Here is a 57,123-nt window from a genome sequence, read left to right as displayed (position 1 = left end):
TAATTTATTACTCGCCAGTGCTCCGCAGACAATTATCGATTATGTCATTGTGCATGAGCTGGCTCACTTAAAGCATTTAAATCATAGTGCGGCTTTTTGGCAGCGAGTCAGTGATTTTTATCCAGAGTATAAGCAAGCAACAAAATGGCTAAAGGAGCAGGGTGCGAGTTTATCTTGGGTGGTTGAGTAAAGTTAGCGAGAGTAAAGATAGAAGGAAAAGTGGTGGAGGGAGCTGGATTCGAACCAGCGAAGGCTGAGCCGTCAGATTTACAGTCTGATCCCTTTGGCCGCTCGGGAACCCCTCCACACTAATTTTGTTACATTTGGCCCCACTTAACTGAGCGATAGAAAAGTGGTGGAGGGAGCTGGATTCGAACCAGCGAAGGCTGAGCCGTCAGATTTACAGTCTGATCCCTTTGGCCGCTCGGGAACCCCTCCAATGCAACGGCGCTGATAATAGCAAAGTGAGTATTTAAGTAAAGAAAAAAGCTAAAGAAATATCAAATAAAGCCGATAAATATCCATTACCTACTTTAATCGGCTAAAGTCTATGCAAATCGATGATTTGTTAATCACAGAGAGTCAACTAAACAATCGTCTTGCTAAAAGTGTGAGTGAATCACGCCGTGGTGAGTTTGCATTGTTATTAGCCATGCTTTCTCATGATGCGCTCGATTTTAGTCAGTTTCATTTACCGAAAACGCCATTTGATACTCATGGGGCGAGCCAAAATGAAACTCAATTACGAGAACTGTTAGGCGCAGGTCCTGAACAAGCACTCGCGCCTGCGCAGTTTGATATGCTGATTGGGCAACATAATGCACAACGTTTACAGCAAGGGGGTATGGCAGATATACGTTTACGTTCATGCCTCAAACCTGAGCCATTAGTGATCCGTAATGATGACAAGCATATCCCACTTATTGTGATCGATAATTGTGAACCGGTTGTGCGTAAACGCCATTTAAATAAAGAAACTCAATTAGATCATCCGCAAATGGATGCCGCTGCATTCTACGATAGTTTGAATAATGCTGACCTTCATCAACCCTTGCACCTAGCACAAGCATGATGTTAGGCTGCTGAAGTTATCGGCAAGACGACTTTATTTGCTTTACTGTAAAAAAAGCATCCAAAAACTAAATGCAATTGCTATAATGGCTGCAAATGGTGTTGCCAATTTATTTGGTATTTATGCCATCATCATTAAATCAAGGTAATTAGGAACGTAATGAAGAAAACATTCACGCTGAATCATGAGAAAATCAAATACCCTCGCATGGTAGATGCTGCAAAGCATGAAGTAAAAAAGTATTTGAAAAGAGAGCGTAACAAAACATTGCCAATAGATGCTGATTACTGGGCATTTGATTGTAAATTTGGTAACACAGCTGAAGATGCGCAAGTTGTGCATGTAGCTGAAATCACTAATTCAATTAGCGAGATTGAAAAGCAAGGCTTAGAGTCTTTCTATGTTGAAATCATTGCTCGACCTGCACAACGTCAAGTGCAAGACTTTGATGATGAAGTGTAAAAGTAATTGATTTGATGAAAAAACGGGCTGCTTAGCCCGTTTTTTTGTGCCTGCAGTTATTGTTTGAAATCTTATCCAAAGTAGCCAATTAACGCACTGTCTCGGTGCGAGAGCAACAATTATCTTCTGTAAATAACTTTAATTTATTGATTTTTAATTAAAAATAAACTTGGTTCTGTAATTGCTTTGGATCCTAACAACGTAGTTAGGAGATTCAATTATGGCCAGAATGAGTTACATCAGTAGCGTTGAGCGTTACCAAGAATATCAACCCGTGATCCATGAATTACTTGATTCAATTTTAGCAAGCCTTGCTGATGGTATTAAAAAGCAACAAGACAACCGGCATTTAGTAAATCAATATCCATTTTTGGAACTGCAATACTGTTTAGATAGAAACGGTGTGCAGCTGGGTAATAATGTCTGTTTTAAACGCCAATATATGAAAACCTTAAATAATCGTGGTGATGCACAAGATTTAAGTGAACGGCCTTATTTTCAAGATATTCAAAAGCAATCTCAGACTCGTTTTACTGCGCCATATATTTCGATTGCCACTAATCATTTATGTATATCGGCTGTCAAAGCACTCAATGATTCCCATGATGAGCAAGCTTACTTAGTGATTGATGTATGCTTGACCCAATTAATTGAGTTTATTATGGGCGATTGCACTCGCGCGACTATGACGCCATTTTTCAAAGCAGGCTATGGCATTATTGTTAGCTGCTTATTTTGCTTGGTGTTATTTTTACTTTATCGGGTGTTTGGCGACATTTACAGTTTGTTATTTAAAACCTCGTTAGCCGAAGATCCACTCGAGCCTTTTAGTATCATTATTTTTATTACTTTAGCGCTGGCTATTTTCGACTTGGGTAAGACCATTCTTGAAGAAGAAATTTTGATGCATAAAGATATCTTTAGGCACAGCTCAACACGTAGAACTATAACGCGGTTTATTTCGACAATTTTGATTGCAGTATCTATAGAAGCTTTACTGACTATGTTTAAAGCAGCGCTTGGCCAATCTCAGTATTTATTACCGGCTATTTATATGATGCTGGCAGTAGTCGGATTATTAATTGCGTTGGCGATTTATGTGTACTTAGGTGCTAAAGCGGAAACTTTGTTGTTGAGTACTCAACGGCATAGAAAAAATGTCTAAGTGATACAATAATGGCTTGAAAATTCAAGCCATTATTGTATGAGGTGTTTATGGGCGTTCTTGTTGGCGTTTCTTCTTAAAGTCTGAATCAGCTTGCCATGCCGGCCAATCACCGTTATTCGCCAGTTTTGTGGCTATATCAACAATTAGCTCAATATCTTGTTTAACCCCGCCAAGGGACCACTGTGGGGAATAGTCATCCGCTTCTTTATGGTATTTGTGGGCGATATAGTCAGGATCAGTATCACCTAAGCTCATAAACAATAAACTTGGCACACCTTGTTTTGCTAATGAGAAGTGGTCTGAGCGAAAAAATAGGCCATTCTGCGGACGTGGATCCATTTTAACATGGCGCCCTTGTGCTTTGGCCGCATCAGCAAGGTAGCTTTCCATTTCTGACATGCCTTTGCCGTACTGCAGAATGTAATCAACACCATCTAGTACGTTCATCCCATCGATGTTGAGTAATGCGACCATTTGTTTGGTTGGCACTATGTCACCAGTGGCAAATTGCTGTGAACCTATCAAGCCGGTTTCTTCTGCGGTGAAGTTGGCAAAAATGATTGAGCGTTTAAATGGGGTTTGCTGATGTATTTTGCTAAGAATTCGTGCAATCTCAACAGTGGCAGCACTGCCAGAGGCGTTATCAACTGCACCGTTATATATCTTTACACCGTCATCCGTTTGCTTAGTGCCAAAATGATCCCAGTGCGCGCCAATCACAATATATTCGTCAGGCTGCTCGCTACCAGTTAGCTGCGCGACCACATTATGAGATTGCGCTTGTGATATCTCAGAGTTAAGTGTCAGGTTGGCTTTAGCGTTTAATGGTGTTGCTTTAAAATCTGGGCTCAGCGCTTTGGCCTTTTCTGTTTGATAATCAAGCCCTGCTTGGGCAAAAATGTCATTTGCCGCTTGCTCATCGATCCAGCCCATCACTGGAATATCAGAGGCATTTTTTTCATCATCTATAAGCGTATATTTACTGCCAGTATTCGAGCTTTCAACCACGCCCCACGGGTAAGCGGCAGGCGCTGTTTCATGGACTATTAATACGGCTTTTGCACCTTGGCGCGCGCCTTCTTCGTATTTATAAGTCCAGCGGCCATAGTAGGTCATGGCATTACCGGTAAATAGGCTTTCGTCTTGGGTCGCAAAACCAGGATCATTGACAAGCACGACGATAGTTTTACCTGTTACATCGATATCTGCAAAGTCATTCCAATTGTATTCAGGGGCATGTATACCATAACCGACAAATACCACCTCTGAGTCGCTGACATTAATTGTTTCATTAATTTGCTGAGTGCGGGCGGTAAAATCTGTTCCTGCATTAAAGCTTAAATCGCCAATTTTTAATGTCATGTTTTGATCAGGAGTCAACTTTGCCATAGTTACTGGCTGTAAAAATTCACCTTTGTAAGCGCCGGTTAACCCTAGTTTTTTGTATTCATCTGCAAGGTAATTAATGGTTAACGTTTCACCTTCAGTTAAAGGGCCGCGGCCTAAAAACTGATCAGACGCTAAAGTTTCAATTAGTTGATGGACGTTTTTAAGATCAACCGCGGGTTGGCTATCAGTTTGTTGGCCGTTATTTTCTGGCGCAGGCTCAGAGCAGCCAAGCAAGGTGAGTAATACCGTTGCAGTTATTACCTTGGAGAGTGTTGTTGTCATTTGGAATCTTTTAGTTATTTGCTATCAGACTGATACCCTACCACTTATTAAAAACTAAGAGTAGAGCTGAATAATACCAATCGGCTTAAATATTTAACCATTCTAGCGTGCTACATAAAGCGCTAACTGCGTTATAAATTTCTCAAGTAGAACAACTACATGTCGAAATTTATGCCTTGTTATCACTCTATTTATCTGTCGCTATAAATGGCTAATAACTTAACATGATTGGTATAGATACAAAAAAACCAGCTTAAAATGCTGGTTTTTACATGAGTGTACCGCACGATTAAGCGTCTGCTAATTTTACGCGTATCTTACTTTTATCAACACTGGTTTGATTTAATGCGGTGATTGCAGTTTTTGCTTCCGCCTCATCTGGCATTTCAACAAACGCAAAGCCTTTTGATTGGCCCGTTTCTTTGTCTAATACTAAATTACAATTAGTAACTTTACCGTGAGCGCTAAATAATGTGCGAATATCGTGTTCGCTGGTGGTTCGTGCTAAATTTCTGACTAATAGTTTCATTATGAACTCTATTTAAAAATGACGAGGGTGATTGTCTCAAGTAATCTTGGTATGACCTAATGATTAATTACAAACCAGTGAAATAAAGCGTAATAAAGATGGATATGAGCACCGCACTTATTTTTTAAGTGCGGCCAGTAATCAATTAAGCGCGAGTGTAAAAAACTGGTGTGGGCAGATAAATAGCTGTTATCTTTTAAATGATGACAAAATTAAAATTTTTAATACGTTATGGATAAGCACATGCAAATAGACACAGATAAAATAGACGATGCTGCATTAGCACTGATGTATTTAACCTTGCACGACAATTGCCGTGCTTGGAAACAGATTGATTGGGATATTACCAATCGATTACATGACAAAGGCTTAATCGACAACCCCATCGGCAAAGCTAAGTCAGTTGGACTGACGGAAGAAGGCCTAAAACAAGCCGAGCTATTGTTTGAGAAGTTGTTTACGAAATAGTTGCTGTTAATCTGGGTAACACACTTTAGAGTCTAATATATACAGGCTGTCGCGATGTAAAATCGCTGCTACAAGTGGTGGATCAGCGTAGGCTCGGGTTTACCCCGCGCATTGAATAGTAAGGGTATACCTATGAAAAGTTCGCATGCAAATTTTTCAGCGACAATTGCAGATTTAAAACAAGATCCAGCTGGACTGATAAAAAATGCGAATGATTTAGCTATTGCTATTTTAAACGACAATCAGCTTGTCGCTTATTTAGTCTCAGCATCAGCGTATGAAAGGTTGGTTGATGAAATTGATGATTACGAATTAGCAAAGATTGTTGCAAGGCGGAGAGAAAAGGTTTCAACCGCAGTTGAAGTAAATATTGATGACTTATAAGCTCAAATTTTTACCTGCATCACAAAAAGAAACTCATAGAATGACTAGAAAATCCTCATGTACCGGCATCGAAACTGAGAGGTTTTGATAGCCTATATAAAATAAAATTGCGCACAGCAGGCCACAGGCTTGCCTATGAAGTGATTGATGATGAAGTTGTAGTATATGTACTCGCTATCGGCAAACGAGATAAAGATGCAGTGAATAAAAAGTTGATGAAACGCAGTTAATAAATACCGTAAGGGTGATTATGAAAAGTGTATTCATATTTTACCTTTGCAAATAACGCCGATGCGCTTGGCTAAATAGGTATTGCAAATTATTAGTGGGTACAGGACTTTCAGTTAAGCTCAAAGCCCATCTAAGTGAAAAATCAACAGTTAACCTGCGTTATTTTGCAGATGAAACCCATGACACTGTTGCTGCATTAAGTTGGTATTGTGGACTTAAGAGTTACTAAAAAATAAGTTGTTGGGCTTTGTTACACTCAACCCAAGCTACGAATAAACTCGCTTACCGCTTACCGCTTACCGCTTACGACTTATAGCAATCCCCACAACTCCCATTAACACCACTACAATCCAAACAGGAAAATTCCCATATTGACTATAAATGCTGTCGCCTTGAATGAGTTTGACGTTGACTTTCAAGGTATCGGCTGCAAATTGTGGCATGCTAACTTGAATTTGGCTGATTGGGTCGTATACGCCACTAATGCCGTTGTTGGTCACACGAATAAGCGGGCGTTGCAATTCAAGGGCGCGCATTCGGGCTATTTGCATATGCTGGTGAGGGCCGTGGGAAGCACCAAACCAGGCATCGTTACTGACAGTAAATAAAATATCCGAATCATGGCGATAATTACCACGTACTAAATCAGCAAACGCAATTTCGTAGCAAATGGCCGGTAAGATATTTAAGCCATTAGCACGTAAGTTATTTTGAACTTGGTCGCCTCTAGAAAACGATGACATAGGTAAATCAAATAACGGAGCGATAGGGCGCAATATATCTTCAAACGGCACAAACTCACCAATCGGCAGTAATTGGTGCTTTTGGTAACGATTTTTACCTAGGTATTGATAATGGCCATGTTCGTCGTCGCGCTCTTTATTACCAAGTATAATCAAGGTGTTGAAAATTGCTTTAGTGTCGCGTTGATAGTCAACAATACCAGTAATGAGGGCGGTGTTGTTAAATGAGGCGGCGCTATCTAAGCCTGCTAAATAACTATCTGCAAGGGCTTCTATTTCAGGAACTGCGGCTTCTGGCCAAACGATTAAGTCTGCATCCCAATGCGGGCGAGTCATGTCTTGGTACTTACTCATTGTGGTCCAAAATTCACTCGGGTCAAAACGCAGATGCTGTTTGATATTGCCTTGTACCAGTAAGGTGCTAATGGTTTTATCACTGTAGCTGTTATTACGCGTATAGTGTGTAATAGCCAATAGTAAAGCGATGCTCAGCATCGTGGCTACTGTGGCTTTAAAGTTCCTTGTAAACAGCAGGCGGTAGAGCGCAAAGCCAATAGCGATACAAATAAGGGTTAAGCCAAATTCACCAATCACGGGGGCGAGTAGGTTAAGCGGGCTATCGGTTTGAGTATAACCAAAGCTTAGCCAAGGGAAGCCTGTCATTACCACGCCACGTAAATACTCAGTAACAGCAAAGCCACTAAGTAATAACAAACCATAGCTATTAGGGCCACTGGCAAAGCGTGTGGCAAACATAAAGGCTAAAGTAGGATAAATGGCTAGATAAGCGCATAACAACACCATCAGTAGTACTGAAGCGATTAACGGCATGCCGCCGAAGGTGGCAATGGATACATGCACCCAGCTGATCCCAGCGCCAAACCAGCCAAGGCCAAAAATGAAGCCGTATTTAGCGGCGCGCTTACTCGCTTTTTTACCGTACTGTAATTCAGGTTCAGTCGTGTGAGTTGTGTAGATTGCCAGCGCTAAGCAGGCAAAAGTGAGGGGCCAAACCTCAAAAGGAGCATAGCTTAAAGTTAAAAGAAGGCCCGCAACCAGTGCGAGCCATGCTTTTTTATCTTTAGCTAAATGCAGGCAGTTAGTCAGTATTGTCTTCACTGTCGTTATCATCAGCCTTTGGCACGGTAACTTGTAATTGCAATAATCGACGATTATCAGCATTGGTTACCTTAAATTGAAAGCCATCAATCTCAATAAGCTCACCACGACCTGGCATGTGCCCAAAGGCATGAAGCACGGTACCGCCGATGGTATCAGCGTCTTGCGTGCTGTAGCCGGTTTTAAAATATTCGTTAAAATCATCAACCGGTGTCAGTGCTTGTACAATAAACACGTGTTTTGCAAGTTGACGAATATCTAGTTGATCTTCTTCGTCGTGTTCATCTTCAATTTCACCAACGATGAGCTCAAGAATATCTTCTATTGTTACTAAACCAGATACGCCACCGTATTCGTCAATAACTAGCGCCATATGATAGCGTTGTTGGCGAAACTCATTAAGCAGCGTATCCACACGCTTACTTTCTGGTACAACAACCGCTGGACGTAAGTAATCACGTAATGATGGCAGTAGCTCATCTTTGTTCAGAATCAGTGGTAGTAGATCTTTTGCTAGTAGAATGCCTTCTATGTGGTCTTTATCTTCACATACCACTGGAAACCGTGAATGCGTAGAATCGACCATCATTGGAATGACTTCTTCCAACGGTGCGTCAACTTCGAGTGTGATCATTTGTGAGCGCGGGATCATAATATCTCGCACTTTTAATTCTGACACACCGAGCACACCTTCGATCATCTCTTTGGTTTCAGGATCTATAACATCCCGAACTTGCGCATCGGCAATTACTTCAGCCAGCTCTTCTCTATTCTGGGGTTCCCCTTGCAACATTTGGGTAATTCTACCCAACCAGGTCTTGCCAGAAGAACCCTGGCTAGTCTGCGAGTTATCGTCGCTCATTGCGTCTATTTGCTCCGTAAATTTAAATATCGTCCCGATATGGGTCTGCTATGCCTAATTCGGCAAGCAATTGCTTTTCAATGCTTTCCATCTCTTTCGCATCTTCATCCTTTATATGGTCAAATCCAAGTAAATGCAAGCATCCGTGGATCACCATATGGGCAAAGTGGTCATGAAATGACTTTTCTTGCTCTATTGACTCAGCTAATACAATGGCCGGGCATATCACTAAATCGCCAACCAAAGGCAGCTCTATTCCTGCTGGCGCTTCAAATTCAAACGACAACACATTCGTTGGTTTATTTTTACCACGGTAGTCATTATTAAGTTGTTGGCTTTGCTCTTCGTCAGCAATCACGATACTCAACTCTGATTCATCACGATATTGACTCAGCGCTTTGTTAGCCCACAACGCAAATTGTTCTAGGCTAGGTAAGTTGTCAAACTCACAGGCTATTTGTAAATCTAATTCAGTGTTCACGGTATTACTCTTTAGTAGCAGGTTGTGCTTGCTCTTGATTTGCGAGCAAGTCTTTAGCGCGCTGTTTTTCGGCGCGTTTTTGTCGCTCAGCTTCGTCGTTGCGCTCATACGCTTCAACAATACGAGCTACCACAGGGTGGCGTACCACGTCTTGTGATTGAAAAAAGTTAAAACTTATTTCATCTACATCACTAAGCACTTCAATAGCGTGACGAAGCCCTGAGCGCGCACCACGAGGTAAATCAACTTGCGTTATATCACCGGTGATCACCGCTTTTGAATTAAAGCCAATCCGGGTTAAGAACATTTTCATTTGTTCAACCGTGGTATTTTGGCTTTCATCTAAAATAATAAAGGCGTCGTTAAGTGTACGACCACGCATAAAGGCCAGTGGCGCAACTTCAATAACATTTTGCTCCATTAATTTTTCCACTTTTTCAAAGCCGAGCATTTCAAACAATGCATCGTATAATGGGCGCAAATATGGGTCGATTTTTTGACTTAAATCGCCGGGTAAAAAACCAAGCTTTTCGCCGGCTTCAACCGCAGGTCGGGTCAATAGAATACGACGGATTTCTTGGCGTTCTAAAGCGTCAACAGCGGCGGCAACAGCTAGGTAAGTTTTACCTGTGCCCGCAGGACCAATTCCAAAGGTGATGTCGTGGCGAAAGATATTCGAGACATAATGACCTTGGTTATCGTTGCGTGGCTTGATAACCCCACGACGGGTTTTGATCATCACTTCTTTGCCATACTCGTTCAGTTCATCTTGTTCTAATGCTGATGATTCACTGATTGCTAAATGAACGGTATTTGCTTCAATTTCGGTAATAACACCACGGACCGGCTGCGTTTCGACATATAAGTCTTTGATAATTTCCATCGCGGCAAATGCGCTGGTGGTTTTTCCGGTGATTTTAAAGTAGTTATCGCGATGAGTAATTTCAACACCTAAACGGCGTTCAATGTGTTTGATATTTTCGTCAAACGGACCACATAAAGAGGAAAGACGTTTGTTGTCGGAGGGTTCTAAATAAATCTCTAATTTCTTTAATTGATTACTCAAAATTGCTTCCTGTTTTGATGTGCCAGCCAAGGCTGGCACAGTAAATTTCGCCTACGGAACGAAAGTCGCAACACCTAATTCATTTGGTGTTGCTTGCGGCTCTGGCTTTGCTGCTTTACTTAAAATATCAGCAGGAGCAACTTCGCGGCGTAAGTTCATTTCTGATTCTGTACGAATTAAGTCACCACGTAAAGAGTTTGGCAGTGCTTCAGTGATACGTACATCAACAAACTGACCGATCACAGTGTGCGGGCCAATAAAATTCACTACGCGGTTGTTTTCAGTACGACCGCGTAATTCCATCGGATTCTTCTTCGATGGCCCTTCAACTAAAATACGTTGCTCTGTATCAAACATTTGGCGACTGATCTGTTGCGCCATTTGGGTAATACGATTTTGTAACAGGTATAAACGCTCTTTCTTTTCTTGCTCGCTCACATCATCAGGCAAATCAGCTGCGGGTGTACCAGGGCGTGCGCTGTAGATAAAGCTAAAGCTCATATCAAAACCAATATCATTGATAAGGTTCATGGTGGCTTCAAAGTCAGCGGTACTTTCACCAGGGAAGCCGATGATAAAGTCTGATGACATACTTAAATTAGGACGAATTTTACGTAACTTACGAATTGTTGACTTGTACTCAATCGCAGTATGGCCACGTTTCATTAAGTTAAGAATACGGTCCGAACCACTTTGTACTGGTAAATGTAAATGATCGACAAGTTCAGGCACATCAGCGTATGCGTCAATGATGTCTGGTGTAAATTCTACCGGGTGCGAGGTGGTATAACGTATACGGTCGATACCATCAATAGCCGCTACATAACGAATTAAGTCTGAGAAGTAACAAATTTCACCATCATGGGTTTCGCCACGATAAGCATTTACGTTTTGACCTAATAAGTTTACTTCGCGGACACCTTGCTCAGCTAACTGGGCAATCTCTAATAATACATCATCAAGCGGGCGGCTTACTTCTTCACCTCGGGTATAAGGGACTACGCAGAATGTACAGTACTTAGAGCAGCCTTCCATGATTGAAACGAATGCAGACGGGCCATCGGCTTTTGGCTCTGGTAAACGGTCAAACTTTTCAATCTCAGGGAAAGAAATATCAACCACAGAGCTGCCTTTGTTACCTTGTACTTGTTTGATCATCTCAGGTAAGCGGTGCAGAGTTTGCGGGCCAAAAATTACGTCTACAAAAGGTGCGCGTTGGCGAATTGAATCACCTTCTTGTGAGGCTACACAACCACCAACACCAATGATTAGATCGGGTTTATCATCTTTAAGTAGCTTCCAACGACCTAGTTGGTGGAATACTTTTTCCTGCGCTTTTTCGCGAATTGAACAGGTATTGAGTAGGATTACATCTGCATCCCCAGCTTCATCAGTTAACTGGTAGCCGTTGGTTGCATCGAGAAGATCAGCCATTTTCTGAGAGTCGTATTCATTCATCTGACAACCCCAGGTTTTAATATGCAGCTTTTTACTCATTGAAATATAGCCTCGTTTTCAATTCGGTAGTGGCACGATTGTGCGCTAAACAGGATAAGTGGCACGTTCGCTTACTTAAAGGACGCGTATTTTAGCTGGATACCCGCTTAGATCCAAGTATAGTTTTTATGTTTGTGAATTGAAGTCAAACAAAGCGTCTTTTCTAGCGGATTAAGATGAAACTCACTCGCACTAATAAACAGAAGTACGATACAATCAAACGCACTGAAAGTAGCCAGATTAGTGACGTAAAAATGATGAAAAATAAGGTTATTGTTGTCGGCGGTGGGATGGTCGGTGCAGCTACCGCAGTGAAGCTTGCAAAACAAGGATGCCAAGTAAGGGTGATTGAACAGCGTGTAATTAACGCCGCTGATGTTCTTGCTAATGACAAGGTTGATATTCGCGTATCGGCAATTAATCGCTTTTCAGAAAATTTATTAGACGAACTCGGTGCCATGGCTACTTTGCGCGCACATCGTCATGCGCCTTACCAGCAGCTCGAAGCATTCGAACGCGCAGGCGACAATCTACTATTTGATTGCCATGATATAAACACCACTCATTTAGGTCATTTAATCGAGAATAACTTAATTCAAGCAAGTCTCTGGCAGCAGTTTGCAGCGTATGATATTGAGGTGGTTGAGATCAGCCAACCGTTATCCGCAATAAAACAAGATGCTCAACAAGTAACATTACATTACGCAGAACAACAGTTTTGTGCTGACTTAGTCGTTGCAGCTGATGGTGGACAATCAATGTTACGCCAAAAAGCCGGTATTGGTGTTACCGGTTGGCAGTATGGTCAGCATTGTATGGGCGTGCTTATTAAACTCGATGCTCCACAACAAGTAAAAACGTGGCAACAATTTAAGCCCACCGGCCCCGTTGCATTTTTACCTATGCAGGCACCATACGCTAATTTAATTTGGTATGACGATGGCAGCAAATTACAAAGCTTAAAAAAGTTAACCCCTTTAGAGTTAAAACAGCAAGTATTGGATAACTTCCCGCCACTAGCGGGGGATTTTGAGGTTATAGAGCACGCCGTTTTCCCTTTGGCACGCCAGCATGCAAACCGTTACTCACAAGGGCGAATAGTGCTTGTAGGCGATGCCGCGCATACTATTAACCCGCTCGCAGGGCAGGGCGTTAATCTAGGTTTTCAAGATGTTGTAGCTCTTGCTGATAAGCTCAGTAATGTTGACGATATCGGTGCTGCACAGCACCTTAAGCAATATGAAAACACTCGCCGTAAAGCTAACCTATTAATGATGAGTATGATGGATACGTGTTATTTTGGCTTTTCTAATCATGTAACACCATTACAGTGGGCGCGCAGTCGTTTTTTAAAGATGGCGAATACGTCCGGACCGGTAAAAAACTGGGTTTTAAAGTACGCGATTAGTGGTGAACTTGGTTAGTTATACAAATAACTGGAGTGGGTGAAAGCTCACTCAAATACTATTTGATTAAAGATTAAAGATTAAAGATTAAAGATTAAAGATTAAAGATTAAAGATTAAAGATTAAAGATTAAAGATTAAAGATTAAAGATTAAAGATTAAAGATTAAAGATTAAAGATTTCTGGAAGTTGGCTGGGATACCAGGATTTGAACCTGGGAATGCCAGGATCAAAACCTGGTGCCTTACCGCTTGGCGATATCCCAACTCTAAATTTGGATGAGTTTTAGTTCTAATTAAGAACATGGTGCGGAAGGAGAGACTTGAACTCTCACAACCGAAGTTACTGGAACCTAAATCCAGCGCGTCTACCAATTCCGCCACTCCCGCAGTTCTTAATTCTTAGCAACATTCTTTGGTAGAAGAAGTTGGCTGGGATACCAGGATTTGAACCTGGGAATGCCAGGATCAAAACCTGGTGCCTTACCGCTTGGCGATATCCCAACAAAGAATTATTTGATAGTTTGAGTTCTTATCAAGAACATGGTGCGGAAGGAGAGACTTGAACTCTCACAACCGAAGTTACTGGAACCTAAATCCAGCGCGTCTACCAATTCCGCCACTCCCGCAGTTCTTTAAATGCAGATTTTATTGTTTTGGAACCTAAATCCAGCGTCTAATCAAGACAGCTATCAATTCCGCCACTCCCGCATATAATTTTTTATATTTTTACTCTTAACAGAGCTATTCTTTAGCAACATTTCTTTGGTAGAAGAAGTTGGCTGGGATACCAGGATTTGAACCTGGGAATGCCAGGATCAAAACCTGGTGCCTTACCGCTTGGCGATATCCCAACAAAGAATTATTTGATAATTTGAGTTCTTATCAAGAACATGGTGCGGAAGGAGAGACTTGAACTCTCACAACCGAAGTTACTGGAACCTAAATCCAGCGCGTCTACCAATTCCGCCACTCCCGCATCGAGCATACAGGTATTAATGTTTTGGAACCTAAATCCAGCGTCTAATTCAAGACAACTGCCAATTCCGCCACTCCCGTATTATCACCTTGAATTAATCAAAGTAATGGTAGTTATTTTAAACTCTTCATTGAGTTGCAATTTTAACTCTTGCTGAGCCACTTCTAGAAAAGAAATGGTGGCTAAGACGGGATTTGAACCTGTGACCCCATCATTATGAGTGATGTGCTCTAACCAGCTGAGCTACTTAGCCATTGTTGGCTGGGATACCAGGATTTGAACCTGGGAATGCCAGGATCAAAACCTGGTGCCTTACCGCTTGGCGATATCCCAACAATAAACAATTGATAATTTTAGTTCTTATCGAGAACATGGTGCGGAAGGAGAGACTTGAACTCTCACAACCGAAGTTACTGGAACCTAAATCCAGCGCGTCTACCAATTCCGCCACTCCCGCATTTCAAATTTTGATAAATCAAAACTGAGGTAGTTATTTTAAACTCTTCATTGAGCAACAAAAAATAAATGGTGGCTAAGACGGGATTTGAACCTGTGACCCCATCATTATGAGTGATGTGCTCTAACCAGCTGAGCTACTTAGCCATCTTTTTTGTTAGCACTTCATCGCTGAGTGCGGGGCGTATTATGCTGATATGACCCAAATCCGTCAACACCTTTTTTGCAAAAAAACACGTATCGTGGTTTGTTTGCGGGAAAAATAGGCTAACAGGCTAAATTTTAATAAAAATGGTGTTTTTTTAACAGCTTTGTAGCGACTTATTTCTTTAATAGTAGTGCAAAAATAAAAAAGGCTCGTAAAAACGAGCCTTTAAAAATCACTAAATGTGATAAGTCATAGTGGCATGTTGTTAAACGTTGAACAAGAAGTTCATTACATCGCCATCTTTAACTATGTATTCTTTACCTTCTTGACGCATCTTACCTGCTTCTTTTGCGCCACTTTCGCCTTTAAAAGCGATGTAGTCATCAAAAGCGATAGTTTGCGCACGAATAAAGCCACGTTCAAAGTCTGTATGAATTTTACCAGCAGCTTGTGGCGCTGTTGCACCGACAGGAATTGTCCATGCACGTACTTCTTTTACGCCCGCAGTAAAGTAGGTTTGTAAATGCAGTAATTCATAACCACCACGGATCACAAGGTTCAAACCTGGTTCTTCAAGGCCAAGATCGGCCATAAACTCAAGTTTGTCTTCTTCATCCAGTTCAGAAAGCTCTGACTCTATCGCAGCACATACTGGCACAACAACCGCATCTTCAGCAGCGGCAATTGCACGTACGCGATCCAGATGTGGGTTATTCTCAAATCCATCTTCAGCAACGTTAGCAATATACATTGTTGGTTTGATGGTTAAGAAGTTGATAGGCGCAATCGCTGCCTTCTCTTCTTTTGTCAGTGCTAAAGAGCGTAAAGTTAAACCTTCATCAAGGTGTACTTTTACTTTTTCAAGAACAGCGTTTTGTTCTTTGGCGTCTTTATCGCCACCTTTGGCTTTTTTCGCGTTACGGAAAATTGCTTTGTCGGCGCTGTCCATATCCGCAAGTACTAATTCAGTGTTGATCACGTCGATATCATCAGCTGGGTCAATTGTGCCCGCTACGTGAATTACGTTTTCATCTTCAAAACAGCGAACTACGTGACCAATTGCATCTGTTTCACGGATGTTAGCTAAGAATTGATTACCTAGACCTTCACCTTTTGATGCGCCTTTTACTAGACCTGCAATATCTACAAATTCCATACTAGTCGTTAGGATGCGTTGTGGATTAACAATTTTTGCAAGCTCGTCTAGACGAGGATCTGGCACCGGTACCACACCCGTATTTGGTTCAATGGTACAAAAAGGAAAGTTAGCGGCTTCGATACCCGCTTTGGTTAATGCATTGAAAAGTGTTGATTTACCAACATTAGGCAAACCGACGATGCCACATTTGAAACCCATAGTTAAGATACCTTGTTTAATTCCGCTTAACCGATTATGGCTTAAACGAATGTAGTCTGTTTTGTGCTTTTAACACACCGTCTTTTGCAAGTATTTCCATACAACGAACTGCTTCATCTACTGCGGCATCCATTTTTTCTTGATCTTCCTTGGCTGCTTTTCCAAGCACCCATCCGGTGACCATTTCACGATGTCCTGGATGACCTATTCCAATACGTAAGCGCATGAAATCTTTTTGATTTGCCATTTTTGCGATAATGTCTTTTAAACCATTATGGCCACCGTGTCCGCCACCTTTTTTTAATTTGGCAACACCGGGTTCTAAATCCATTTCGTCATGGGCAACTAAAATGCTCTCAACAGGGATTTTGAAAAAGTTGGCTAAACTACCGACCGCTTTACCACTTAAATTCATATAAGTTGTCGGGATCAGTAATTTGAATTCTTGACCTTGGATGATCACTTTGCCAGTAAGGCCATGATACTTAGGATCGTGTTTTAGCGTACAGTTGTAGCGTGCAGCGAGTTGCTCGATGAACCAAGCACCTGCATTGTGGCGTGTGTTTGCGTATTCGGGGCCTGGATTAGCCAGGCCCACAAGCATTTGAATAGAATTCAAGGTGCAAACCTTAAAAATTATTCTGCAGCTTCGTCTTCAACTGGCGCAGCTTTGTTAGCTTTGATAGTTACGATAGACTGGTCGTGATCAGCACCTTTCGCTAAATCAACAGAAGAAACACCTGCAGGAAGTTTAACGTCAGAGATGTGGATTGAATCACCAGCAACTAGGCCAGATACGTTAACTTCAACGAATTCAGGAAGTGACTTAGGAAGACACGTGATTTCGATTTCTGTTAATTGGTGAACAACAGTGTTACCAGCTTTAGTTACTACGTCTTCACCGATGAAGTGAACTGGCACTTTAGTGTGAAGTTTGTGAGCAGCATCTACACGTTGGAAATCAAGGTGAGTGATTTTAGGCTTGAACGGGTGACGTTGGATATCTTTAAGGATAGCTTCAACTTTTTCACCAGCGATATTAAGAGTAAGAATGTGAGTGTAAAAACCTTCACTTTCTTGTGCTTTGATCATATCTTTGTGTTCAAAAGTAAGTGATGCAGCTTCTTTGTCAGCACCGTAAAGGATCGCAGGGATTTTATCTTCACGACGTAGGCGGCGGCTCGCACCTGTACCTGTTGCTGTGCGTAATTCTGCATTGAATGTATAAGTTTCGTTAGACATGATGTCTCCAATAAATAAATAGTGTAGGGCCTTTGCGACCAAGGTCCCTAGCCAAAAGGCGCGCTATCATACCACTCCCACTGTACAAAAGAAACACGACATATAAAAAAAGCGCCACAGAGGCGCTTTAATTCAATCAGGGGGTTTGTAACTAAATAGTTTTAGTGTTCAAACATCGCTGAAATAGATTCTTCGTTGCTAATACGGCGAATTGTTTCCGCTAGCATGTCTGCAAGTGTTAACACTTTAATTTTATCAATTGCTTTTAATTCAGCAGACAGTGGAATTGAGTCAGTGACAATCACTTCATCAATTACTGAGTTACGAATGTTTTCTACCGCTTTACCAGAAAGTACAGGGTGAGTTGCGTATGCAAATACACGCTTAGCGCCATGTTCTTTAAGTGCTTCAGCTGCTTTACATAAAGTACCGCCAGTGTCGATCATATCATCAACGATGATACAGTCACGGCCTTCAACATCACCAATAATATGCATTACTTGAGAAACATTCGCTTGTGGGCGACGTTTATCAATGATGGCAAGATCGGTATCGTTTAATAATTTAGCAATAGCACGGGCACGTACTACACCGCCGATATCTGGTGATACAACAACAACATCATCAAACTGACGCTCTTTCATATCTTCAAGTAGCACAGGGCTACCGAATACGTTATCAACTGGTACATCAAAGAAGCCTTGGATTTGCTCAGCGTGTAAATCAACCGTAAGAACACGGTCAACACCAACACTTGAGAGGAAATCTGCAACGACTTTAGCTGTGATTGGTACACGGGCAGAACGCACTCGGCGGTCTTGACGTGCATAACCAAAATAAGGAATGACGGCTGTTATACGACCTGCAGATGCACGACGTAAGGCATCAACCATAACGATTAGCTCCATTAAGTTATCGTTAGTAGGGGCACAGGTTGATTGCACAATAAAAACGTCCGAGCCACGGACATTTTCATTAATTTGAACACTGATCTCACCGTCGCTAAAACGGCCAACAACAGCATCGCCAACTTCAATATATAAACGTTTTGCAACTTTTTGAGCTAACTCAGGTGTTGCGTTACCAGCGAAGAGCTTCATGTCAGGCACGGTAGGGTTCCTCAGGCACTGAATTTCTGGACTAATAAGCGATACATAAAGTATAGCTTATTAACTTAAACTTTATTTACTTGTACGTTACTTCATTGCTTAAATGAATAGCGTTCAACTGCGTATGGGCAGGAGAGATATTAACGCTGCTGGCAATAAAACCGTCCCAGCTATCGGGGAGATTTTCAAGAACATGTTGCGCTTCATTTTGCGTGGCAAATTCAACAAAACAACATGAACCTGTGCCAGTCATCTTAGACGGAGCGTATTTTAGCAACCACTGGAGGGTCTTTTCAACCTCAGGGCAGAGCTTTTTAACTAAAGGCTCACAATCGTTGCCTAATGTGTGCTGTTGCCAGTCTCCATTTAGCTTCGGTGTATCGCGTTTTAAATCGGGGTGAGTAAAAATTTTTGCAGTGCTGACATGTTCACTTGGATGCACGACACAATACCACTTTTGCGGCAGCTCAACATCGACCAACTTCTCGCCAATGCCTTGCGCTAGGGCGCTTTTGCCGTTAATGAATACAGGCACATCAGCACCAAGTTGTACACCAAGTTGTGCTAATTCTTGTAAGGATAATTGACAGCGCCATAATTTATTCAGTGCTAAAAGTGTACTTGCGGCATCGGAAGAGCCACCGCCAACACCGCCTCCCATGGGCAATATTTTAGTTAAATTTATTTTTGCACCAAAAACTGAATTACAGTGCTTTTGTAATAAAACAGCCGCTTTATAGATCAAATTATCTTTAAGTGGAATAGCAAAGGTGTCGCCAGTGACTTCAATCGCAGTCGTTTCAGTTAAAGTAAAAGTGAGTTGATCGCCGTAATTTAAAAATGTAAATAAGGTTTCGAGTTCATGATAGCCATCTTCACGACGACCATTTATATGTAAAAATAAATTTAGTTTTGCTGGAGCTAATAACGAAAAAGAAGTCATAGTGTGCTTAGTCATGTTAGTCAAAGTGCCACTCATAGAGTTGAATTTTTATTTTAATATCGCGGTGTTTTAATGTCAGTTTTTTAGGCAGCCAAAACCCTGCATATTGCTGGTAGTCAGCATAGTTTATTTGCCATTGAGCACCATCTGCTGCATGCCATATTACACTTTTAGCTCGACCTAGTTCATCGACTTGCAGACTTGCATCGTCGACCGTGCCTTTTAACCAGTCATCGGCACTGTCCATGGGGATAGTAAAACCAGTGAGTCGGGCAAGTAAACGTGATGCATTTATATCATGATAAACGTCATCATCGTATTCAAGTTCTGCACCGTGACTATTTTGCGTTAATGCCAAAACTCGGGTACCGATAAAACTAGTTAGAATGAGTTGGTTTAATTCATCCTTTTGTTGCCAGTTTAAATTAGCTGATTGGCGTTCGTCAGGACTAATAAAAGCTAATTTGCCTTCTACTTGCCAGACACTTTGTTGTGATAATTGCGACTTCCAGTCATCATAAAGGGCAGTTTGTGGCCTAATTTGCTGCGCGCAGCCACTTAAAAATAAAAAAAATATGAGTAAAATCAAATATAGTCGAATCAAATGTCGTTCCTTACTTTCCATATTCCGCTGATTTTTGGTAAAATTATCGTCTTTCGAGCACGGCTTAGCAATATTTGGCACATATGACCATAGTAGCACTTGGTATTAATCATAAAACCGCATCTGTAGAATTACGCGAAAAGGTTGCCTTTTCGCCTGAGCAATTATCAGAAGCATTACAGCAACTGAGTGATCATGATCAGTTTAATGAAGCGGTTATTGTGTCAACCTGTAACCGTACAGAAATCTATTGTAGCCTTGCCCAGCAAAATTCCCAAATACTGTTGCAATGGTTAGCTAGTTTCCATGGTTTGGATGAATATGAACTGAGCAGTAATGTTTATTGCCACCAAGATAACGACGCGATAAATCATTTAATGCGCGTTTCTTGTGGACTCGACTCATTAGTGCTCGGTGAGCCGCAAATACTGGGTCAAATTAAGCAGGCATACAATAGTGCTAAAAATCACAACTCAGTCAGTGTGGTGTTTGACCGCTTATTTCAAAAAACCTTTTCGGTCGCCAAACAAGTTCGCACTGAAACAGATATCGGTGCCAGTGCCGTGTCTGTTGCCTATGCTGCGGTTAATTTAGCCAAGCATATCTATGGCAAGCTAGATAAAACCAAAGTGCTTTTAATCGGTGCTGGTGAAACCATTGAACTGGTAGCTAAACATTTATATCAAAATGATCCTCAGCAAATTACCGTGGCGAATCGCACCATCGAGCGGGCGCGCTTATTAGCGGAAGATGTTAATGCTGATGTTATTGCCTTGGCACAATTACCAGAGCGGTTACATCAAGCAGATATAGTGATTAGTTCAACTGCCAGCACCTTGCCGATTATTGGTAAAGGGGTGGTTGAGCAAGCGTTAAAACAGCGCCGAAATAAGCCAATGTTATTTATTGATATTGCTGTACCACGTGACATCGAAAGCCAAGTGGGTGAATTAGATGCTGCCTATTTGTATTCGGTAGATGACTTACAGGCAATAGTAAGCGAAAATATCGCCTCAAGGGAGCAAGCAGCCGATGAAGCGCAAGTGATCATTACTCAGCGCTGTGCGGAATTTGCTATGTGGATGCGTTCACTCGACTCTGTCGATTTAATTCGCAGTTACCGCCAAGATGTACATGATATAAAATCAGAACTGGTTGATAAGGCTATAAGCCAATTAAATACCGGTAAAGATGCAGAACAAATTATTTTAGAGCTGGCCAACAAATTAACCAACCGCCTGATGCACGCACCTACCCGTGCAATTCAAGACGCGGCAAAAAAAGGTGAAGTTGCCCAGTTAAGCCAATTAAAGAAAATGTTAGGTATTGATCAGGAATAGCAGTTACATGAAAGAGTCTGTATATCGTAAGTTAGAAACTTTAGTAGAGCGCTACGAAGAAGTGCAAGCGCTGCTAAGTGATCCGTCAGTTATCAGTGACCAGAATCGCTTTCGTACGCTTTCAAAAGAGTACTCAGAGCTGGAAGAGATCGTTAAAGCGTTTTTAGCGTATCAGCAAACACAAGATGATGTTGCAACCGCTGAGGAAATGCTCAAGGATTCAGACCCAGATATGCGTGAAATGGCGCAAGAAGAATACAAAGAAGCAAAAGCGCAAATTCAGGTAATTGAAGAGCAAATTCAAGTATTAATGCTCCCTAAAGATCCACGTGATAATAACAATGTATTTTTAGAAGTACGTGCTGGTACAGGTGGCGATGAAGCGGCCATTTTTGCTGGTGACTTGTTCCGTATGTATAGCCGTTACGCAGAAACTAAGAAGTGGAAAGTTGAAGTAGTTAGTACTAATGAAGGTGAGCACGGCGGTTACAAAGAAGTGATTGCTAACATTAGTGGTGAAGGTGTTTACGGGCAGTTAAAATTTGAATCAGGCGCTCACCGCGTTCAGCGCGTACCAGAAACTGAATCACAAGGGCGTGTTCATACATCAGCCTGTACTGTGGCGGTAATGGCAGAAGTCCCTGAGGCGGAAGCTATTCAAATTAATACTGCAGACATTAAGGTTGACACTTTTCGTGCATCAGGCGCCGGTGGTCAGCACGTTAATAAAACCGATTCAGCAATTCGTATTACTCACTTACCAACCGGTGTGGTTGTTGAGTGTCAAGATGAGCGTTCACAACATAAAAACCGCGCTAAAGCTATGTCAGTTCTTGCCGCCCGCCTACAACAAGCTGAAGATGAAAAACGCCATGCTGCAGAAGCCTCAGAACGTCGTAACTTAGTAGGCAGTGGGGACCGTTCTGAGCGTATTCGTACTTATAACTACCCGCAAGGGCGTATTACCGATCACCGTATTAACCTAACACTTTATCGTTTAAACGAAGTGGTTGCGGGTGATTTAGGCTGTGTAATTGAACCACTAATGCAAGAACATCAAGCTGACTTGTTAGCTGCGATGGGCGATGAATAAGCGTGACAGACACGGTTGAATCAGCAATAAAACGGGCTACTTTGCTATTGCAAAGTAGCACCGACAGTGCCAAATTGGACGCGCAAGTTTTATTACTTGATGTCTTACAAAAACCACGTAGCTATTTATTCAGTTGGCCTGAAAAACTGCTTAGTGCAGCACAGCAGCAGCAATTTGATCAACATTGTCAGCGCCGTTTAAATGGTGAGCCAGTTGCTCATATTACGGGTTTAAGAGAGTTTTGGAGCTTACCTTTACAAGTCAACTCAAGCACTTTAATACCGCGTCCTGATACTGAAACACTGGTAGAGCATGCCCTGACACTTGCGTTACCTGCAAATGCTAAAGTACTTGATTTAGGCACTGGTACAGGCGCGATAGCACTGGCCCTTGCTAGTGAAATGCCTGATTGGCAAATAACTGGTGTTGACACAGTGACAGAGGCCGTTTCTTTAGCGAATACAAATAAGCGGCGATTAGGTTTTACCAATGTGAACTTTGTACAAAGTGATTGGTTTAGCCAAGTTACAGCACAACAGTTTGATCTAATTGTTAGTAATCCTCCGTATATTGAACACGATGATATTCATTTAAGCCAAGGTGACGTCCGTTTTGAACCGCTATCGGCATTAGTGGCCGATGATGACGGTATGGCCGATATAAAGTATATTATTAGCCAAGCGCGCGACTTTTTAACCCCAAATGGCACGCTTTTAATTGAGCATGGTTTTCAACAAAGTATTAAAGTGCATAGTTTTTTTGCAGAAATGGCGTATACAAATATACTTACAGTTAAAGATTTAGCGAATAATGATCGTGTAACGCTCGCACAGTGGCCTGGATAACCATAACAATGACAGTGCGAGAGCAGCATAACCGCCTTTGAGGACTTAGTATGATGGATGATTTTTTGTTTTCGGACGAACCGCAAGAAGAGATTTGTGAAGTAATAAAGGGCACATGGAAAGTTATTATTGTTGATGATGAGCCAGAAGTCCATGCTGTTACTAAACTTGCATTAAGTGATTTTGAATTTCAAGATAAACGCTTAGAATTTATTAGCGCATACTCAGGTGCTGAGGCAAAAGAGCAAATAGATAAAAATCCGGATGCTGCCATTGTATTGCTCGATGTGGTGATGGAAACTGACGATGCAGGTTTAAAAGTCGCGCAGTATATTCGTGAAGTTGCTAAAAATAATCATATTCGTATTATCCTTCGTACAGGCCAACCAGGCCAAGCTCCAGAGCGTCAAGTTATCGTTAATTACGATATTAATGACTATAAATCTAAAACAGAGCTGACCGCGCAAAAACTATTTACAGTCGTGATGTCAAGCCTGCGTTCTTATCGTGATATTTTATCAATTGAACAGTCTCGCCAAGGCCTTGAGAAAATAATTAAAGCCTCGCGTGATATTTTCTCAGCTCACTCCCTCGATCATTTTATTGAAGGGGTAATGCAGCAATTGACTTCGTTGTTGGGCACGGTTGATCAAGCTATGTATGCAACGAGTTTAGTCGCTGGTAACCCGCAAGATAATCAACATAAATTGGTGGTATTTTCTGGGCGAGGCGATTTTGAACGCAGTGAAGGCAAAGCAATTGAAGAAGTACTGAATACCGAGCAGCTATTAGCGTGTCAACAAGCACTCCAAGATAAAACCATAGTCTATAAAGATAATTACCTGTTTGCATACTGTTGCAGTGAGCATAATCATAATTCAATGCTGTTTATTTCTGGCATTCCAAAGTATTTAACTGACACGCAGCGCCATTTAATTGAGATATTTTCGCAAAATGTACAACTAGCGTATGAAAATGTGCAATTACAATCGGAAATTGAAGCAACTCAACAAGAGCTTGTGTTTCGTTTAAGTGAAGCACTGGAGCAGCGTTCAACTGAAACCGGGAATCATGTGAAACGGGTGTCGCATATATGCCATACTTTAGCGCTGGCATATGGTTTATCAAAGCGTGAAGCCGAGCTCGTACGGTTAGCATCACCATTGCATGATGTGGGTAAGGTAGGTATTCCAGACGCTATTTTGAATAAACCAGCAAAATTGAACGCCGAAGAATGGGAAGTAATGAAAACCCACACCCAAAAAGGTTTTATGATATTAAAAGGCTCTCGGCGAGAAATTGTTAATGCGGGTGCTGAGATTGCACGTGACCATCATGAAAAGTGGGATGGCACGGGTTATCCTCAAGGGCTTCAAGGGCTGGATATTCATGTGTTTGGTCGTATCGTTGCGCTTGCGGATGTTTATGATGCGCTACGCCATAAACGTTGTTATAAAGAAGCGTGGACAATTGATGACGTTGTTAATGAAATAAACCAGCAAAAAGGTATGCACTTTGAGCCTAAGCTCGTTGATATATTTAATGATAATCTTGAAGAGCTTGAACAAATACTGGCGCGTTATCCAGATTAAAAATTAACACCGGATTTAAAATTAACATTAAAGAGTAGTTAGGGGCATATGGATTATTTAGCAGTAAAACACACACACATGGCAATTGCAGTTTTAAGCATTGTTTTATTTTATGTTCGTTCATTTTCACGTTTAGGCAGTGGCACTATCGCAAAAAATAAAGTCGTTTTTATTGGTAGCCATGCAACCGATACCTTGTTACTTATTTCAGCCATAGTGCTAATGGCGATTGCAAAGATCAATCCACTAGAGCAAATGTGGTTACTTGAAAAAATTATTCTCGTGGTGGCTTATATTGCATTGGGTATTATTGCCAGTAAACAACAAAAAACCAGTATTAAAGTGCTGTTTTTAGTTGTTACAACCGTGGTCATAGCGCTAATTGGTAAATTGGCTGTCACTAAAACTGCTTTATTTCTTTAAAGTAGTGACTGTGCAAGGGGGAATTTTTACCTTTGCACAGTAAACTTAGCTACGGCGTTGGTATCTGCTCTAAAAACTAGGTAAACTAGTCGTTCATTTTCTATTTAAGATGTTGCCGTATAAATGACCACCCCTTGGTTTGAAGATCAAAATGAACCCTATCAAGATGAGGCTTTTGACACATTCGTTCCCCAAGCGTTGTATCGTTGTATCAGCGCAGAAGCGAAGTGGGATCCACACGCCGATTTAAGTGATAGCTTTGCCACCTTAAACGACTTTGAAACGCAAGTCACCGCACTGTGTCAACAACACGAAGATATTCATGAGCGCTTTGATGCGTTAGTTGATATGTTCTTTACGCAGTGGCTATTTAGCGTATCTAGCCTGAAAGTACCCGAATATACCCTCAACAGCTTTAGCTATATGTTAAGCATGCGCAGCGGTTCAGAAACCACGCTGGCTATTTTACTCTGCCACTTACTTAACCACGCTGACTTTGACGCCAATGTGACGATTAATAATGGCGAAATAAATGTTCATGTTGCCATCAGCGATGAAGAGGGCTATTTGCTTGAGCCAAGTTCTGGTCAGCAAAGTTGGTATATCATTCCTGAAAACGCCAGTGAAGAAAATGGCGATGAACAAGAGCCACTAGAGCTTATTTTTGACGAGGAAGTGTATAAGCTTTACTTAGCGCAACAAAAGTGGGCGTTCATTACCAGCAACAAGTTTGGTCATGCTTTAAGCTGTGTTGAGATGTTGATGGAGTTAATAGGCGATGACCCGTACGAAAGACGCGACAGAGGCTATTTACTTAACCAACTAGATTGTCCGAAAATGGCTCGTGACGATTTACAATTTTTTATCGATGAGTGCCCAGATGATCCTGCGATTGAAATTATCCAGCATCAACTTGAAGAACTCGAAGATAATCATAAAACTCACCATTAACTTTTAAGGAATATACATGGCTGACGCCCATACGGCTCTGATCACCAATGACGCAGTTGTCTTTGGTTTATTAGCAGTAATATTAGGCTTTATTTTTAAAACATCGAGCAGCCAAAATAGTGCGCTGAAAAAGTTTTACAAATATGTCCCAGCATTATTACTGTGCTATTTTTTACCTTCACTACTGAACACCTTTGGCATTGTTGATGGTCACTCATCCAATGTGTATTTTGTTGCATCACGGTATTTGCTTCCAGCATGTTTAATCTTACTGACCATTAGTATTGATTTAAAAGCTATTATTAATCTTGGCCCCAAAGCCCTTATTATGTTTCTAACTGGTACTGTGGGTATTGTTATTGGTGGCCCATTGGCTATTTTGATCATGAGTGCAGTGTATCCTGAAGCTGTTGGCGGTCATGGTCCAGATGCAGTATGGCGTGGTATGACAACCATCGCAGGTAGTTGGATTGGCGGTGGTGCAAACCAAGCGTCGATGAAAGAAATGTTTGAAGTGGGTGGCGATATATTCTCAGCGATGGTGACGGTAGATGTGATCGTCGCGAATTTATGGATGGCGGTATTGTTATTAATGGCTGCCAACCATAAAGCTATTGATGCAAAAACCGGCGCTGATACCAGCGCGATTGAAGAGCTGAAAAACCGTGTTGAGAAGTATCAGGCCGAGCATGCACGCATGCCTACAATGAATGATTATATTATGATCATTGCTATTGCATTTGGTATTACCGGGCTTGCACACTTTTGTGCTGATTTCTTAGGGCCTTATTTTGGGGCTAATTTCCCATGGGCACAAGAATACAGCTTAAACAGTAAATTCTTTTGGCTGATCGTTATCTCGACGACGATTGGTATTGCATTATCGTTTACTAAAGTTCGCCATATTGAAGCCTTTGGTGCATCAAAAGTCGCTTCTTGCTTTTTATATATTTTGGTAGCCTCAATTGGTCTACACATGAATATCACTGCGATAGTCGAATCGCCAATGTATTTTGTTATCGGCTTAATTTGGATGCTAACCCATGCCAGCTTAATGCTGATTGTTGCTAAAATTATTAAAGCGCCGTTATTTTATATGGCTGTCGGTTCGCAAGCGAATGTCGGCGGCGCTGCATCGGCACCTGTGGTGGCGTCAGCATTTCACCCGTCGCTTGCACCGGTTGGCGTGTTACTAGCCGTACTCGGTTATGGCGTGGGCACTTACATGGCCTATATTTGTGGATTAATGATGCAAGCAGTTGCACCTTAAGGAATGAAAAATGAATAACCAACTGATTAAGATTAATGACATTGAACTGGCAAACGAAAAACCGTTTGTATTGTTCGGTGGCATGAATGTTTTAGAATCGCGCGATTTAGCAATGCGTATTGCTGAGCATTATGTTGAAGTGACCACTAAGCTTAATATTCCTTATGTATTTAAAGCCTCGTTTGATAAAGCAAACCGCTCATCAATCAACTCATACCGTGGACCAGGTATGGAAGAAGGATTAAGAATTTTTGAAGAAATTAAAAAAACCTTCAACGTGCCTTTGATCACCGATGTTCATGAACCACACCAAGCCGCACCTGTGGCTGAAGTTGTTGATGTAATTCAATTACCCGCTTTTTTAGCGCGTCAAACTGACCTAGTTGTTGCGATGGCGAAAACGGGCGCAATTATAAATGTTAAAAAACCACAGTTTTTAGCGCCGCACGAAATGCGTCACATCATTACTAAATTTAATGAAGCAGGAAATGACAATATTATCCTGTGTGAGCGCGGCTCAAGCTTTGGTTATAACAACTTAGTGGTTGATATGCTTGGCATGGACGACATGAAACCAATGGCGCCGGTTATATTTGATGCAACCCATGCATTGCAACGCCCAGGTGGTCGTGCTGATTCTGCCGATGGCCGTCGTGCACAGGCCGCTGAGCTTGCTCGTAGCGGCATGGCATTAGGTATTGCAGGTTTATTTATTGAAGCACATCCAAACCCTAATGAAGCTAAATGTGATGGTCCATGTGCACTGGCACTGAGTAAGCTAGAAGGCTATTTAAGCCAAATGAAAGCCGTGGATGATTTGATCAAGAGTTTTAGCCCACTGGATACCAGCGCCAGCGATTTATAATTTTAAATAATACCTAAAAAGCGACTAAGGTCGCTTTTTTTATGTCTTGAATATACACCTAGCTAGTTGGCGTATATAATCCATCCATAAGAAAAACTAATTCTAAGTTTGGTTGCTATGTCTCGACGTGTTCCTCCCTTAAACGCCTTAAAAGCATTTGAAGCTGCTGCTCGCCATTTGAGCTTTACCAAAGCGGCGGAAGAATTGTATGTCACGCAGGCAGCGGTGAGCCATCAAATTAAAACCTTAGAAGAGCACCTCGGTTTAAAGCTATTCTTACGTAAAAATCGTTCATTATTACTGACCGAAGAAGGCCAAGGTTATTTTTTAGATATTAAAGAAATATTTACCCAGCTCATTGATGCGACAGAAAAACTGTTAGCACGTGGTGCAAAAGGCTCATTAACCGTTAGTTTAACGCCCAGCTTTGCTATTCAATGGTTAGTACCACGCTTGAGCTTATTTAACGAACTGCACCCTGAAATTGATGTGCGGATAAAAGCCCAAGATCAAGACGAAAATTCACTTACTGATGATGTTGATGTCGCGATTTATTACGGTCGTGGTCATTGGAGTGGGGTGCAAACCCATAAGCTGCATACCGAATATTTAGTACCTTTATGTAGCCCAATGTTATTAACTGGGCCAAAACCACTTAATCAGCCCAGTGATTTGGCAAATCATACTTTACTGCACGATACCACTCGAAAAAACTGGAAAACCTGGATGAAAACAGCGGGCGTACGTAATGTACAAGTAAACCAAGGGCCTATTTTTAGCCACTCATCCATGGTGCTTCAAGCCGCTGTGCATGGCCAAGGGGTTGCCATTGGTAACAGCGTGCTTGCTAAACCAGACATCGATGCAGGGCGTTTAGTTATTCCTTTTAACCACAGTTTAGAAAGTAAAAATGCCTATTATTTAGTGAGTCGTGAAACGCAATCTGAATTGGGTAAAATAGTGTCGTTTAAGCAGTGGATGCTCAGCCTCGTTGAGCAAGAACAAGAGTATTAATATGATTGAATGGATCAGAAGTAAGTCGCCTGCTAAAGCTCAGTTTATTTTTGCCCATGGTGCCGGTGCAGGTAGTGATTCTGAGTTTATGCAGCAGATGGCGCAATTAATAGCTGCGCATGAAATTGATGTAGGTTTGTTTGATTTTCAATATATGCAAACTGCCAAGCAAACTAATAAGCGCAGGCCACCCGATCGGGCACCTAAACTGCTGGATTATTTTGAACAGGTATTAACCGTTACACAACCTACGCTTCCACTATTTATTGGTGGTAAGTCGATGGGCGGGCGCATGGCATCAATGCTTGTCAGTGAAGCGCGAGCAACAACTCCCGAAATTTCAGGGGTGGTTGCATTTGGCTACCCATTTCATCCACCAGGTAAGCCTGACAAATTACGCATCGATCATTTTGGCAAAATAGCATGCCCGTTTATGGTGCTTCAAGGGGAGCGCGACACGTTTGGTACTCGCGATGAATTAACTCAGATGCAGCTCGATAAGCGCCCTGATTTTGTCTGGTTACCTGATGGCGATCATTCATTAAAGCCACGTAAACGCAGTGGTTTTACAGAAAGTGAAAATATCCAAAGCGCAGCTGAGCACGCCGTAGGGTTTATCAAGCAGCATATTTAAAGGCAATTTCGCAGGAAAAATCATGATTAAACTATTTTTAATGACAGGCAGTTTATTTTGTATGCTGTCAGTGGTGTTGGGCGCATTTGCAGCCCATGGCTTAAAAAGCCGAGTGTCTGAATACGCAATCGGCGTATTTAAAACCGCAGCAGAATATCAAATGGTGCATGGCCTTGCGCTAATTGCGATTGCCATTTTAATTAAATGGGGAATTAACTTAAGCTGGGCTGGTTGGTTTATTATTGCTGGTATTGTGCTGTTTAGCGGTAGTTTATATTTATTAGCAATCACAGGTTATAAGTGGTTAGGGCCAATTACGCCACTTGGTGGAGTCTGCTTTATAATCGGCTGGGTTATTTTATTAGTGCAAGTGGCGCGCTTCAAATTTTAATAGAGAATATCGCGCGAGTGCGTAATTAAAGGGTTTTTATGTCAAGTGTAGTGATTTACTGTCGTAGTGGGTTTGAAAATGATGCCGCTGCAGAAATAACATTTCATGCAGCAGAGCAGGGCTTTGCAGGCTATGTAAAAGCAAAACCTAATACCGGTTATGTGATCTATGAATGTTTTGAAGCGCACCATAGTGACGAAATTATTAAAAAAGTCGATTTCAAAAATATGGTGTTTGCCCGTCAATGGTTTGCTGGGACTTTGCTGGAAAATATGCCTGTTGAAGATAGAGTTGGCGAAATCGTAACAGCAGCAGTTGATTTTCCACTTTGCTCAGAGCTACGGGTAGAAACGCCTGATACAAATGAAGGCAAAGAGCTATTAACGTTTTGCAAAAAAATCTCTACTCCGCTTAAAAAAGCGTTAGAGAAACAAAACACTGTGCTACGTGAACCGAAAGCTAATCGTCCTGTTATGCACATCATGTTTTTAACCAACAACACCGCCTATGTTGGCCATTCATATAGCTATAATAACTCGCCATTTTTTATGGGCATATTACGACTAAGAATGCCAAGTGATGCACCGAGTCGCTCGACATTAAAATTGGATGAAGCGTTTAACGTATTTATTCCTGAAAAAGATCAAGAAAGCCGCGTACAAGCCGGTATGCGCAGTGTTGACTTAGGTGCTTGCCCCGGTGGCTGGACATATCAATTAGTGCGCCGTGGCATGTTTGTCAGCGCTATTGATAATGGCCCAATGAACGATGATTTAATGGAAACAGGTCAAGTTAAACATTTTCGTGTTGATGGCTTTAAATACCGCCCAGAAAAAAGAAATATTACTTGGTTGGTGTGCGACATGGTGGAAAAACCAACCAAAGTAACCAGTCTTATGATTGATTGGGCAGTCAATGCCTACGCCAAAGAGCTCATATTTAACTTGAAACTCCCTATGAAAAAGCGTTTTGATAGTGTGTATGAATGCTTAACCATGATCAAAGAAGAGCTTAATAAATACGGCATAAGCTATGAGCTACAAGCTAAGCATTTATATCATGATAGGGAAGAAGTCACTGTGCATTTGAACGTGACGAAAGTGCCGCAAAGCCTATATAGCTAATTAATTTTAGTGTGGCATGAATACCGGCTAAATAAAGGTAAAAATTGATGTATAAGAACCAAGAAGTTATTTTGCGCTTGCGCGCTAATATACCACAGTTTGAATGTGTTGAAGGTTGCCATGATTGCTGTGGGCCCGTAACAACTTCATCTGAAGAAATGTCTCGATTACCAGTAAAAACGGATGCCGAGCATGAAGCCGCACTAAATGAATTTAATTGTGTACATCTGGGCCCTAAAGGCTGCACTGTATATGACGAGCGGCCGTTGATTTGCCGCTTGTTTGGTACTACGCCTCGAATGCCTTGTCCGAATGATCGCAAGCCTGAAAAGCCTGTCGATGCTAAAATAGAGCGCGAAGTACATCATTTTATTGCCAATACACGGCAAGTTTTAGTGTAAATAAAGGGGGCAGTTTGGGGACTTTAACGGTTTGCTAGCAGTCCCCTTTGAATATTGCTATTAGCGGTAATTAGGGCGGTATTGGTCTACCCATAAGCGCGTTGCACCGCACACTGCAACGGGCATAACAATTAAATTTACGATCGGGATTGCAGTAAGTAGCAGAACCGCTATACCAAACCCGTAAGATAATGTTTGCTTTTGTTTTAGGTCTTGCTTCATCTCGTTAAAATTGATTTTATGGTTATCAAATGGATAATCTTTATATTGCACCGCATACATCCAGCAAGTAAACATTACCCACAACACTTGGCCAATCACAGGTAATACCCATAACAAAATAAAGAAACCGATGGCGCGTGGTAAATAGTAACAAAGTTTTGTCCATTCACGGCCAAGCATCCGCGGCACGTCTTTAACAATCTCCGCTAAGCCATCATCATTAATTTTTTGCCCCGTTAAGTGCAGCTCAACTTTTTCGCTGAGTAAGCCATTAAAGGGTGCAGCAATAAAGTTAGTGATCACCGTAAACAGCATACTGTAGCTAAATAAAATAACTAATACGGCAATCGGCCACATTAACCACTCGAGCCAACTTAACCAACTTGGTAATAGATCATTTAAATAAGCAAACCCATCGGTAAGCCAGCCATATAAAAAGAATAACGAGCTACCAAAGAGCACAATATTGATTAACAAAGGAATAAGCACAAAGCGCTTTAAACCTTTCTGGGTGATTAATTTAAAGCCCGAAAAAAAATATTCCATACCCTGCGTAAATTGCACGTTAAAACCTCAGATCATATCAACATTGCTCACAGTATAAGTTGCTCAGCTTTTTTGAACAGTATTTTTGCGTAACAAAGTGTTTAAAATCCAGCGTGTAACAGCGAGGCCTGAATACATTATGGATTGCCATTGAGGCGCAAATAGAAAGTGCAGTAAATAATTGTATCAATATTAACGCTGGGCTATGGTTTGTAGATTAATTGATACGAGAGCTGCAATCAGCTTGTCAGGATGCCCCAAATGACTATGAGTAAACGCTATTTTTTGTCGTTGTTATTGGTTCCACTTTTAAGTTACGCCAATACTGATCCTTTACAAAATAAAATGCGCGGTTTAGATGCCGCATTGTTTGATGCTTTTAATCATTGTGATAATCCAGCGCAATTGGCGAAGCATGCTAGTTATTTTGCCAAAGATGTCGAGTTTTACCATGATAATGGTGGGGTGACTTGGGATCGTGATTCCATGATAGCCAATACCAAGAATTTTGCATGTGGTAACTATACGCGGGAGTTGCTCAGCGGCACGTTTGAAGTGTTTACCATTAAAGATTTTGGTGTAATGACCAAAGGAACCCACATATTTTGTCAAGATGGCGGCAATAAATGTGACGGTAAAGCTGATTTTGTGATGCTTTGGCATGACTTAGGCGACAAATTAGAAATTACCCGAGTATTGAGTTATGGGCACCGTAGCAATATGAATAATAAATAAGGGAGCTTGCGGTTAAACTTCGGCTTAGCTTTGTTGCTCTGTGGGTGATGCTGCCATTTAGGTATATACTAACCAGCCTTTTTACATGAGTGTTTGTGATGTCTAAGATTTTTATTATCGGTCTACCAAGAACGGGCACTACCAGCATTAGTGTTGCCCTATTAGACATGGGCTTGCTCGTTGCGCATACTGCCTTTACTAAAAAAGCATTTGAGGTAGCTGACGCTGTATCAGACGCGCCATGTTTTAGTGATTTCAAGCAATTAGATTTATTATTTCCCCACAGCAAGTTTATTTATTTAAATCGAGAGCTTAGCGCGTGGTTACCTTCCATCACTATGTTGCTTGAAAAAATGGCGCCGCATTTGTGCCTTAAAACAGGCCATTTTAATCCAGTATTAAAACGCAGCTTTCAACAAACTTTTCCTAATATTCACCCTCTGAATGAGCGCGAGTTGGCTGCTTGTTATACACAACATCAACAGGCAGTATTAGAGTATTTTAAAGATCGTGATGATTTTTTATCGCTTGATGTAAGCGAGCAGGGCGCCCTTTTTACACTAAAGCAGTTTTTGGGTATGCCGACAGATGGCGATACTAATTTTGCGAAATTAAATGTTGGCCGAAATGTCGCCAACTGGCGTGAATATAAACACCCTAATAAAGTGAATGCCAACTTGGCAGGCATAGAGCACCGTAAGTTCTTTGATTACGGTTGATTTTCAGCTGATTGTGGCTCTTCACTATCTACTGAACTGCGAACGTTGCCACTGCTGAAAAAGGTAAGATCACCGATTAAATCAGGTATTAGTCGCTCACTATTATAGTCATAAATTTTATTCATTTGAGCTACGTGAAATGCGCCTTCAATACGCGAAATATTTTTTAGTGCCCAAGCTTCAACTGAGTCTGAGCGGGTAAACTGCTCAGGCAGTTTTTCTTTATCATCAAGTAGTGTTTGCCATAATTCGTTTTGAATTTGCGCTGGCGTGCCGGTGAACTGCTCTAGCGCATCGTTTATCCAGCCCATGCCAATGTCGTTATAGGCGTTTAAGATATTGTTATAAAGCTCACGTCTATTAGAGTCAGAGCTAATATTATCTTGCTGTGCAACAAATTTACCGTTGTCCATTTGGTAATACTGTTTATTCGCTTGGTAATTGGTTTGCTGCGAAAGGTAGTCTAATAAGTTTGGCTCGCCGTCTTTATCAACTTCATTGAGCATCGCTAATACATCATCGTTTTGATGGGTTTTAACTAAGTTCATCATGTCGATAATACCGCTGCTTTGCTCAAGTGTACTTTCAGACAGGTGGTCATTTAATTGGATAAGCTGGCCTTCGCTAAAGGTTTTTTCAATTAATAAATCGGCATAGTTATTTGCTAACTCATACTTTGCTGTGTTGGCGCTATAGTTTGATTTAAACCAATTAATGTTTTCAGGCATGCTGATCATTTCTAACGTTTCATTACCATTTTCATTCTCACCGATTGGTGACACTGGTTTTTTATATTCATTCCCTTGCTGTAATAGCTCACCCATGGTTGCAATAGTGCTGCTTAAGGCATCATCAGAGAGTTTGCTTAACGATGAAATTAACTGCTCACTAATATTCTTGTTTTCTATGCCAAATAAGTGACTAGAGATTTTGACAGCAAACTGAGTGAATGCAGCAAGTTCTTCATCACTCATTTTTTGTACGAGCTCAAGCAACTCAGCGGTTGGCCTTAGGTGTTGAAACATATTTTTCAACTCCCCATCTAGACGATCCACCTGATCTAAAAAAGCATTTATGTCATCGTGATCTGTAAAATCACCATAGCGGTAGCTCGGCTGTGTGATTGGTTCTCCCATGTTAATGGTATTACTAGAAACGATACTGTGATGTTTCATACCCAAATAGGAAGAGGGGGTATAGTCTAAGTTAAACCTACGGCCTTTAAAGGGGTCATGCAAGGGCGTACTTGCTGCGCTTTCCAGCTTTGATAAGTTACCTTGTGGTTCGATAAGAGTCGTTGCAGTTTTAAATTCAGCGGCCCGATTAGCAGACACTTTCTGTAACGCTATCTGCTGTATTTGATTAAAATTAGTTAGTTTCATTGTTATTCCTTTAACGATACCTTATATAACTTATCGGCGCTGCACGATAGAACTTGATGTTATAGCTTGTTATTTTATAAAACTTTAATAAATACAGTAGCTAACAGAGTATTAAAATACAGACGCAAGACAAAAGTAGTAACAAATAAATGCATAAATAAACGATAAATCCATTATTCTGGGTTGTTCATTCGCTGCAATTCGGTATAGTTTGTTATCAAATTATAATTATAAATTAGAGCTTTTATGCAGTTAGTCGACTTAACCCCTGATGATCCGGATGTGATTAATGTTTTTTCGGATATCGATAGGCTTATAAATTCTCTGTATCCAGTCGCTACGGCTCAGTCGTTATCACTCAATGAACTTGGCCAGCCTAATATATTTGCGATAGGCTTAAAAAATGACGATGGTATTGTCGCGTGTGGAGCGATTGTAAAACAGCTTGATACCGTTCCTTATGGTGAAATACGCCGCTTGTATGTAAAACCGAGTTATCGTGGCAAAGGGTTATCTCGACGTATTATGCAAATCTTATTGCATCATGCCGGAGAGGAACAAATTCCATTGATCCGATTGGAAACGGGGCCAAAACAAAAAAAATCAATAAGTTTATATGAAAACTTAGGCTTTCAACCTTGCGGCCCGTTTGGTAACTACACAGAGAATCCGCAAAGTTTATTTATGGAATTAGGCTTAAATCAATAATTTTTCAATTCAGATCTAAATAATTTGGGGCTTGGCGTAGGCTGGGCACCCAAATTGTACCCTGCAAGCCCTTTCACACTATCAACAGCAAACCTCACTCGTTACGAGCAAAAATACTTGTTGGACTTGATAAGCTATTTTTCTTTTAATGCGCGCAACAGCCGCAAGGCATTCATTAAATAAAAGAGAAAGATAAATGAAAGAGACAACATCACTAGAACAAGCTCGTACGAGTTACAATGTTCGTCATTGGAGCCAAGGTTTTTTTGGTATTAATGATCAAGGTGATGTGTATGTTGCGCCAAAGGCTGATGCCCCAGAGCAAACCATTGCACTTATTGATATCGCGAAACAACTTGAAGATAAAGGTTTAAGTCTGCCTGCTTTGGTACGTTTTCCACAAATCTTGCATCACCGTGTACACAGTTTATGTGCGGCATTTAATACCGCAATTGAAAGCTATGGTTACCCTAAAGATTACTTACTTGTTTATCCAATTAAAGTGAATCAACAACGTGAAGTGGTTGAAGAAATCGTGGCAAGCCAAGCCAATGTTGAAAAGAAACAACTAGGTTTAGAGGCGGGCAGTAAGCCTGAGCTATTAACCGTTTTAGCGTTAGCTGAAAAAACCAGTGCAGTGATTGTATGTAATGGCTACAAAGATCAGGAATATGTGCGTTTAGCGCTAATTGGTGAAAAGTTAGGCCACAAAGTGTATATCGTGCTTGAGAAATTATCTGAGCTGGATATGGTACTTAGCCAAGCGAAAGAACTTAATGTAAAACCACGCATTGGCATTCGCGTACGTTTAGCGTCGCAAGGTAAAGGCAAATGGCAAGCCAGTGGCGGTGAAAAATCAAAATTTGGTTTATCGGCTTCACAAGTATTACATGTTGTGAACCGCTTAAAAGAAACTGATCAGCTTGATTTAGTACAGTTAGTGCATTTTCATTTAGGGTCGCAAATGGCCAACATTCGCGATGTACGTTTAGGTGTCAGCGAAGCGGCACGTTTTTATTGTGAGTTACGTAAATTAGGCGCACAAATTGATTGCCTAGATGTAGGTGGTGGTTTAGCCGTTGATTATGATGGTACGCGAAGCCAGTCTCATAACTCAATGAACTACAGCTTAGCAGAGTACGCAAATAATATTGTTTACACCATAGGTGATATTTGTAAGCAGTATGAGCAACCGTTCCCGACCATTATCTCTGAGTCAGGACGTGCGTTAACTGCGCATCACGCGGTTCTTATCTCTAATGTGATTGGCACTGAAAGCTACGAGCCTGAAGAAATTCAAGCACCAGCAGCAGATGCCCCATTATTACTAAATAATATGTGGTTATCTTGGCAGCAATTGCATGTGTTGACTGACGACCGTGCACTGATTGAGATTTATCATGATAGCCAAGGTGACTTAGCTGAAGCGCATAACCAGTTTGCGATGGGCTTATTAGATTTAACTCAACGGGCATGGGCAGAGCAAATTAACTTACGTGTATGTTATGAGCTTAACAAACACATGGATAATAAAAACCGTTTTCATCGTCCAATCATCGATGAACTCAATGCGCGGTTAGCAGATAAGTTTTTTGTTAACTTCTCATTGTTTCAGTCACTGCCTGATGCGTGGGGAATTGATCAAGTGTTTCCAGTATTACCATTAAGTGGTCTGACTGAAGCGCCACAACGTCGTGCGGTATTATTAGATATTACGTGTGACTCAGACGGTGCACTAGATCATTACGTTGATGGACAAGGCATTGAGAGCACTTTACCAGTGCCGGCATTTAGTGCAGAAAAACCGTATTTGATGGGCTTTTTCTTAGTGGGCGCGTATCAAGAGATTTTAGGTGATATGCATAACCTGTTCGGTGATACCCACAGTGCGATGATCAGCATGGATGAGCAAGGCCAGGCGAGTATCGTAGAAATTAATCAAGGTGACACAGTGGCAGATATGATGCGTTATGTGCACTTAGATGTTGAAGGTTTTCAATCTTCATATGCACAGCTGGTGGCTGCAAAATTACCACAAGCTGAGCAACAAAGCGTGCTTGATGAATTACAAGCGGGTTTAGACGGTTATACTTATTTAGAAGAGCTTTAATATGACCACTTTGTTTGATCACCCTGATCACTCATTGTATTCCAATGGCATGACGTTTTTACGTCAGCCAATGGTACAAAATATTGCTGACATCAATGCTGATGTTGTGGTGTTAGGGTTGCCATTTGATATGGCAACCTCAGGACGCCCAGGTGCACGGTTAGGCCCTGATGCGATTCGTCGTGCATCAGTGCATTTAGCATGGGAAGAAACAAAGTACCCATGGACGTTTAAATTGTTTGAGCGTTTAAAAGTGGCCGATGCAGGGGATTTTACTTACCCAGTTGGCGATGCTGAGTACTTTACCGCTAAGCTTGAACACGCAGCCACAGGTATTTTAAGCCAAGGCAAAACGATTTTAGGTTTAGGAGGCGATCACTTTGTAACTCTGCCATTACTGCGCGCGCACGCAAAGCGCTTTGGTAAAATGGCCTTGGTGCATTTTGATGCCCACACAGACACTTACAGTAATGGCTCACGCTACGACCATGGCACCATGTTTTATCATGCGCCGAAGGAAGGGCTGATTGACGTTGATCACAGCATCCAAATTGGTATTCGTACTGATTTTGATCAAAGCAAACACGAGTTTGCAGTGATTGATGCGATGGCTGCCAATGATTTATCGGCGCAAACCATTGCTGAGCAAATTTTAGCCCGAGTAGGTGATTTGCCGGTGTACATCACCTTTGATATAGATTGCTTAGATCCGGCGTTTGCTCCAGGTACTGGTACACCAGTATGCGGCGGCTTAAGCAGCGACAAAGTGCTGAAAATATTACGTGCTCTTAAAGGCATTAATATGATTGGTATGGACGTGGTTGAAGTATCACCTTCGTATGATCAAAGTGAATTAACTGCGATTGCCGCAGCAACCATTGCCAGTGAGCTATTGCATTTATGGGCACTAAAGCATAAGTATTAATATGTTTTAATGCAGATTAAAAAGCGCCAATTTGGCGCTTTTTTTAATCCCGCAAATTATGGAAATTTCATATTATGCTTTTTTGCATAGAGCAAACAAACAGGTATCTCGATAATTAAGTAAGTTAGCAAGGTAAACCAAAACCAATTCAACTTAAATCCTAGCCAGTTAAATTCAATGTTGGAGTTGTAATATAAGCTCGCAGCGATAAACAAAGTTACGGCCGTTGCAAACACATCTTGCATCGATACTCTTTTAAAGTCATTACCTGCAAAGCGTGGGTAAATAAAACCATATCCTAGCGCAATCATGATAGCGGCTAAAACGATTAACGTTAACTCAGGTGTCATTTGGGCTTATATTGCCTCGCATAATCAATTCGCTCTTGCGAGCTTGGGTGTGTTGATAAGTATTCTAACCAGCTATCATCAAGCTTAGCCTGTTCATTGAAGCGTGTTTGCAGGGCTTCAATTGCATCCGCAAAATCATGATTAGAGTAACCTAATGCAATTAATTTTTCGATGGCATACTGATCAGCTTCGCGTTCCATATCTCTTGAAAATGCTTGCTGTAAAAAAGACGATCCAGAGCCCAAAACCACCTCTGTAATACCTTCTAAGTCACCAAAAATAACCGCGAGAACAATACTACTGGCAGCCGCTTGGGCGGTCAGGCGAATACCATGATGGTACTCAACATGACCAATTTCATGTAATAAAATTGCGCGGAGTGCGTCCGGCTTATCATTTAAGAGCTTAACAAGCTCATCGGTAACAACAACGCGGCCATGGGGCAGTGCAAACGCATTAGCAGACAAGTAGTCTGATTTATAAAATGAGAGTCTAAATTTAGCGGTATCTAAATTCAACTGCTTGAGCATGGTTTGCCATTGTAACTGTAATGCTGATTGCTGGTCTTCACTGAGCTTTGTTGGCTCTAAAGCAACTTTCTCAATCACAGTGAGAACTTGCTCTCCCATGTTTTCAACGGTGTTAGGGGAGGCCAAGCTTACGCTATATACCGCGATGGCTGGGATGCCTCGGTATAAAATAAACCACAATAGCAGTGGCGTTAAGATAATTGACAGTAAAATAAGCGCTTTATTTTTTTCTAAGCGTTCAGTAAGTCTCTGTTTATCCGGAGCAAACGGCCAGCGAAAATGTATATCCTGGGGCACAAAGCGGCCCCCTTCAGAAAAGCTGATTGCGGATGCAATACCCGGCAAAGGGCTTTCTAACTGGCAATTTACGAGTGATGAAGACACTAAAAGCTGTTGTTGAGCGTCGACAAGTTGCAGGTTGTCGTCAGTGACAATAGCGCTGCATTGTTGATGCTGGCTACTATTAGGGTAGTAATAGCAGCCAGTGATAGGAAAATCACTCATTTAAGTAAGCGAAATATCAATATCAAACACATTTGCCGCTTCTTCGGCAAATGATGATTGCTCTTGTTGTGCGGTATCAATAATTGCAAGGGCACCGCTGTAGATGGTGACCTCTGTTGCTTTAGCGAGTAGGCGAGCTCTGCGTATTTTTGCCCATGGGTAAGCCATGCCTAAGCTAAAAATAATTGCCAGTGCATTAGTAAATAGTAGTATGGCGTAGTCAGCTGCCTTTAAATCAGATTTAAAACTAGCAACATCGTCAAATTCACTGCTGTTAAATATATGGTTACGAATAATTGATTGATAAACTGCACTGAGCAATGTCAAAAATGCAATATAGAGTGCCATGATTAACACGGGAAATAATATTGTCGAGACATTTAAGTTACCTGGGTCAACATTACCTACACTCATCGCAACACCGCTAATACCTACAAATATACCAAAAATGACCAAACCTGCGATTGCAACTCCAATTGTAATGAGTGCAGCCATATAATAGGTTTCACCTTTGAGGTTCACATTGATAGCTTTATTACCGTAACTGATATTTTCATGTAAATATTGATCCATACGCTTTAACGCGTAAGGCAGTAATAAATACAAGGTGAATACACTGGCGATAGGCAATAGTACAAAGTTAACGAATGCGTCGCCGTAGTTGCCAGAAAATGCAAAACGTACGTTACGATGGCGGGTCATACGCATATTAAAACGTAGGCCTTGGTTGATGATCCAAGGCATAGCCAATAAAAAGCCGAGTGCGAATAATAGTCCAATTAATGGCAATAACTGTACAACAAGGCTGTAAATTACAAACACCACCACCGCTAAAATACGCCCTTTGAGAATTTGTATTGGGGTGGCTAGGTAGTCAAAACTATGGCCATCGATTTGGGTGTTACCATAAAAATAACGATAGGTGCGTACTTTAGCCCATGCCGAATAAATACCGAGGGTTAAAATACTAAGCAAAATATTGACTATCCAGATGCCAAAGAATTCGCCAGCTTGACCGCTAAATTGTACTCGGCCTTGAAAGATAGTTGGATTAGTTGCGATTGGTGATTCAGCTGAATGTGTGGTGGGTTCCATTTTTATTTCCAGTTCCTTTTATTAAGCAGCAAAAGTTACTAAAAAAATGCTTTTTAATCAATCATAATCAACAGTAGTAGCTGATTAAACGGTAGAAAGACTGAGTTTTCAATTTTAGAACTTCCAGTTATATCTGTTATACTCACGGCGTCATTTTATGAGGCTGTTATGATTTCAAAAAACCAACTCAAGTTAATTCGCGCATTAGGTCAAAAAAAGTACCGAAAGCAACATAATCAATACCTTGTGCAAGGTGAAAAAAACGTACTTGAGTTATTGGCAAGTGGCTTGGCGATAGTTGATGTATTTGCTACAGCTGCCTTTATAGCGCAGTTCCAAGCACAATTTCCTCATGTCACTATGATAGAAGCGGATGAAGACAGCCTAACTAAAGCCAGTACCTTAGTGTCAAACAATGCGGCAATTGCGGTTGTTGCTATGCCAACCATTGCTTTACCAAGCCCAGAAGGATTAATGTTAGCTTTGGATGGCGTATCTGACCCTGGTAACTTAGGGACGATTATTCGCGTAGCTGATTGGTATGGGATCAACCATATTGTAGCGAGCTTAGACAGTGCCGATCCATATAACCCAAAAACTATTAGTGCCACTATGGGATCGTTTGTCCGCGTTGCCGTAAGCCAAGTAGATTTACCTGCTTATTTAAATGATCTTGATTTACCTATTTATGGTGCCTTTTTAGAGGGTGAAAACTTACATCAAGCAACACTCGCGCAAACAGGTGTATTACTAATGGGCAGTGAATCGCATGGTATTCGCGGCGCCTGTGCCGCACTGGTTACAAATAAAATTACGATTCCGGCGTTTGGCGCAGCTGAATCACTCAATGTTGCTATGGCAACGGGAATTATTTTAGATAATTTTAAACGCCAAGCTTAACCTTTTGACTCAAAATGGGTTAAATTAACATTAAGCAGATAACAATAATAATCGGTAAACCAATTAGATGCGTTTGAGCACCATAAAATTAGCGGGCTTTAAATCTTTTGTAGAGCCCACTAAAATACCATTCCCTGATCAAATGACCTGTGTTGTTGGTCCAAATGGCTGCGGCAAGTCTAATGTGATTGATGCGGTGCGCTGGGTGCTGGGTGAAAGCTCTGCTAAAAATTTGCGTGGCGATGCCATGACTGATGTTATTTTTAATGGTTCAACCAACCGTAAACCGATATCTCAAGCTTCAGTTGAACTTATTTTTGATAACACACAAGGGCATTTACCCAATACCTTTGCCGATCGTAATCAAGTGGCTATTAAGCGTTTAGTAACGCGTGACGGTCAATCGCTATATTTTCTCAATGGCAGTAAGTGTCGAAAGCGCGATATTACCGATATATTTTTAGGAACAGGCCTTGGCCCGCGTAGTTATGCGATTATCGAGCAAGGCATGATCTCACGCTTGATTGAAAGCAAACCTGCCGATTTACGGGTGTTTTTAGAAGAAGCCGCAGGCGTTTCAAAGTACAAAGAGCGTCGCCGTGAAACACAAACTCGAATTAAAAGCACCCGCGAAAACCTTGAGCGTTTGCTGGATGTACGTAAAGAATTACAAGCACAAGTTGATAAACTGGCAGTACAGTCTGTTGAAGCAAAAAAATACCGGGAGCTAAAAGCGCAAGAGCGCACCCTTAAAGGTCAACTAGCTGTATTGAAATGGCAAAAGTTACATCAGCAGCAAGTGGCTAAAGCCGACAAAATGGCGCAGCTTAATGAGCAGATAAGCTTTTTTAAAACCGCTCATTCAGGTCATGACGATGTACTAGCAAGCCTTGAAAACCAAGTACAACACCAGCTTGAAAAGCTCAATGATGCGCAGCAAGCTCAGCACAAAACGCACACCGAACTTACCCGTGCAGAGCAACAACAAATTAGTTTAAAGCAGCAACAGCAAGCGTTTAATCATAATTTGCTGAAACAACAGCAGTTGCAACTGCAAAATCAGCAGCTACAACGCCAGCAGAAAGATCACACCGATGAACAGCAAAGTGCCTTACAAGCGGCGATAGAACATACCTTGATATGCACAGAGCAAGTGGCAGAAATGGCTGAAACTGTTGCTCAGTTACAGACCGAGAAAGAGCAAAAAGTTACTGATTGGCAAGCGATTAATGAGCAGTTTCAAACTATTAATGCGCAATATAGCCAGCAACAGAATATCGCTCAGCAGTACACGCAAAATGCCCAGTATATCGAAAATCAGCAAACTGCATTGGTCAGCGAATTAGCAGAACTTGCTGAAAACCCAATTGCGCAGCAAGTTACGCAGCAGCAACAATTGATGCAGTCGTTGACCCAAGAGCTCGCGGCAAAACAAAGCGCATTGAACAAGGTTCAGGCCAATGTACAACAAGCCCAAACGGCCTTACGCAGCAGTCAAGATACTCAGCAAACTCTCACTCAGCAACTCAACGAGAATAAAGCCAAAATAGCGGGCTTAACTTCAATGCTGGGGGATGCTAAAGAGCAAGGCGAGGGTAATTTGCTCGCACAATTAGTTGTGCGTAACGGCTTTGAACATTTAGTTGAGCAGGCGCTACAAGGGCTTGAACAATTAACTGTCACTGCCGCAGTAACACCTAACGGAATATGGCCTGTACTTGATACTGCCCCTGAAGGGTCATTGGCGACATTTATTGAGCAAGGGGTTTATCCGGATTTATTACATCGCATTGCCTATAAAGATAGCTTCAGTAAAGACGATTTAGCAGATCAATACTGGCTAGCTGTGATAGATCGCGAGGGCAATATCCATGGTCGAAATTGGCAGCAGCAAGCAGATAAAAATGCAGATAATTCTTTGCTTGTTAAACATAAGCAGTTACAAGAGGCGACGCAGCTAACAGCAGAGCTTAGTAGCGAGCTAGCCACACAAAATACTTCAGTAGCCGCGCAGCAGCAAGTTTGCGAACAGTTGCATACGCAAAGCGAAGCATTAAAAGCTGCCGTTCATCAGCTAGCGCAACAAGTGGCATCGGGCAGCACTCGTCGCGACATGCTCAAAGATCAATTACAGCAATTTCAAAATCAGCAGCACAAGTTACAAACTAAGCTCGCGCAATTAGATGTTGAACACAGCAGCCTTGAAAATAAGCTAACAGCTCAACAGCAACATATCGAACAGCTCGGCGCGCAGCGGGATGAAATAACGGACACGCTTACTGCTGTTCAATTGGCGCAACAGCAAAGTGATGAGCAGTATAAACAAGCACATGCGCAGTTAGAGCAATACAAAACACAAGCTCACCAAGCCACTCTAAGTGAGCAAAAGGCGCGTAGTGAATGCCAACTCAGCGATACTAAGTTACAGCATGCAATTACCGCCAGTGAGTCAGCTCGTGAAGCTGTAATGGAATTAACAGCCCAAATTGAAGAGCTGGTTATGCCATTAGAAGAGGTGGCAGAGCAAATCTTGCGCCTATTGGAGCAAAACCAGCAAAGTGACATTGAGCTTAAAAATTTGCAAACTGCATTAAGTGAAGCTAAAACAGCACTTACGGATAAACAAACAACGCTTAAAGCTTCGCAAGCAGAAATGACACAACTGCAAGAGCAATTACAGCAACATGCTCTTGAAGAACAAAGTTTATTAGTAAAAGCACAAGCGGCGCTAGAGCCACTTGATGAATTGCAGCAAAACTTAAAACAAGTATTGGCGCAGCTCCCTGAAAATGCCAACATAAATACTTACCAAGGACAGCTCAACAAAGTTGCGCAAAGTCTCGGTGAGTTGGGCGCTGTGAATTTAGCCGCGATTGATGAATTTGAACAAGCACAACAGCGTAGCCAGTACTTAGACGCTCAAGTGGAAGATTTAACTAAAGCGTTAACAACGCTTGAAGGTGCAATTGGTAAAATTGATCGCGAAACAAAAACTCGCTTTAAAGCAACATTTGATCAAGTTAATCGTGATTTTGCTCAGTTGTTCCCCAAAGTATTTGGCGGCGGCAGCGCATATCTTGAATTAACCAGTGATGACTTATTGGAAAGTGGTGTTAGTATAATGGCACGCCCGCCGGGCAAGAAAAATTCAACAATTCACCTGTTAAGTGGTGGAGAAAAAGCGCTGACCGCATTATCATTAGTGTTTTCAATATTCAGGCTCAATCCAGCTCCTTTCTGTATGCTGGACGAGGTAGATGCACCACTTGATGATGCGAATGTTGGACGGTTTTGTCGATTAGTTGAAGAAATGTCACAATCGGTGCAATTTATTTATATCAGTCATAATAAAATTGCCATGGAAATGGCTGGCAGATTGACCGGTGTAACAATGGCTGAACCAGGCGTTTCGCGTGTGGTCGCTGTCGATATTGAACAAGCGGTGCAAATGGCACACGCATAAATATTAATATTTGAGTAAATAGATAATAAAAGGTGAGGGGATGGCCGAACAATTAAGATGGGTTTTAATCATTATCAGTGTAGTAGTCATTGGTGGATTATTAATACATGGCCTATGGTCTGTGCGTAAAAAAGATGCGCCCGCTGCGACACATGACGAACGGGTTGAACCTGCAGCTCATCAAGCACCTGTTGAGCGTCAAAGTGCACCTGAGCCAGTTTCTCACAATGAGCGTGATGAACCGCAGTTTGGCGATTTAAGTTTTAGCGCTGATGAAAAACAGCACTCTCACGCTGATTCATTTGCTGAGCCAGAGCAAGAAACCACCTCTGAGGTTGATGATGTTGCAACAGCGACCAAGTCTAGCGACGAAATGGTGACTGAGCAAGAGCCTGAGCAACCCGTGGCCAGTGATTTTATTATTGTTCATATTCAAATGCCTGAAGGTTTAAATATGGAAGGTAGTAAATTATTACCAGCGGTTAATACACTTGGTTTTAAATACTCAGAAGAAGGCTTTTTTAATCGTCACTTAGATCCTGCCGGCCATGGTCCAGTGCTATTTCGCTTAGTTAATATGTACAACCCAGGCACGTTCGATATTGATAATATGGAACAGTTTAGTACTGCCGGGGTCAGTTTATTTATGACTCTACCGTGTGATGGTGATGGCCTTGCGGCCTTTAACATGTTGCACAGTGCCGCTAAAAAGTTAGCCGATGAGTTTGGCGCAACTATTTTAGATTCACAGCGTGAAGAAATGACCGTTGATAGCGTGCGTGAGTATGTTGAAAAAGTGAGACGTTTTTCAGTTTAATTACCAGCTATGTATAAAGTTAATTAGTTAAGAGTTTTATAAGCCACTTAATGATGACTCGTTAAAGTGGCTTTTTTTATGTTTTTTGAGGTCAGTATGTCCACTTTAGTGTTAGCGCAAATTACGCAGCTTCGTCAACAGTTAGAAGATCATAACCACAACTATTATGTGCTTGATAACCCGAGTATTCCGGACGCCGAATATGATCGATTATTACGCGAGTTAAGTGCGCTTGAAACTGCTAACCCTGAGTATATGAGCGCCGATTCACCGACTCAAAAAGTAGGCGGTGCTGCACTTGCTAAATTTGAGCAAGTAACACACCAAGTGCCTATGTTGTCGTTAGATAACGCCTTTAGTGAAGAAGAGTTCAGTGCCTTTAATCGTCGCATTAAAGAACGGTTGATGGACAATAAAGAACTTACCTTTTGCTGCGAACCAAAACTTGACGGCCTCGCTGTATCGATTTTATACCGCAATGGCGTACTCGTGCAGGCAGCAACCCGCGGTGATGGCCACACTGGTGAAAATATTACCACTAACGTGAAAACAATTCGTAACGTGCCACTAAAGTTACGCGGTGATGATTTTCCCGAGGAAATTGAAATTCGTGGTGAAGTGTTCATGGATAGCGCAGGATTTGACAAGCTTAATGCTGAAGCCGAAAAGCGCGGCGAAAAAGTGTTTGTGAACCCGCGTAACGCCGCTGCGGGGAGCTTGCGTCAGCTCGATTCGAAAATTACTGCCAAGCGACCATTGATGTTTTATGCCTACAGTATCGGCGTTGTTACTAATGGAGAATTACCAAGCGAGCATTATCAGCAATTGGCTAAGCTAACTGATTGGGGCTTACCACTTTGCCCAGAAACAAAATTAGTTGAAGGTCAGCAAGCAGCGCTTGATTATTATCACGATATTCTTGAGCGTCGCAGCAGCCTTAAATATGAAATTGATGGCGTAGTGATCAAAATAAACAACAAAGCCATGCAAGAGCGGTTAGGCTTTGTGGCGCGAGCTCCACGCTGGGCTATTGCGTATAAGTTTCCTGCTCAAGAAGAGATCACTCAGTTAATCGATGTTGAATTTCAGGTTGGCCGTACTGGCGCAATTACCCCTGTGGCGCGTTTAGAGCCAGTATTTGTCGGTGGGGTTACGGTATCGAATGCAACCTTGCATAACCGTGATGAAATAGACCGTTTAGGGGTTAAAATTGGCGATACGGTGATTATTCGCCGTGCGGGTGATGTGATCCCACAAATCACCCAAGTAGTATTCGATCGGCGCCCTACAGGTGCGAAGGAAATCGAGTTTCCGGCGACATGTCCAATTTGTGATTCCCATGTTGAACGCATAGAAGGTGAAGCCGTAGCGCGCTGTACAGGCGGTTTGGTATGCCAAGCACAGCGCAAAGAAGCCATTAAACACTTTGCTTCACGAAAAGCGCTCGATATCGATGGCCTTGGCGATAAAATTGTTGAACAGCTGGTGGATAGAGAACTTATTAAAACGCCTGCGGATTTATTTATTCTTAAGCAAGGGCATTTTGAGTCACTTGAACGCATGGGTCCTAAATCAGCTAAAAACCTGGTTGCAGCACTTGAAGATGCGAAACAAACCACTTTGGCCAAATTTTTATATTCTTTAGGTATTAGAGAAGTGGGTGAAGCTACGGCGCAAAATTTAGCAAACCACTTTTTAACACTTGATAAAGTAACTAGCGCAACCACTGAAGCGTTAGTTGAAGTAAGTGATGTTGGCGAAATTGTAGCTAAGCATGTACAGGGCTTTTTTGCTGAGCAACACAACTTAGACGTTGTGAATGCTTTAATAGAGCAGGGGATCCATTGGCCTGAATTAACTGCGCCAAGTGAAGATTCACAGCCGCTAGCGGGCTTAACCTATGTGTTAACAGGGACTTTAAACGAGCTAAATCGTAATGATGCCAAAGCACGGCTGCAGCAATTAGGCGCAAAAGTGTCTGGTAGTGTATCAGCGAAAACAGATGCTTTGATTGCTGGTGAAAAAGCCGGCTCTAAGCTAACTAAAGCGCAAGAGCTAGGGGTTGATGTACTCAGCGAAGATGACTTAATTGCATTACTGGCGCAACATAATGGATAGTGTTATTACGCTTTGTCAGGATTTAGCGCTGACTTTCGGACAATGGTTAAAGCCGTACTTGTATAATATCGCTTTATTACTGGTGGTTTGTATAGTGTCTTTATATGCCAATGAAATCATTAAAACCACGAAACGATTTGTAGCAAGACGTAACTTTATTATCAGAGTGTGCGCGTTTGTCCTGGTAACTGGGTTCGGTTTTGGTTTATTAGTGGTGTTTGTGACGCCGTTAATTAGCCAGTTATTGATGTTTTTTGGCACGCGTTGGTTAGCAGTGATGGTTGTTTCAGCATTTATCCTACTTGGCATCTTAGCTGATAGGAAAAACCAGCTATGAAACGTTATGGGCCTGAGTATTGGGATAAATACGGCACATATCGGACACCAATCGCATTTCATTTGAGTTTATTGGTCTTGCTGCGAGCGTATTTTATCTGGATCATTGCGGCGCTAAGCCGCCGGCCTGAGCTTGATTTGATGTCATTGGCATTTCGCTCAAAAAGTGATTTTTTCAGTGCTTTGGCCATTGGTGCAATTGCGATTATCCCTGCGGTGGTTTTTTGTTTGCGCAGGCCACAAAAAAGCCCCGATCATGCAGCACGCTTCGCAAAAATATGGCGTTTTATGCGTTGGCCATTATTGGTGTGTGCAGCAGTAGATTTAAGTTGGTTGGTTATTCAAGCTGCACATAGCTATTATCAGTTCTCGATGTTTTTAGCCTTACAAATGGTAACGGTGTTGTGGGTACTACTGTATTTAGCTAAAAGCCGTTATTTAACGGTGTTTTTTAATGACTGGCCCGATCCAGAAACGGATAAAAAGAGCCATTAACTAAAGCAGTATAAAATAGGAGCTGCAATGCGAAAAATTAATCAACGATTGGCGTTGATCGTCGCCTGTTTTGGCATCGTACTGTTATTGTTGAGCGTATTTACTGGGCTATTTCAACAGGCTTGGTTTGTATTTTTAATTGCCTTATGGCTGTTTGTATTTAGCTCATGCTGTTACCGGTTAACGCCACTATTTATAGCGCGTAACCCGTTAGATAAATTTATTAAACGTGAGCAGCAACACCTTTTACTATTTACCTTGTCGGGATTTTTCGACAGGACTCATGGCCCGCAGTGGCTGGTCATTGATAGTATTGAGAAAATACAGTGTAATGATGACCAATGCACTATTTTTTGCAGTGAGCAGCACCAATACACTATAGGCTTACCGGCCTCTAAAACTGAACTTATGTATTATTTTAATGGTCTTTTTACTGAGCATGAAAAGCAGATAATTACCATTTGCTGAAATTAAATTCTGCTTTACACGGTATAAGTTAGTTCAGTGAGCTGTGATTAATAAAACAATAGGAGGTATAGCATGCTACAGCAAGTTGGCCTCGGAGGCAGCTGTCATTGGTGTACAGAAGCTATTTTTAGTTCACTGATAGGCGTTGAAAGTGTTGACCAAGGTTGGTTTAAAAGTGCAGAGCAAGATAGTCAGTTCAGCGAAGCGATAAGACTACGTTTTGATCCTAAAAGGATCAGCCTCACAGACTTAATTGCTATTCATATCGATACCCACAGTGCCACCAGTAAACACAGTATGCGAGAAAAGTATCGCTCGGCTATTTATGTCTATAGCAACGAACAACGTGACGCTGCATTACGGGCTTTAAATTTAAAGCAGACTGATTATGCTGATCCTTTAATAACAAAAGTGGTCACCGCGGGTGAATTTAAACACTCACCAAGTCAGTATCAAAATTACTATTTTTCAAACCCAAACAAACCATTTTGCGAAGTGCGGATAAATCCCAAGCTCGCAAGGTTATTAGCGCGATACCATGATAATGTGGATAGCAGTAAATTAACCCATCTTACTCAATGAGGTCAGTTATGTTGAATTGGAATGATATTTTAAACTTTGCCAATAAAGGTAATCCGCAGCCGAGCCGTAAAGTAGTTAAAACCGAGCAGCAATGGCGTGAACAACTAAGCGAAGCCGCGTTTTATGTTACTCGCAACAAAGGCACAGAGCGCCCACACAGCTCTGATAGCTGCACTTTGTTTGAACCAGGTAAATACGCCTGTGTGTGCTGTGATAACTTACTGTTTGATGGTGATGAAAAGTTTGACAGCGGCACTGGCTGGCCATCATTTACTCAGCCCGCTGAAATCAACTCAATTGCTTACAACAGTGATAAAACCCATGGTATGCAAAGAATCGAAACAGTATGCAACGTATGTGACGCGCATTTAGGCCATGTATTCCCTGATGGTCCTATGCCAAGTGGCCTGCGTTATTGTATTAATGCAGTATCATTACAAAAGTTATAATAGCTAATCTGACTTATCAACGTTTTACTGGATTTAATTTACTAATCCAGTAAAACTCACAGTGGTTAGCTAAATTGTTACTTATGAATTGATTGTTTTTCATGCTGCCTAAACAACAGCTATTTAAATAGTTTATTTAGTTTTGCCAGGCTCTTCTAAATTCGCAAGTGTTATCCCCATCGCTGTCGCTTGTAGAACTATTTTATTAAAGCGTTGTTGTTGCTCATTATCCAGCGCCGTTGTATCTAGTAACGCATAACATTTCTTTGCCATCATTGTATTTAATGATTGACCATTTTGTTTAGTATTATCAAATAAACACTGCAACAAATTTAAAGCAATGCTGGGGTTGCGAGGCATGACCCTAAATGCTTGAGTGAAAGCTTCTAAAGCGGTATTTAATTGCCCACGATTAAACTGAGTCACAGCATGGTTGTTGAGCTCTTTCGGGCCCATTTTTATATCGCGGCGCTCGCTTTGCTGCTGCTGAATATACCGTAAATAAACCGGATCACTCACTGTAGGATGACGCTCACAATGGCTGATAATTTGGTTGAACAGTGATTGTGCTTTATGGTGAAAGCCCAACTCATGAAATGCTTTTGCTTTATCAAGCGCGCCATCCACCGAGCGAATATGATTATCGTCATCATCAAGTTGCTCTATCAACATTTTTGCTTTTTGGTGCTCGTCTTTTAGATAATGCAGGCGGGCATTGAGCACATCAATTTGCGCTTGATTATGACTATTGGGGAACTGGCTTTTTAAATCAGTTAAATATTTATTGGTTTGTCTTGAAATACGTTGAATTTGGTCGCTTTGATCTGTTGTTAAGGCAAAGTCAATTCCCGCCCGTGCTGCATTTAAATAAACATCAGGGTGATCGTGAATTGAGTGCTTGGCAAAATTAGCGATGTCTTTTTGGGTTAGGTAGTTTTTTTCATAATCGTGATTGATCAGTGAAACATGACTCAGTGATTTTTGACGTTCGATATTACGTGGTGCAATATCAACTGCTTGGCTTAAAAAGTCTTGTGCTAGCTCGAACTGGTTTAATTTTATTTCTAACTTACCAAGTAAATCCAGTGCAACTAATCGTGTTTCATGGCGTTGTAGCATCGTTCTAAGCATTCTTTGTGCAAGAATATGCTCATTGTTTGCAATTAATGCTTCTACTAATCCTACCTTGGCCCAAGCGAATTTTTGAATGTCTAACACGGATTTAAAAAAGGCTTTTGCTACATCTGCACGTTTTAAGCGAAGTAGGGCATCGCCTTTCAAACGTAAGAGTATCGCACTGTAAGCATTGCCTTTTTGATCAAGTGCCGTGTTTATCTCCTTTAATGCTTTAGAATCATTACCATCGTCAATGTAGTTGTATATTGTTTGTAAGTTATTTTTACGCAGTAAAATTCGTTCTATACGCGTTTTAAGATCATAGATGGTAAAAGGCTTTACTAAAAAATCATCAGGTTGCAGCTCTAAAACACTGTGCACAAGGGAGCCGCTAGTTTCAGCAGAAATAAAAATGAAGCCTGTGGAGTTTTTTATTAAACGTTTAACCCGCAACTCTTCATACAGCTGATAGCCATCTTGATTTTTACTCAGATTAAAAGAGCACACAATGAGATCAAATTGCTCAGTGGTGCACTGCTCTTTAGCTGAATTTGCATGCTCAGCGAAGCGTAACTGCCGAAAGCCTAATTTTTCGAGCGATTGTTTCATATAGCTTTGAGCAAGTGGTTGCTCTTCAACTATTAATATTTTGGCATTAGAAAAAATCTTTGCTGGCATTAGACTTGTGACCACGTGAACGTATCAGTGACTATAATAAACAGTCTAGTCGCTGACAAGGGAATTTAAAATTTAATACTGCAGACTGCGTTTATTTAATCAGTTATAAATTTTCAAGCAGCCTAATTATGCTTGAGGATTTTTATAGGGATAGGAGCCCCTAGGTTGATGCTTTTCAAACTTAAATAGATCATCTATTTGTGAAGGGTGGCGATGCTTTTTCTTTTTAGCTGAGCTATTTATCGATTATAGAATATAACGTGAGGTTTTATATGTGATGGGTGATACTGGACTTGATACCTGCGACCCTCGCCATTATTTGTGAAGGGTGGCGATGCTCTTTCTTTTTAGCTGAGCTATTTATCGATTATAGAATATAACGTGAGGTTTTATATGTGGTGGGTGATACTGGACTTGATACCTGCGACCCTCGCCATTATTTGTGAAGGGTGGCGATGCTCTTTCTTTTTAGCTGAGCTAATTATCGATTAAAGAATATAACGTGAGGTTTTATATGTGGTGGGTGATACTGGACTTGAACCAGTGACCCTCGCCTTGTAAGGGCGATGCTCTCCCAACTGAGCTAATCACCCACATATAATTTTGATTAAATGGTGGGTCGTACTGGACTTGAACCAGTGACCCTCGCCTTGTAAGGGCGATGCTCTCCCAACTGAGCTAACGACCCCAAATAATCAATTACTAAACTTTACGATAACCATTTTATAAATGGTGGGTCGTACTGGACTTGAACCAGTGACCCTCGCCTTGTAAGGGCGATGCTCTCCCAACTGAGCTAACGACCCGTAAAGTTTTATATCTAAATGGTGGGTGATACTGGACTTGAACCAGTGACCCTCGCCTTGTAAGGGCGATGCTCTCCCAACTGAGCTAATCACCCATTTAGATACTTTGTAATATGCACCATTCTAGGAATGGTGGGTCGTACTGGACTTGAACCAGTGACCCTCGCCTTGTAAGGGCGATGCTCTCCCAACTGAGCTAACGACCCATATTACAATATTAAGCTGCTACTATTAAAATAAATAGTACTGGACTTTAACCAGTGAACTTCGCCGTTACTTGTAAATAGCGGTGATGCTCTCTTTTCTTGTAACTGAGCTTGTGACCCATATTACAAATTTAAAACGCGACTATTAATATAATAACAGGTTTTATATGTGGTGGGTGATACTGGACTTGAACCAGTGACCCTCGCCTTGTAAGGGCGATGCTCTCCCAACTGAGCTAATCACCCACATATAAATTAAAACTCGACTATTAAAATATAAATAGTACTGGACTTTAACCAGTGAACCTCGCCGTTACTTGTAAGTAGCGGGGATACTCTCTTTTTCTAAATGAGCTAACGACCCATATAGAATATCAGATGTGAAGCACTTTAAAATAAAGTGGTGGGTGATACTGGACTTGAACCAGTGACCCTCGCCTTGTAAGGGCGATGCTCTCCCCAACTGAGCTAATCACCCACATCTGAACAACATCACATTGCTGCGTTGTTGTGGGGCGCTATTATAGATAGAGTTGTAAATGTGTCAACACTTGAATGAGTAAAAATGTTTTAGATGCAGCTTTTATAATCAATGAACCTTTATTGAGATTGTTTTATAGCCAATTCGCTGTCTTTACTACATAAGTGAAATCACTTTGGTACTTATTTAAGTTTATCCGTGTAATAGTTTACGGCTAACTACCAATACTATTGATTAGTAAGTTTGCATACCTACTTGCTTTGGGATTTTACTTTATTTTGGCTTAATCTGGATCTACCTATACTTTTAGAGGCATAAAGTGACGAATAGCAACCGAACACAATTTGGTAGTTTTGCTTAGCCAATCATGTAGAAAGAGAAAATATTTTAATAGTAAGTAAAAATTACTCAGGGTAGGGAAGCTCACTATAGATTGACTCTGGTTTTCATACTTATGAATAATTGGCTGACACTGATGGCCAAAAAAGAACAAAAACACAGTGACTTTATTTTGCATATAAATGTATAACATATTACTTTGCTAATTAGCGCACCCTAAACAATCAAGGTAACTTTGTTTCTTGGTGTTTAAGTTTCAAATTTTGTTTCGAAACAGTAGCTTTGCGTGCATTTTGAACAGTGCAGTTTATTCGTTATTCAGTTTGCTGAAAATTAAACCATTTGAATAAAGTTACTGAAAAAAATGTTGACATTATTTTGGTGGCTGCATAGAATGCGCCCCGCACTCAGCGATACACAGCACGGTTTAACTGCGCAGTGTTTAGCAAAATAAATTGGGGCTATAGCTCAGCTGGGAGAGCGCTTCGCTGGCAGTGAAGAGGTCTGCGGTTCGATCCCGCATAGCTCCACCAATTTATAAAGTGTTTGTCCTAGGGTAACAGTTTTCTGTGTCCCCATCGTCTAGAGGCCTAGGACACCGCCCTTTCACGGCGGTAACAGGGGTTCGAATCCCCTTGGGGACGCCACTTAACTTTTATTAGTTAAAGGCGGGTTAACCGAGAAAATAGCGAACAAATTAGGCTCGAGTCTTAATTTGTATATATCGCAATTACCTTATACAGCTCAGGATGTGAGTCTAACTAATCAATTGTCCTAGTGACACATTTCTGTGTCCCCATCGTCTAGAGGCCTAGGACACCGCCCTTTCACGGCGGTAACAGGGGTTCGAATCCCCTTGGGGACGCCACTTACTATTTTCATAGTCAGTGTAGTGTTATTAAAAAGCTCGTCTGAAACGAGTCTAACTATTCAGTTGTCCTAGTGACACATTTATGTGTCCCCATCGTCTAGAGGCCTAGGACACCGCCCTTTCACGGCGGTAACAGGGGTTCGAATCCCCTTGGGGACGCCACTTACTTATTATTAAGTAATGTATAAAGCAGTGTGACACCGCACTCTCTTTATGCACGACGTTAACAAGAGTACTAATCTCTTGGGGACGCCACTTGCTTTTTTTATAGTCAGTGCAGTGTTATTAAAAAGCTCGTCTGAAACGAGTCTAACCATTCAGTTGTCCTAGTGACACATTTATGTGTCCCCATCGTCTAGAGGCCTAGGACACCGCCCTTTCACGGCGGTAACAGGGGTTCGAATCCCCTTGGGGACGCCACTTACTTATTTTAATAGGGAAGTGCAATGTTATTAAGAAGCTCGTCTGAAACGAGTCTAACCATTCAGTTGTCCTAGTGACACAGAAAATGTTTCTGAGAAGATAATGCCATTCGCCTCGCAGGCTCGGCTCATCTTACACAGAAATAGCAAATCAGTGATTTGCAAACCAATTTCTGCGTCCCCATCGTCTAGAGGCCTAGGACACCGCCCTTTCACGGCGGTAACAGGGGTTCGAATCCCCTTGGGGACGCCACTTACTTATTTTAATAGGGAAGTGCAATGTTATTAAGAAGCTCGTCTGAAACGAGTCTAACCATTCAGTCGTCCTAGTGACACATTTCTGTGTCCCCATCGTCTAGAGGCCTAGGACACCGCCCTTTCACGGCGGTAACAGGGGTTCGAATCCCCTTGGGGACGCCACTTACTTATTTTAAGTAATGTATAAAGCAGTGTGACACCGCACTCTCTATGCACGACGTTAACAAGAGTACTAATCTCTTGGAAACGAAACATATTTATTTTAAGTAACGCATAAAGCGGTGTAATGCCGGACTTTCTATTCACATGTTATCAGGAGTGCCAACTCTTAAAAATTAACAGTGATAAATAACATTTCATAGTTATCTTCATTATTTATAAAATAACCTCATAAAAATATTTACTGTAGGCCAAATTAAGTTATATTTTTCTGACCGCTGACCGCTGACCGCTGACCGCTGACCGCTGACCGCTGACCGCTGACCGCTGACCGCTGACCGCTGACCGCTGACCGCTGACCGCTGACCGCTGACCGCTGACCGCTGACCGCTGAC

54 protein-coding genes, 26 tRNA genes and 1 pseudogene (1 of these 81 only partly in view) are annotated in these 57,123 nt (G+C 41.6%); 42 read left to right on the top strand and 39 right to left on the bottom strand.

Annotated elements, in window-relative coordinates; genetic code table 11:
* Positions 1–190, top strand: partial view of a M48 family metallopeptidase gene (locus A7968_RS18850; RefSeq protein WP_227008898.1) — the 3' end only. 512 nt of this gene lie to the left of the window's left edge; 190 of the gene's 702 nt are visible here — the last part of the coding sequence; the start codon falls outside the window, past its left edge; it ends in the stop codon at positions 188–190.
* A 30-nt stretch (positions 191–220) separates the two neighbouring features.
* Here A7968_RS18850 and A7968_RS18845 read toward each other — a convergent pair.
* Positions 221–305 (bottom strand) — tRNA-Tyr (locus A7968_RS18845).
* A 48-nt stretch (positions 306–353) separates the two neighbouring features.
* A tRNA-Tyr gene (locus tag A7968_RS18840) sits at positions 354–438 on the bottom strand.
* Between the two features lie 112 nt (positions 439–550).
* On the opposite strand from A7968_RS18840, the gene A7968_RS18835 reads away from it, so the two are divergent.
* The 3 genes from A7968_RS18835 (at position 551) to A7968_RS18825 (ending at position 2,699) form a co-directional block, all read left to right on the top strand.
* A complete protein-coding gene (locus A7968_RS18835; RefSeq protein WP_064668089.1) occupies positions 551–1,072 on the top strand; it encodes a VC2046/SO_2500 family protein in 522 nt (173 codons plus the stop codon).
* 159 nt (positions 1,073–1,231) lie between these two features.
* On the top strand, positions 1,232–1,534 hold the full coding sequence (locus A7968_RS18830) for a DUF6172 family protein (protein WP_064668088.1): 303 nt from the start codon (positions 1,232–1,234) through the stop codon (positions 1,532–1,534).
* Between the two features lie 220 nt (positions 1,535–1,754).
* Positions 1,755–2,699, top strand: coding sequence for a PDC sensor domain-containing protein (locus A7968_RS18825; protein WP_064668087.1), 945 nt, complete (start codon positions 1,755–1,757; stop codon positions 2,697–2,699).
* 48 nt (positions 2,700–2,747) lie between these two features.
* Here A7968_RS18825 and A7968_RS18820 read toward each other — a convergent pair whose 3' ends face one another.
* Both A7968_RS18820 and A7968_RS18815 read right to left on the bottom strand, forming a co-directional pair.
* On the bottom strand, positions 2,748–4,373 hold the full coding sequence (locus A7968_RS18820) for a M28 family metallopeptidase (RefSeq protein ID WP_064668086.1): 1,626 nt from the start codon (positions 4,371–4,373) through the stop codon (positions 2,748–2,750).
* Between the two features lie 289 nt (positions 4,374–4,662).
* Complete coding sequence (locus A7968_RS18815; RefSeq protein WP_064668085.1) at positions 4,663–4,902, bottom strand: RNA recognition motif domain-containing protein; 240 nt, start codon at positions 4,900–4,902, stop codon at positions 4,663–4,665.
* 243 nt (positions 4,903–5,145) lie between these two features.
* Here A7968_RS18815 and A7968_RS18810 point away from each other — a divergent pair, with 243 nt between their 5' ends.
* From A7968_RS18810 to A7968_RS23915, 3 genes are all read left to right on the top strand, one after another.
* The gene (locus tag A7968_RS18810; protein ID WP_064668084.1) at positions 5,146–5,370 is read left to right on the top strand and encodes a DUF6429 family protein; all 225 of its coding nucleotides are present in this window, start codon (positions 5,146–5,148) and stop codon (positions 5,368–5,370) included.
* A 132-nt stretch (positions 5,371–5,502) separates the two neighbouring features.
* Positions 5,503–5,754 (top strand): type II toxin-antitoxin system Phd/YefM family antitoxin, encoded by a 252-nt coding sequence (locus tag A7968_RS18805; protein WP_064668083.1) that lies wholly within the window; start codon positions 5,503–5,505, stop codon positions 5,752–5,754.
* Positions 5,755–5,861: 107 nt separating this feature from the next.
* Entirely contained in the window at positions 5,862–5,984 is a 123-nt protein-coding gene (locus A7968_RS23915) for a type II toxin-antitoxin system RelE family toxin (protein WP_441831250.1), read from the top strand.
* A gap of 297 nt (positions 5,985–6,281) precedes the next feature.
* On the opposite strand, the gene lnt is transcribed toward A7968_RS23915, so the two are convergent.
* The 5 genes from lnt to miaB are packed head-to-tail and all read right to left on the bottom strand — an operon-like array spanning position 6,282 to position 11,753.
* Positions 6,282–7,859: an apolipoprotein N-acyltransferase gene (gene lnt / locus A7968_RS18795; RefSeq protein ID WP_064668082.1), complete on the bottom strand. Its 1,578-nt coding sequence runs from the start codon at positions 7,857–7,859 to the stop codon at positions 6,282–6,284.
* Entirely contained in the window at positions 7,828–8,709 is an 882-nt protein-coding gene (gene corC / locus A7968_RS18790) for a CNNM family magnesium/cobalt transport protein CorC (RefSeq protein WP_064668081.1), read from the bottom strand. Before corC ends, lnt begins: the two co-directional genes overlap by 32 nt.
* A 22-nt stretch (positions 8,710–8,731) precedes the next feature.
* Positions 8,732–9,190, bottom strand: coding sequence for an rRNA maturation RNase YbeY (gene ybeY, locus A7968_RS18785; RefSeq protein ID WP_064668080.1), 459 nt, complete (start codon positions 9,188–9,190; stop codon positions 8,732–8,734).
* A gap of 4 nt (positions 9,191–9,194) precedes the next feature.
* The gene (locus tag A7968_RS18780) at positions 9,195–10,256 is read right to left on the bottom strand and encodes a PhoH family protein (protein ID WP_064668132.1); all 1,062 of its coding nucleotides are present in this window, start codon (positions 10,254–10,256) and stop codon (positions 9,195–9,197) included.
* A 51-nt stretch (positions 10,257–10,307) separates the two neighbouring features.
* Positions 10,308–11,753: a tRNA (N6-isopentenyl adenosine(37)-C2)-methylthiotransferase MiaB gene (gene miaB / locus A7968_RS18775; RefSeq protein ID WP_064668079.1), complete on the bottom strand. Its 1,446-nt coding sequence runs from the start codon at positions 11,751–11,753 to the stop codon at positions 10,308–10,310.
* A gap of 254 nt (positions 11,754–12,007) precedes the next feature.
* Here miaB and A7968_RS18770 point away from each other — a divergent pair, with 254 nt between their 5' ends.
* Positions 12,008–13,177, top strand: a complete 1,170-nt coding sequence (locus A7968_RS18770; RefSeq protein WP_064668131.1) for an FAD-dependent oxidoreductase — start codon at positions 12,008–12,010, stop codon at positions 13,175–13,177.
* Positions 13,178–13,348: 171 nt separating this feature from the next.
* Here A7968_RS18770 and A7968_RS18765 read toward each other — a convergent pair.
* From A7968_RS18765 to lolB, 16 genes are all read right to left on the bottom strand, one after another.
* Positions 13,349–13,423: transfer RNA gene (locus tag A7968_RS18765), tRNA-Gln, on the bottom strand.
* 39 nt (positions 13,424–13,462) lie between these two features.
* Positions 13,463–13,547: transfer RNA gene (locus A7968_RS18760), tRNA-Leu, on the bottom strand.
* Between the two features lie 39 nt (positions 13,548–13,586).
* Positions 13,587–13,661 (bottom strand) — tRNA-Gln (locus A7968_RS18755).
* Positions 13,662–13,701: 40 nt separating this feature from the next.
* Positions 13,702–13,786 (bottom strand) — tRNA-Leu (locus tag A7968_RS18750).
* 150 nt (positions 13,787–13,936) lie between these two features.
* Positions 13,937–14,011 (bottom strand) — tRNA-Gln (locus A7968_RS18745).
* A 40-nt stretch (positions 14,012–14,051) separates the two neighbouring features.
* Positions 14,052–14,136 (bottom strand) — tRNA-Leu (locus A7968_RS18740).
* 176 nt (positions 14,137–14,312) lie between these two features.
* Positions 14,313–14,389: transfer RNA gene (locus A7968_RS18735), tRNA-Met, on the bottom strand.
* A 5-nt stretch (positions 14,390–14,394) separates the two neighbouring features.
* Positions 14,395–14,469 (bottom strand) — tRNA-Gln (locus tag A7968_RS18730).
* A gap of 39 nt (positions 14,470–14,508) precedes the next feature.
* A tRNA-Leu gene (locus A7968_RS18725) sits at positions 14,509–14,593 on the bottom strand.
* 69 nt (positions 14,594–14,662) lie between these two features.
* Positions 14,663–14,739, bottom strand: a tRNA-Met gene (locus tag A7968_RS18720).
* Positions 14,740–15,005: 266 nt separating this feature from the next.
* Positions 15,006–16,097, bottom strand: a complete 1,092-nt coding sequence (gene ychF / locus A7968_RS18715) for a redox-regulated ATPase YchF (protein ID WP_064668078.1) — start codon at positions 16,095–16,097, stop codon at positions 15,006–15,008.
* 34 nt (positions 16,098–16,131) lie between these two features.
* Positions 16,132–16,716, bottom strand: a complete 585-nt coding sequence (pth, locus tag A7968_RS18710) for an aminoacyl-tRNA hydrolase (RefSeq protein ID WP_064668077.1) — start codon at positions 16,714–16,716, stop codon at positions 16,132–16,134.
* A 17-nt stretch (positions 16,717–16,733) separates the two neighbouring features.
* Positions 16,734–17,339: a 50S ribosomal protein L25/general stress protein Ctc gene (locus A7968_RS18705; protein WP_064668076.1), complete on the bottom strand. Its 606-nt coding sequence runs from the start codon at positions 17,337–17,339 to the stop codon at positions 16,734–16,736.
* A gap of 161 nt (positions 17,340–17,500) precedes the next feature.
* Positions 17,501–18,448 carry a ribose-phosphate pyrophosphokinase gene (locus A7968_RS18700; protein WP_064668075.1) on the bottom strand — a complete coding sequence of 316 codons (948 nt, stop codon included), beginning with the start codon at positions 18,446–18,448 and terminating at the stop codon, positions 17,501–17,503.
* A gap of 76 nt (positions 18,449–18,524) precedes the next feature.
* Complete coding sequence (gene ispE / locus A7968_RS18695) at positions 18,525–19,406, bottom strand: 4-(cytidine 5'-diphospho)-2-C-methyl-D-erythritol kinase (RefSeq protein WP_064668074.1); 882 nt, start codon at positions 19,404–19,406, stop codon at positions 18,525–18,527.
* 1 nt (position 19,407) lies between these two features.
* Positions 19,408–19,995 (bottom strand): lipoprotein insertase outer membrane protein LolB, encoded by a 588-nt coding sequence (gene lolB / locus A7968_RS18690; RefSeq protein ID WP_084448239.1) that lies wholly within the window; start codon positions 19,993–19,995, stop codon positions 19,408–19,410.
* An 83-nt stretch (positions 19,996–20,078) separates the two neighbouring features.
* Between lolB and hemA the strand changes: the two genes are divergently transcribed.
* The 13 genes from hemA to A7968_RS18625 all read left to right on the top strand — a co-directional run bounded on the left by hemA (position 20,079) and on the right by A7968_RS18625 (position 31,938).
* The gene (hemA, locus tag A7968_RS18685) at positions 20,079–21,335 is read left to right on the top strand and encodes a glutamyl-tRNA reductase (RefSeq protein WP_064668072.1); all 1,257 of its coding nucleotides are present in this window, start codon (positions 20,079–20,081) and stop codon (positions 21,333–21,335) included.
* A gap of 7 nt (positions 21,336–21,342) precedes the next feature.
* On the top strand, positions 21,343–22,428 hold the full coding sequence (gene prfA, locus A7968_RS18680; RefSeq protein WP_064668071.1) for a peptide chain release factor 1: 1,086 nt from the start codon (positions 21,343–21,345) through the stop codon (positions 22,426–22,428).
* A 2-nt stretch (positions 22,429–22,430) separates the two neighbouring features.
* Positions 22,431–23,273, top strand: coding sequence for a peptide chain release factor N(5)-glutamine methyltransferase (gene prmC, locus A7968_RS18675; protein ID WP_064668070.1), 843 nt, complete (start codon positions 22,431–22,433; stop codon positions 23,271–23,273).
* A gap of 50 nt (positions 23,274–23,323) precedes the next feature.
* Positions 23,324–24,865, top strand: a complete 1,542-nt coding sequence (locus A7968_RS18670) for a response regulator (protein ID WP_193330422.1) — start codon at positions 23,324–23,326, stop codon at positions 24,863–24,865.
* Positions 24,866–24,913: 48 nt separating this feature from the next.
* Positions 24,914–25,288 (top strand): SirB2 family protein, encoded by a 375-nt coding sequence (locus tag A7968_RS18665; RefSeq protein ID WP_064668068.1) that lies wholly within the window; start codon positions 24,914–24,916, stop codon positions 25,286–25,288.
* A 123-nt stretch (positions 25,289–25,411) separates the two neighbouring features.
* Entirely contained in the window at positions 25,412–26,239 is an 828-nt protein-coding gene (locus A7968_RS18660; RefSeq protein WP_064668067.1) for a tetratricopeptide repeat protein, read from the top strand.
* Positions 26,240–26,255: 16 nt separating this feature from the next.
* On the top strand, positions 26,256–27,509 hold the full coding sequence (locus tag A7968_RS18655) for a DUF819 family protein (RefSeq protein WP_064668066.1): 1,254 nt from the start codon (positions 26,256–26,258) through the stop codon (positions 27,507–27,509).
* 10 nt (positions 27,510–27,519) lie between these two features.
* The gene (kdsA, locus tag A7968_RS18650) at positions 27,520–28,374 is read left to right on the top strand and encodes a 3-deoxy-8-phosphooctulonate synthase (RefSeq protein WP_064668065.1); all 855 of its coding nucleotides are present in this window, start codon (positions 27,520–27,522) and stop codon (positions 28,372–28,374) included.
* A 117-nt stretch (positions 28,375–28,491) separates the two neighbouring features.
* Positions 28,492–29,388, top strand: coding sequence for a transcriptional regulator GcvA (locus A7968_RS18645; protein WP_064668064.1), 897 nt, complete (start codon positions 28,492–28,494; stop codon positions 29,386–29,388).
* Between the two features lies 1 nt (position 29,389).
* On the top strand, positions 29,390–30,022 hold the full coding sequence (locus A7968_RS18640) for an alpha/beta family hydrolase (protein ID WP_064668063.1): 633 nt from the start codon (positions 29,390–29,392) through the stop codon (positions 30,020–30,022).
* A 22-nt stretch (positions 30,023–30,044) separates the two neighbouring features.
* Positions 30,045–30,413 (top strand): DUF423 domain-containing protein, encoded by a 369-nt coding sequence (locus A7968_RS18635; RefSeq protein ID WP_064668062.1) that lies wholly within the window; start codon positions 30,045–30,047, stop codon positions 30,411–30,413.
* Between the two features lie 38 nt (positions 30,414–30,451).
* Entirely contained in the window at positions 30,452–31,537 is a 1,086-nt protein-coding gene (gene rlmM, locus A7968_RS18630) for a 23S rRNA (cytidine(2498)-2'-O)-methyltransferase RlmM (protein ID WP_064668061.1), read from the top strand.
* A 47-nt stretch (positions 31,538–31,584) separates the two neighbouring features.
* On the top strand, positions 31,585–31,938 hold the full coding sequence (locus tag A7968_RS18625) for a YkgJ family cysteine cluster protein (protein WP_064668060.1): 354 nt from the start codon (positions 31,585–31,587) through the stop codon (positions 31,936–31,938).
* A gap of 60 nt (positions 31,939–31,998) precedes the next feature.
* On the opposite strand, the gene cysZ is transcribed toward A7968_RS18625, so the two are convergent.
* Positions 31,999–32,706, bottom strand: a complete 708-nt coding sequence (gene cysZ, locus A7968_RS18620; protein ID WP_225736674.1) for a sulfate transporter CysZ — start codon at positions 32,704–32,706, stop codon at positions 31,999–32,001.
* A 261-nt stretch (positions 32,707–32,967) separates the two neighbouring features.
* Here cysZ and A7968_RS18615 point away from each other — a divergent pair, with 261 nt between their 5' ends.
* A complete protein-coding gene (locus tag A7968_RS18615; RefSeq protein ID WP_225736672.1) occupies positions 32,968–33,441 on the top strand; it encodes a nuclear transport factor 2 family protein in 474 nt (157 codons plus the stop codon).
* Between the two features lie 98 nt (positions 33,442–33,539).
* Positions 33,540–34,160, top strand: a complete 621-nt coding sequence (locus tag A7968_RS18610) for a sulfotransferase (RefSeq protein ID WP_084448237.1) — start codon at positions 33,540–33,542, stop codon at positions 34,158–34,160.
* Here the strand turns inward: A7968_RS18610 and A7968_RS18605 are convergent.
* Positions 34,151–35,542, bottom strand: a complete 1,392-nt coding sequence (locus A7968_RS18605) for a hypothetical protein (protein ID WP_064668057.1) — start codon at positions 35,540–35,542, stop codon at positions 34,151–34,153. The two genes, A7968_RS18610 and A7968_RS18605, sit on opposite strands and share 10 nt — an antisense overlap.
* 246 nt (positions 35,543–35,788) lie before the next feature.
* On the opposite strand from A7968_RS18605, the gene A7968_RS18600 reads away from it, so the two are divergent.
* From A7968_RS18600 to speB, 3 genes are all read left to right on the top strand, one after another.
* Complete coding sequence (locus A7968_RS18600; protein WP_064668056.1) at positions 35,789–36,250, top strand: GNAT family N-acetyltransferase; 462 nt, start codon at positions 35,789–35,791, stop codon at positions 36,248–36,250.
* 196 nt (positions 36,251–36,446) lie between these two features.
* Complete coding sequence (speA, locus tag A7968_RS18595; protein WP_064668055.1) at positions 36,447–38,360, top strand: biosynthetic arginine decarboxylase; 1,914 nt, start codon at positions 36,447–36,449, stop codon at positions 38,358–38,360.
* A gap of 1 nt (position 38,361) precedes the next feature.
* Complete coding sequence (speB, locus tag A7968_RS18590; protein ID WP_064668054.1) at positions 38,362–39,285, top strand: agmatinase; 924 nt, start codon at positions 38,362–38,364, stop codon at positions 39,283–39,285.
* 56 nt (positions 39,286–39,341) lie between these two features.
* Here the strand turns inward: speB and A7968_RS18585 are convergent, their stop codons facing one another.
* Genes A7968_RS18585 through A7968_RS18575 form a run of 3 tightly spaced genes read right to left on the bottom strand, consistent with a single transcriptional unit; the run spans position 39,342 to position 41,764 of the window.
* Positions 39,342–39,635, bottom strand: coding sequence for a hypothetical protein (locus A7968_RS18585; protein ID WP_064668053.1), 294 nt, complete (start codon positions 39,633–39,635; stop codon positions 39,342–39,344).
* Positions 39,632–40,669, bottom strand: a complete 1,038-nt coding sequence (locus tag A7968_RS18580; RefSeq protein WP_064668052.1) for a M48 family metallopeptidase — start codon at positions 40,667–40,669, stop codon at positions 39,632–39,634. Before A7968_RS18580 ends, A7968_RS18585 begins: the two co-directional genes overlap by 4 nt.
* Positions 40,670–41,764, bottom strand: a complete 1,095-nt coding sequence (locus A7968_RS18575) for a YjgN family protein (RefSeq protein ID WP_064668051.1) — start codon at positions 41,762–41,764, stop codon at positions 40,670–40,672.
* A 168-nt stretch (positions 41,765–41,932) separates the two neighbouring features.
* On the opposite strand from A7968_RS18575, the gene A7968_RS18570 reads away from it, so the two are divergent.
* From A7968_RS18570 to msrB, 9 genes are all read left to right on the top strand, one after another.
* Complete coding sequence (locus A7968_RS18570) at positions 41,933–42,664, top strand: RNA methyltransferase (protein WP_064668050.1); 732 nt, start codon at positions 41,933–41,935, stop codon at positions 42,662–42,664.
* A gap of 67 nt (positions 42,665–42,731) precedes the next feature.
* The gene (locus A7968_RS18565; RefSeq protein ID WP_064668049.1) at positions 42,732–46,127 is read left to right on the top strand and encodes a chromosome segregation SMC family protein; all 3,396 of its coding nucleotides are present in this window, start codon (positions 42,732–42,734) and stop codon (positions 46,125–46,127) included.
* Positions 46,128–46,167: 40 nt separating this feature from the next.
* Positions 46,168–46,944 carry a cell division protein ZipA gene (gene zipA, locus A7968_RS18560; protein WP_064668048.1) on the top strand — a complete coding sequence of 259 codons (777 nt, stop codon included), beginning with the start codon at positions 46,168–46,170 and terminating at the stop codon, positions 46,942–46,944.
* A gap of 96 nt (positions 46,945–47,040) precedes the next feature.
* Positions 47,041–49,062, top strand: a complete 2,022-nt coding sequence (gene ligA / locus A7968_RS18555; protein ID WP_064668129.1) for an NAD-dependent DNA ligase LigA — start codon at positions 47,041–47,043, stop codon at positions 49,060–49,062.
* A complete protein-coding gene (locus A7968_RS18550) occupies positions 49,055–49,399 on the top strand; it encodes a DUF3392 domain-containing protein (protein WP_064668047.1) in 345 nt (114 codons plus the stop codon). The genes ligA and A7968_RS18550 overlap by 8 nt, the downstream gene beginning before the upstream one ends.
* Positions 49,396–49,893, top strand: a complete 498-nt coding sequence (locus tag A7968_RS18545) for a DUF2919 domain-containing protein (protein WP_064668046.1) — start codon at positions 49,396–49,398, stop codon at positions 49,891–49,893. Before A7968_RS18550 ends, A7968_RS18545 begins: the two co-directional genes overlap by 4 nt.
* 27 nt (positions 49,894–49,920) lie before the next feature.
* On the top strand, positions 49,921–50,361 hold the full coding sequence (locus A7968_RS18540) for a hypothetical protein (RefSeq protein ID WP_064668045.1): 441 nt from the start codon (positions 49,921–49,923) through the stop codon (positions 50,359–50,361).
* 72 nt (positions 50,362–50,433) lie between these two features.
* Complete coding sequence (locus A7968_RS18535; protein WP_064668044.1) at positions 50,434–50,943, top strand: peptide-methionine (S)-S-oxide reductase; 510 nt, start codon at positions 50,434–50,436, stop codon at positions 50,941–50,943.
* 8 nt (positions 50,944–50,951) lie between these two features.
* The gene (gene msrB, locus A7968_RS18530) at positions 50,952–51,392 is read left to right on the top strand and encodes a peptide-methionine (R)-S-oxide reductase MsrB (RefSeq protein ID WP_064668043.1); all 441 of its coding nucleotides are present in this window, start codon (positions 50,952–50,954) and stop codon (positions 51,390–51,392) included.
* 132 nt (positions 51,393–51,524) lie between these two features.
* Here msrB and A7968_RS18525 read toward each other — a convergent pair whose 3' ends face one another.
* The 8 genes from A7968_RS18525 to A7968_RS18490 form a co-directional block, all read right to left on the bottom strand.
* Entirely contained in the window at positions 51,525–53,186 is a 1,662-nt protein-coding gene (locus A7968_RS18525) for a tetratricopeptide repeat-containing response regulator (RefSeq protein ID WP_064668042.1), read from the bottom strand.
* Between the two features lie 517 nt (positions 53,187–53,703).
* Positions 53,704–53,779 (bottom strand) — tRNA-Val (locus tag A7968_RS18520).
* A 19-nt stretch (positions 53,780–53,798) separates the two neighbouring features.
* Positions 53,799–53,874 (bottom strand) — tRNA-Val (locus A7968_RS18515).
* A gap of 42 nt (positions 53,875–53,916) precedes the next feature.
* A tRNA-Val gene (locus A7968_RS18510) sits at positions 53,917–53,992 on the bottom strand.
* 19 nt (positions 53,993–54,011) lie between these two features.
* Positions 54,012–54,087 (bottom strand) — tRNA-Val (locus A7968_RS18505).
* Positions 54,088–54,122: 35 nt separating this feature from the next.
* Positions 54,123–54,198 (bottom strand) — tRNA-Val (locus A7968_RS18500).
* Positions 54,199–54,368: 170 nt separating this feature from the next.
* Positions 54,369–54,444, bottom strand: a tRNA-Val gene (locus tag A7968_RS18495).
* Between the two features lie 155 nt (positions 54,445–54,599).
* A tRNA-Val gene (locus tag A7968_RS18490) sits at positions 54,600–54,676 on the bottom strand.
* 799 nt (positions 54,677–55,475) lie between these two features.
* Here A7968_RS18490 and A7968_RS18485 point away from each other — a divergent pair.
* From A7968_RS18485 to A7968_RS18455, 7 genes are all read left to right on the top strand, one after another.
* A tRNA-Ala gene (locus A7968_RS18485) sits at positions 55,476–55,551 on the top strand.
* 38 nt (positions 55,552–55,589) lie between these two features.
* Positions 55,590–55,665 (top strand) — tRNA-Glu (locus A7968_RS18480).
* 145 nt (positions 55,666–55,810) lie between these two features.
* Positions 55,811–55,886, top strand: a tRNA-Glu gene (locus A7968_RS18475).
* Positions 55,887–55,975: 89 nt separating this feature from the next.
* Positions 55,976–56,051 (top strand) — tRNA-Glu (locus A7968_RS18470).
* Positions 56,052–56,233: 182 nt separating this feature from the next.
* Positions 56,234–56,309 (top strand) — tRNA-Glu (locus A7968_RS18465).
* A gap of 179 nt (positions 56,310–56,488) precedes the next feature.
* A tRNA-Glu gene (locus A7968_RS18460) sits at positions 56,489–56,564 on the top strand.
* Between the two features lie 91 nt (positions 56,565–56,655).
* Positions 56,656–56,731 (top strand) — tRNA-Glu (locus tag A7968_RS18455).
* Positions 56,732–56,984: 253 nt separating this feature from the next.
* Here A7968_RS18455 and A7968_RS23840 read toward each other — a convergent pair.
* Positions 56,985–57,123 (bottom strand): annotated as a pseudogene (locus A7968_RS23840) (hypothetical protein); the annotation flags it as partial.

Origin of the sequence: Pseudoalteromonas prydzensis, from assembly GCF_001661495.1 — a bacterium.
In the GTDB taxonomy this organism is placed as follows: Bacteria; Pseudomonadota; Gammaproteobacteria; order Enterobacterales; family Alteromonadaceae; genus Pseudoalteromonas; species Pseudoalteromonas prydzensis.
The sequence above is the reverse complement of the archived record's forward strand: the minus strand, read 5'-3'. Positions and strand labels throughout refer to the sequence as shown.

What these genes read in the sequence shown, in the direction of transcription:
- A7968_RS18615 (WP_225736672.1), top strand. Translation starts at nt 32,968, where the DNA reads ATGACTATGAGTAAACGCTATTTTTTGTCGTTGTTATTGGTTCCACTT.
- A7968_RS18640 (WP_064668063.1), top strand. Translation starts at nt 29,390, where the DNA reads ATGATTGAATGGATCAGAAGTAAGTCGCCTGCTAAAGCTCAGTTTATT.
- msrB (WP_064668043.1), top strand. Translation starts at nt 50,952, where the DNA reads ATGTTGAATTGGAATGATATTTTAAACTTTGCCAATAAAGGTAATCCG.
- A7968_RS18770 (WP_064668131.1), top strand. Translation starts at nt 12,008, where the DNA reads ATGATGAAAAATAAGGTTATTGTTGTCGGCGGTGGGATGGTCGGTGCA.
- A7968_RS18540 (WP_064668045.1), top strand. Translation starts at nt 49,921, where the DNA reads ATGCGAAAAATTAATCAACGATTGGCGTTGATCGTCGCCTGTTTTGGC.
- ispE (WP_064668074.1), bottom strand. Translation starts at nt 19,406, where the DNA reads ATGACTAAGCACACTATGACTTCTTTTTCGTTATTAGCTCCAGCAAAA.
- A7968_RS18565 (WP_064668049.1), top strand. Translation starts at nt 42,732, where the DNA reads ATGCGTTTGAGCACCATAAAATTAGCGGGCTTTAAATCTTTTGTAGAG.
- A7968_RS18635 (WP_064668062.1), top strand. Translation starts at nt 30,045, where the DNA reads ATGATTAAACTATTTTTAATGACAGGCAGTTTATTTTGTATGCTGTCA.
- A7968_RS18705 (WP_064668076.1), bottom strand. Translation starts at nt 17,339, where the DNA reads ATGTCTAACGAAACTTATACATTCAATGCAGAATTACGCACAGCAACA.
- A7968_RS18645 (WP_064668064.1), top strand. Translation starts at nt 28,492, where the DNA reads ATGTCTCGACGTGTTCCTCCCTTAAACGCCTTAAAAGCATTTGAAGCT.
- speB (WP_064668054.1), top strand. Translation starts at nt 38,362, where the DNA reads ATGACCACTTTGTTTGATCACCCTGATCACTCATTGTATTCCAATGGC.
- A7968_RS18670 (WP_193330422.1), top strand. Translation starts at nt 23,324, where the DNA reads ATGATGGATGATTTTTTGTTTTCGGACGAACCGCAAGAAGAGATTTGT.
- A7968_RS18835 (WP_064668089.1), top strand. Translation starts at nt 551, where the DNA reads ATGCAAATCGATGATTTGTTAATCACAGAGAGTCAACTAAACAATCGT.
- A7968_RS18525 (WP_064668042.1), bottom strand. Translation starts at nt 53,186, where the DNA reads ATGCCAGCAAAGATTTTTTCTAATGCCAAAATATTAATAGTTGAAGAG.
- A7968_RS18550 (WP_064668047.1), top strand. Translation starts at nt 49,055, where the DNA reads ATGGATAGTGTTATTACGCTTTGTCAGGATTTAGCGCTGACTTTCGGA.
- A7968_RS18545 (WP_064668046.1), top strand. Translation starts at nt 49,396, where the DNA reads ATGAAACGTTATGGGCCTGAGTATTGGGATAAATACGGCACATATCGG.
- miaB (WP_064668079.1), bottom strand. Translation starts at nt 11,753, where the DNA reads ATGAGTAAAAAGCTGCATATTAAAACCTGGGGTTGTCAGATGAATGAA.
- A7968_RS18655 (WP_064668066.1), top strand. Translation starts at nt 26,256, where the DNA reads ATGGCTGACGCCCATACGGCTCTGATCACCAATGACGCAGTTGTCTTT.
- A7968_RS18605 (WP_064668057.1), bottom strand. Translation starts at nt 35,542, where the DNA reads ATGAAACTAACTAATTTTAATCAAATACAGCAGATAGCGTTACAGAAA.
- A7968_RS18600 (WP_064668056.1), top strand. Translation starts at nt 35,789, where the DNA reads ATGCAGTTAGTCGACTTAACCCCTGATGATCCGGATGTGATTAATGTT.
- A7968_RS18820 (WP_064668086.1), bottom strand. Translation starts at nt 4,373, where the DNA reads ATGACAACAACACTCTCCAAGGTAATAACTGCAACGGTATTACTCACC.
- corC (WP_064668081.1), bottom strand. Translation starts at nt 8,709, where the DNA reads ATGAGCGACGATAACTCGCAGACTAGCCAGGGTTCTTCTGGCAAGACC.
- A7968_RS18660 (WP_064668067.1), top strand. Translation starts at nt 25,412, where the DNA reads ATGACCACCCCTTGGTTTGAAGATCAAAATGAACCCTATCAAGATGAG.
- A7968_RS18580 (WP_064668052.1), bottom strand. Translation starts at nt 40,669, where the DNA reads ATGAGTGATTTTCCTATCACTGGCTGCTATTACTACCCTAATAGTAGC.
- ychF (WP_064668078.1), bottom strand. Translation starts at nt 16,097, where the DNA reads ATGGGTTTCAAATGTGGCATCGTCGGTTTGCCTAATGTTGGTAAATCA.
- A7968_RS18585 (WP_064668053.1), bottom strand. Translation starts at nt 39,635, where the DNA reads ATGACACCTGAGTTAACGTTAATCGTTTTAGCCGCTATCATGATTGCG.
- A7968_RS18665 (WP_064668068.1), top strand. Translation starts at nt 24,914, where the DNA reads ATGGATTATTTAGCAGTAAAACACACACACATGGCAATTGCAGTTTTA.
- A7968_RS18825 (WP_064668087.1), top strand. Translation starts at nt 1,755, where the DNA reads ATGGCCAGAATGAGTTACATCAGTAGCGTTGAGCGTTACCAAGAATAT.
- rlmM (WP_064668061.1), top strand. Translation starts at nt 30,452, where the DNA reads ATGTCAAGTGTAGTGATTTACTGTCGTAGTGGGTTTGAAAATGATGCC.
- A7968_RS18610 (WP_084448237.1), top strand. Translation starts at nt 33,540, where the DNA reads ATGTCTAAGATTTTTATTATCGGTCTACCAAGAACGGGCACTACCAGC.
- A7968_RS18810 (WP_064668084.1), top strand. Translation starts at nt 5,146, where the DNA reads ATGCAAATAGACACAGATAAAATAGACGATGCTGCATTAGCACTGATG.
- A7968_RS18535 (WP_064668044.1), top strand. Translation starts at nt 50,434, where the DNA reads ATGCTACAGCAAGTTGGCCTCGGAGGCAGCTGTCATTGGTGTACAGAA.
- hemA (WP_064668072.1), top strand. Translation starts at nt 20,079, where the DNA reads ATGACCATAGTAGCACTTGGTATTAATCATAAAACCGCATCTGTAGAA.
- A7968_RS18830 (WP_064668088.1), top strand. Translation starts at nt 1,232, where the DNA reads ATGAAGAAAACATTCACGCTGAATCATGAGAAAATCAAATACCCTCGC.
- cysZ (WP_225736674.1), bottom strand. Translation starts at nt 32,706, where the DNA reads ATGGAATATTTTTTTTCGGGCTTTAAATTAATCACCCAGAAAGGTTTA.
- A7968_RS18625 (WP_064668060.1), top strand. Translation starts at nt 31,585, where the DNA reads ATGTATAAGAACCAAGAAGTTATTTTGCGCTTGCGCGCTAATATACCA.
- A7968_RS18815 (WP_064668085.1), bottom strand. Translation starts at nt 4,902, where the DNA reads ATGAAACTATTAGTCAGAAATTTAGCACGAACCACCAGCGAACACGAT.
- A7968_RS18575 (WP_064668051.1), bottom strand. Translation starts at nt 41,764, where the DNA reads ATGGAACCCACCACACATTCAGCTGAATCACCAATCGCAACTAATCCA.
- ligA (WP_064668129.1), top strand. Translation starts at nt 47,041, where the DNA reads ATGTCCACTTTAGTGTTAGCGCAAATTACGCAGCTTCGTCAACAGTTA.
- kdsA (WP_064668065.1), top strand. Translation starts at nt 27,520, where the DNA reads ATGAATAACCAACTGATTAAGATTAATGACATTGAACTGGCAAACGAA.
- prfA (WP_064668071.1), top strand. Translation starts at nt 21,343, where the DNA reads ATGAAAGAGTCTGTATATCGTAAGTTAGAAACTTTAGTAGAGCGCTAC.
- A7968_RS18570 (WP_064668050.1), top strand. Translation starts at nt 41,933, where the DNA reads ATGATTTCAAAAAACCAACTCAAGTTAATTCGCGCATTAGGTCAAAAA.
- speA (WP_064668055.1), top strand. Translation starts at nt 36,447, where the DNA reads ATGAAAGAGACAACATCACTAGAACAAGCTCGTACGAGTTACAATGTT.
- lnt (WP_064668082.1), bottom strand. Translation starts at nt 7,859, where the DNA reads ATGATAACGACAGTGAAGACAATACTGACTAACTGCCTGCATTTAGCT.
- A7968_RS18805 (WP_064668083.1), top strand. Translation starts at nt 5,503, where the DNA reads ATGAAAAGTTCGCATGCAAATTTTTCAGCGACAATTGCAGATTTAAAA.
- zipA (WP_064668048.1), top strand. Translation starts at nt 46,168, where the DNA reads ATGGCCGAACAATTAAGATGGGTTTTAATCATTATCAGTGTAGTAGTC.